Annotated in this window: 26 protein-coding genes; 11 read left to right on the top strand and 15 right to left on the bottom strand. The window is 64.6% G+C overall.

What is annotated here, in order from left to right; translation table 11 throughout:
• A partial coding sequence (locus tag GA615_RS27655) for an efflux RND transporter periplasmic adaptor subunit (RefSeq protein WP_201750333.1) occupies positions 1-233 on the top strand: 233 nt, incomplete at its 5' end.
• Between the two features lie 3 nt (positions 234-236).
• Positions 237-3,518, top strand: coding sequence for an efflux RND transporter permease subunit (locus GA615_RS26170; protein WP_152054303.1), 3,282 nt, complete (start codon positions 237-239; stop codon positions 3,516-3,518).
• Positions 3,519-3,537: 19 nt separating this feature from the next.
• Here the strand turns inward: GA615_RS26170 and GA615_RS26165 are convergent, their stop codons facing one another.
• From GA615_RS26165 to GA615_RS26130, 8 genes are all read right to left on the bottom strand, one after another.
• Complete coding sequence (locus GA615_RS26165) at positions 3,538-5,004, bottom strand: diadenylate cyclase (protein ID WP_152054302.1); 1,467 nt, start codon at positions 5,002-5,004, stop codon at positions 3,538-3,540.
• Between the two features lie 140 nt (positions 5,005-5,144).
• Positions 5,145-7,064, bottom strand: a complete 1,920-nt coding sequence (locus GA615_RS26160; protein WP_152054301.1) for a SulP family inorganic anion transporter — start codon at positions 7,062-7,064, stop codon at positions 5,145-5,147.
• A 9-nt stretch (positions 7,065-7,073) separates the two neighbouring features.
• Positions 7,074-8,603: a proton-conducting transporter transmembrane domain-containing protein gene (locus tag GA615_RS26155; RefSeq protein WP_152054300.1), complete on the bottom strand. Its 1,530-nt coding sequence runs from the start codon at positions 8,601-8,603 to the stop codon at positions 7,074-7,076.
• Positions 8,603-9,991, bottom strand: coding sequence for a proton-conducting transporter transmembrane domain-containing protein (locus GA615_RS26150; protein ID WP_152054299.1), 1,389 nt, complete (start codon positions 9,989-9,991; stop codon positions 8,603-8,605). The genes GA615_RS26155 and GA615_RS26150 overlap by 1 nt, the downstream gene beginning before the upstream one ends.
• Complete coding sequence (locus GA615_RS26145; RefSeq protein ID WP_235905685.1) at positions 9,988-13,038, bottom strand: DUF2309 domain-containing protein; 3,051 nt, start codon at positions 13,036-13,038, stop codon at positions 9,988-9,990. Before GA615_RS26145 ends, GA615_RS26150 begins: the two co-directional genes overlap by 4 nt.
• Positions 13,039-13,159: 121 nt before the next feature.
• Positions 13,160-13,846: a PTS sugar transporter subunit IIA gene (locus GA615_RS26140; RefSeq protein WP_152054297.1), complete on the bottom strand. Its 687-nt coding sequence runs from the start codon at positions 13,844-13,846 to the stop codon at positions 13,160-13,162.
• 79 nt (positions 13,847-13,925) lie between these two features.
• On the bottom strand, positions 13,926-14,099 hold the full coding sequence (locus GA615_RS26135) for a toxin-antitoxin system HicB family antitoxin (RefSeq protein ID WP_152054296.1): 174 nt from the start codon (positions 14,097-14,099) through the stop codon (positions 13,926-13,928).
• 162 nt (positions 14,100-14,261) lie between these two features.
• Entirely contained in the window at positions 14,262-15,689 is a 1,428-nt protein-coding gene (locus GA615_RS26130) for an MFS transporter (protein WP_201750332.1), read from the bottom strand.
• A gap of 327 nt (positions 15,690-16,016) precedes the next feature.
• Here GA615_RS26130 and GA615_RS26125 point away from each other — a divergent pair, with 327 nt between their 5' ends.
• The 4 genes from GA615_RS26125 (at position 16,017) to GA615_RS26110 (ending at position 24,051) form a co-directional block, all read left to right on the top strand.
• Positions 16,017-18,983, top strand: coding sequence for a PVC-type heme-binding CxxCH protein (locus GA615_RS26125; RefSeq protein WP_152054295.1), 2,967 nt, complete (start codon positions 16,017-16,019; stop codon positions 18,981-18,983).
• A 586-nt stretch (positions 18,984-19,569) separates the two neighbouring features.
• A complete protein-coding gene (locus GA615_RS26120) occupies positions 19,570-20,994 on the top strand; it encodes a replication initiator protein A (protein ID WP_152054294.1) in 1,425 nt (474 codons plus the stop codon).
• A 1,279-nt stretch (positions 20,995-22,273) separates the two neighbouring features.
• Positions 22,274-23,113: a ParA family protein gene (locus GA615_RS26115; protein ID WP_152054293.1), complete on the top strand. Its 840-nt coding sequence runs from the start codon at positions 22,274-22,276 to the stop codon at positions 23,111-23,113.
• The gene (locus GA615_RS26110) at positions 23,110-24,051 is read left to right on the top strand and encodes a ParB/RepB/Spo0J family partition protein (RefSeq protein ID WP_152054292.1); all 942 of its coding nucleotides are present in this window, start codon (positions 23,110-23,112) and stop codon (positions 24,049-24,051) included. The genes GA615_RS26115 and GA615_RS26110 overlap by 4 nt, the downstream gene beginning before the upstream one ends.
• Positions 24,052-24,103: 52 nt before the next feature.
• Here GA615_RS26110 and GA615_RS26105 read toward each other — a convergent pair whose 3' ends face one another.
• A complete protein-coding gene (locus tag GA615_RS26105; protein WP_152054291.1) occupies positions 24,104-26,623 on the bottom strand; it encodes a carboxylesterase family protein in 2,520 nt (839 codons plus the stop codon).
• Between the two features lie 327 nt (positions 26,624-26,950).
• On the opposite strand from GA615_RS26105, the gene GA615_RS26100 reads away from it, so the two are divergent.
• Complete coding sequence (locus tag GA615_RS26100) at positions 26,951-28,999, top strand: M13 family metallopeptidase (protein WP_235905684.1); 2,049 nt, start codon at positions 26,951-26,953, stop codon at positions 28,997-28,999.
• A 30-nt stretch (positions 29,000-29,029) separates the two neighbouring features.
• On the opposite strand, the gene GA615_RS26095 is transcribed toward GA615_RS26100, so the two are convergent.
• The 4 genes from GA615_RS26095 to fabG form a co-directional block, all read right to left on the bottom strand.
• Entirely contained in the window at positions 29,030-30,418 is a 1,389-nt protein-coding gene (locus GA615_RS26095) for a GntP family permease (protein ID WP_152054290.1), read from the bottom strand.
• Between the two features lie 70 nt (positions 30,419-30,488).
• Entirely contained in the window at positions 30,489-31,640 is a 1,152-nt protein-coding gene (locus tag GA615_RS26090) for a thiolase family protein (RefSeq protein ID WP_152054289.1), read from the bottom strand.
• Entirely contained in the window at positions 31,640-33,193 is a 1,554-nt protein-coding gene (locus GA615_RS26085) for an acyl CoA:acetate/3-ketoacid CoA transferase (RefSeq protein ID WP_201750331.1), read from the bottom strand. The genes GA615_RS26090 and GA615_RS26085 overlap by 1 nt, the downstream gene beginning before the upstream one ends.
• Entirely contained in the window at positions 33,190-33,942 is a 753-nt protein-coding gene (gene fabG / locus GA615_RS26080) for a 3-oxoacyl-ACP reductase FabG (RefSeq protein WP_152054288.1), read from the bottom strand. The genes GA615_RS26085 and fabG overlap by 4 nt, the downstream gene beginning before the upstream one ends.
• Positions 33,943-34,378: 436 nt before the next feature.
• On the opposite strand from fabG, the gene GA615_RS26075 reads away from it, so the two are divergent.
• Positions 34,379-38,707 (top strand): PVC-type heme-binding CxxCH protein, encoded by a 4,329-nt coding sequence (locus GA615_RS26075; protein WP_201750330.1) that lies wholly within the window; start codon positions 34,379-34,381, stop codon positions 38,705-38,707.
• 250 nt (positions 38,708-38,957) lie between these two features.
• Positions 38,958-40,004: a lactonase family protein gene (locus tag GA615_RS26070; RefSeq protein ID WP_201750329.1), complete on the top strand. Its 1,047-nt coding sequence runs from the start codon at positions 38,958-38,960 to the stop codon at positions 40,002-40,004.
• Positions 40,005-40,041: 37 nt separating this feature from the next.
• On the opposite strand, the gene GA615_RS26065 is transcribed toward GA615_RS26070, so the two are convergent.
• On the bottom strand, positions 40,042-40,239 hold the full coding sequence (locus GA615_RS26065; protein WP_152054286.1) for a hypothetical protein: 198 nt from the start codon (positions 40,237-40,239) through the stop codon (positions 40,042-40,044).
• Positions 40,240-40,439: 200 nt separating this feature from the next.
• A complete protein-coding gene (locus GA615_RS27650) occupies positions 40,440-40,601 on the bottom strand; it encodes a hypothetical protein (protein WP_161602578.1) in 162 nt (53 codons plus the stop codon).
• Between the two features lie 530 nt (positions 40,602-41,131).
• Here GA615_RS27650 and GA615_RS26060 point away from each other — a divergent pair.
• Complete coding sequence (locus tag GA615_RS26060; RefSeq protein WP_152054285.1) at positions 41,132-41,689, top strand: hypothetical protein; 558 nt, start codon at positions 41,132-41,134, stop codon at positions 41,687-41,689.
• Positions 41,686-43,558: efflux RND transporter periplasmic adaptor subunit (locus GA615_RS26055; RefSeq protein WP_152054284.1), on the top strand; the 1,873-nt coding region annotated here is incomplete at its 3' end. The genes GA615_RS26060 and GA615_RS26055, both read left to right, overlap by 4 nt.

Genomic DNA, 43,558 nt, shown 5'->3' with positions numbered 1-43,558 from the left:
TTCGGCCCGGCCAGCCGGTCCGGGTCACCTTCCCCGGCGCCCCCGGGCTGAGCGTCCCGGGTTCGGTCGTCCGGGTCTCGCCGGTCTTCGAGGAGGGGGCCCGCGTAATGCCCGTCTGGATCGAGGTCGAGAACGCCGAAGGGCGGCTCTTCGAGGGGATGCAGGCCCGCGCCGTCATCGACGTGTTCCCGCCTGCACCGTCAATCGCGGGTCGCCCCGGGGGGGATTCCTGAGCGATGCTCGACGCCCTGATCCGCTTCTCGCTCGCGAACCGGGCGTTCGTCCTGGTCGCCGCCCTGGCCCTGGCCACCTACGGCGGCTTCCGGGCCACGCAGATCCCCATCGACGTGTTCCCGGACCTGAACCGCCCGACGGTCACCGTCATGACCGAGGCCCACGGCCTGGCGCCCGAGGAGGTGGAGACGCTCGTCACCTTCCCGATCGAGTCCTCGCTCAACGGCGCCAGCGGCGTGCTCCGGGTGCGCTCCGCCTCGGCCGTCGGTCTGTCGATCGTCTGGGTCGAGTTCGACTGGGGCTCGGACATCTATCGCGCCCGCCAGGTCGTGAGTGAGAAGCTCCAGCTCGTGCGGTCGCGGCTGCCCGACGACGTCAATCCGGTCCTCGCGCCGATCACCTCGATCATGGGCGAGATCCTGCTCATTGGGCTCCAGGCCGACGGGCCGACCGATGCGATGGAGTTGCGGACGCTGGCCGACTGGGTCATCCGCCCTCGCCTACTCGCCGTCTCGGGGGTCGCGCAAGTCACCGTCATGGGGGGCGAGGTGCGTCAGTACCAGGTGCTGACCTCTCCCGAACGCCTGGCGCGTCACGACGTAACGCTCGACGAGCTGAACCGGGCGGTCGAACGCGCGAACAAGGCGACCGGAGGCGGGTTCCTGCTGGGCAAGGACCGCGAGGCGGTCATTCGGATCGTGGGGCGTGCGGAGACGCTCGACGACATCGCCTCGACGGTGGTCCGGCCGGGCGAGCCGGTGCCGATCACTGTCCGCGAGGTCGCCGACGTCCGCTTCGGCCCGCCGGTCAAACGCGGCGAGGGGAGCATCGATGGTGCGGCGGCGGTCATCCTCTCGGTCCAGAAGCAGCCGGGGGCGGACACGCTCCGGCTCACGGCGGACATCGACGCGACGCTCGACGCGATCCGGGCGAGCCTGCCCGACGACGTGTCCCTCGACGCTGGGATCTTCCGGCAGCAGCGGTTCATCGACGCGGCGATCGCCAACGTGGTCGAGGCCATCCGTGACGGCACGATCTGGGTCGTGATCGTCCTGTTCCTCTTCCTCTGGAACCTCCGGGTGAGCGTGGTGACGCTCACGGCCATCCCGCTGTCGGTGGTGATCACGGCCCTGGTCTTCGACTACCTGGGCTTGACCATCAACACGATGACGCTCGGCGGCATCGCTGTGGCGATCGGCGAGCTGGTCGATGACTCGATCGTGGACGTCGAGAACGTCTTCCGCCGCCTCAAGGAGAACCGGGCGAAAGCGCGGCCCGATCCGGCCCTGCGGGTCGTCTTCCGCGCCTCATCGGAGATCCGCGGCAGCATCGTCTACGCGACGATGGTCGTCGTCCTCGTGGTCCTGCCGCTGTTTGCGCTGCCCGGCCTGGAAGGGCGGCTGTTCGCGCCGCTGGCCCTGTCCTACCTCGTGACGCTACTCGCCTCGCTGCTGGTCTCGCTGACGGTGACCCCGGCGCTGGCCTCATACGTCCTGCCGGGCGCCCGCTTCCTGGAGCGGCCCGGCGATCCGATCCTACTCCGTACGCTGAAGTGGCTCGACACGCGGGTCCTACGGTTCACGCTCCGCCACACGGGGGCGGTCTTGCTCGCGGTGCTCGTGCTCGTCGTGGGATCGCTCGCAACCCTGACCGGGATGGGCGGCGAGTTCCTGCCGGAATTCAACGAGGGCACGCTGACGATCGCCGCGACCTGCCCGCCGGGCACGAGCCTCGCCGAGTCGGACCGCATCGGCCGCCGCGTCGAGGAGACGCTGCTGGCCATCCCCGAGGTGACCGGGGTCTCGCGGCGGACGGGCCGCGCCGAACTGGACGAGCACGCCGAGAACGTCAACGTCTCCGAGATCGACGTCAACCTGATCGAGCCCAATCGGCCGAAGCCCGGTCTCGCGGCGAGCATCCTGCGGGCGGTCCCCGGCCTGCACCACCTCGGGGTGGAGCACGTCGGTCGTCCGAGGGATGAGGTCCGCGACGAGGTGCGCGAGGTCCTCTCCGAAGTGCCCGGCGTGGTCTTCAACATTGGCCAGCCGATCTCCCATCGGCTCGACCACATCATGTCGGGCATCCGGGCGCAGGTCGCGGTGAAGATTTTCGGCCCGAATCTCGACACATTGCGGGACTCGGCCGACGAGCTGGCCCTGGAGATGGCGGAGATCCCGGGCGTCGTCGACCTCCAGGTGGAGCCCCAGGTGCGCGTGCCCCAGGTGCGGGTCTGGATCGACCGCGAGTCGGCCGCCCGATACGGCCTGACTCCCGCGGAGGTGGCCGAGGCCCTGGAGACCGCCTTCCAGGGGAGGACGGTCTCCCAGGTCCTCGAAGGCCAGCGCACGTTCGACCTGGTCGTCTGGTTCGACCCGTCGGCCCGGAATGACGTGGAGGCGATCCGCTCGACGCGCGTCAGCACGCCGTCGGGGGCTCGGGTGGCCCTCGGCAACGTCGCGGAAGTGGTCGAGACCGACGGCCCGAACACAATCAACCGCGAGAACGTGCTGCGAAGGATCGTGGTCCAGGCCAACGTCGCGGATCGCGACCTCGAAGGCGTCGTGAGCGACATTCGCCGGACGATCGCCGAATCGGTGACCCCTGCCCTGCCCACCGGCGACTTCGTCGACCTGGGCGGGCAGTTCGAGGCCCAGCGTCGGGCCAACCGCCAGCTCTTCCTGCTCGGCCCGCTGGCGCTCTTCGGGGTCTTCCTCGTCCTCTGCAAGGGCCTGGATTCCTGGCGGGCCTCGCTCCAGGTCCTGGCCAACGTGCCACTGGCGGCGGTCGGTTCGATCATCGCCCTGCTCATCGTCGAGTGGCCGGGGATCGACGCGTTTCGCGGTCTGCCCTGGTGGGGATGGCCGGGCGTCTGGACGGGCGCGGTGACCCTCTCGGTCGCCCACTGGGTCGGCTTCATCACGCTGACGGGGATCGTCTCCCGCAACGGCATCCTGATGATCTCACACTACCAGCACCTGATGCGCGAGGAGGGGGAGCTATTCGGCCCCGAGATGATCATCCGGGGGAGCCTGGAGCGGCTGGCGCCAGTGCTGATGACGGCCCTCACAGCAGCCATCGGCCTGATCCCGCTGGCCCTCGGCGCCGGCCAGACGGGCAAGGAGTTGCTCCACCCGCTGGCGATCGTCGTTATCGGCGGCCTCGTCAGCTCGACGCTGCTCGACCAGGTCGTCACTCCCGCCCTGTTCCTGCGGTTCGGGAGGCCATCAACCCGGGGTGCTGCGCATGACGATGTCTTCTCCGACCTCGACGACCAGGACTCATGACAGTCAGGCGAGACCCTCATTACGGGATCGCTTCCGGGTTGCTGGAGGAATCAGCCGGCCGCAGACCGACGGTCACGCGAACCGTATCGGTCGAGCCGGCCGCGGGTCGGGCCGAATGGCGACCCAGTTCCAGCGGGATCTCGACCGCCGTTTCCGGAGTGTTGGCATCGAGCCCCAGCGTGCCGACGTCGATCGGTCGCGTCTCCACTGCCTCCAGTTCTTCGCCCACCCACTTCGGCACACGGAGCACCACCCTCGCCGGATCGGCCCGCGACACGGTGAACTTAAAGCCCGGCGGCGGCCGTCCTTCCAGTCGCACGCGAACCGGCACCGTCACCTCGATCCGCTCGACCAGCCCCACGCGCAACGAGGGGTCGGATAGCGACCACTCGACGCCCGCAGGTAACGCGATGGTCATATCGCCGCGCTCAATCGTGTAGGTTCCCTCCTGCTCGGCCCCCGACAGATCAACCGATGCGCTGATTCCCTCGGAGGCCAGGTTATCGATCAACGCTCGTTTGCCCCACACCTGAAGATCGAGCGTCTCGGGCGGATCGACCAGCTCCAGCGAATCGGGCAAACCCTGAAATTGGGCCGTGGCTGTGACCGTCCTTCGGGCGACCTGCTGGAGGTCATAGAGGACCCACAACGCCGAGACCGCCAGTGTTGTCAGCAAAAAACCACCCACGCCCGAAGCCAGTCCCCTGATTCGTCCGCCGCTCGACTCGGCCCGACCCAATCCGCCCGAATCGGCCCCCAGTGCCCGCTCCAGATCCTCGGGAGCTGCGACCCGCTCGACCCGTCCGTCTCGGACCACCGAGACCTCGCCACGTTCTTCCGAGACCACCACCACCACCGCATCGCAGCGCTCGCTCAGGCCGACCGCGGCCCGGTGGCGAGTGCCGAACTGCGAGGGAAGGCCGGCGCGGGTTGACAAGGGGAGCAGCGTCCCGACCCGATCGATCCGGCCCTTCTGAATCAACGCGGCGCCGTCGTGAACGGGACTTTCTTTTCCAAAAAGGCTTTCGATGAGCGGAACGCTGAACCGGGCATCAATCCGCTCGCCCTCGTGGGCCAGCTGGTCCAGGCGGTCTCGCCCCTGAAACACCATCAAGGCACCGGTATGAGTCGCGGCCAGGCGGAAGGCGGCCTCGGCCACGACCGCCGGGGCGATCGTCCCGGCCAGTGATCGCTGTCCGGCCAGCAGCCGAAGGGGACCGGCGTGGATCAGCACGTCGCGGAGTTCGTTGCGGAAAACCACAATCAGGGCGATCGGTGCCAGCTTGAAGACGGCACCAAGAGCCCAGCCCGTCAACTCCAGGCCGAGTCGGCGAGCGAGCTCCCAGAGAACCCAGAGGGCGGCCAGACTCAGCAATGCTTGCGGAGTCCGAGTCCCTCGCGACAGGAGCAGCACGCGGTGGGCGAGGTAGCTGAGGGCCAGGACATCGACCACCTCTCTCCAGCTCGGGTCGGGCATCGCGGGCATGGTCGGGACCCCAATCGGGCCGTACGGTCACTTTCAGCCGAGGCCAACTGACAGGCAACCGGTTCCAAGGGAGCCAGGCCTCGGGGGCCCAGGAACTGCCAACTCCACCCTCGACGCGGGCCTCCTCTCCTTCAGACCTATCAGAAATGATCAGGACGCACCACACTCACGGTTTCGAAGCTGACCGTCATCGGGGGTTCCGATCGCAACCGTCTTCGGATCAAGGCCTCGATCTCACCCACTTTCTCCGGGGCAATCAGCACTTCGATTCGAACCATGCTGGCTCGCGTGCCGGAGCCATCGTGAAGGCTGGTTCGTCCGGCTCCGCGGCAGTCGGTGATCGTATAACCGGAAGCTCCATGCTGCACCAGCTCCGCGAGAATCTCGTCCGAGCGATCCGAGGGGCAGACGAGCGTCAGGCGACGGACCTGGGTCAGCCCCCTCCGCCGCGCCGAGAAGTCGTGTTCCGACAGTTTGCGATGGGATTCAAGGCCGACGAGTTCGAGCGAAAGGCCTTCGCGACCGAACTCCTCCTGAAGCTCGTGGAGCTTCTCCATCACGCTATGATCGATCAGCTTCGTCTCCGACAGATCAACAATCAGGTTGTTCCGCTGGTTCAGTCCGATCTGCTCAATCTGATGTTTAAACGGAATCCAGTTGCTGAACACAGCCGAGTCCTTGGCGAAGATCACCGACGGACCATCCCCCCGCTGCTCAATATGCAGGTAGGGCTTGAAGAGCGATCGAAACGGCACACCGTTCAGCACATGGATTGTCAGCTTCACAACAATGCCGATCACGACACCGATGAGAAGGTCCGTTGCAAGCACCCCGATCATCGTCGCCAGAAAGATAACAAGCTGCTCTTTGCCGATCCGAAAGACGTTCTGAAATTCTCGGGGCGATGCCAGCCGAGCGCCGGTGTACACAAGCATTGCGCTGAGCGCTGCCAGCGGAATCTGGTGGATCAGGCCCGGCAGCAAGGCCACAAACCCCAGCAAGAACAGCCCATGGTACATGTTGGCGAACCGTGTCTGCGCTCCGCTGTCCGCGTTCGCCTTGCTCCGAACGATCTCCGAGATCATCGGCAGCCCACCGATCGCGGCCGAGGCGACGTTGCCGACCCCGATCGCCAGCAGATCGCGGTTCAGGTTCGTCTTCCGCCGGTCGGGATCAATCATCTCGACCGCCTTGGCGCTCAACAACGATTCGACCGAACCAATCAACGCAAACAGAATCACCCACTTCCAACCGGCCCATTCCGCCAGCGCATTGAACCTTGGCGTCGTGATCGCCGCGAACAAGTTGCCGGGAATTGCAACGAGGTACTCCTCTCCAAGATGGTACTGATGACCTGCAAGCGTGTAGTCGTGCTCGTGCGTCAGATCGAAATACATGCCAATCGGCACCGTGACCAGTAGTACGAGCATCGGCCCGGGAATCCTCCCGATCCAGGGATTGCGGATGAGCGGAATGCCGAAAAGAATCACGAGGCTCAAGAGACCAATCAAGGCAATCTCGGGGTTCAACCGCGTGAGCGACCGAGGAATTTCCGCGAGCAGCTCCAGCGGCTCGCCACCAACATCGTTCACCCCAAGCGTGATATGAATTTGCTTCGACACAATGATCACGCCGATCGCCGCGAGCATCCCGTGAACCACCGACGAGGGAAAGAACTCGCCGAGAATCCCCGATCGTGTCAGACCGAATACGATTTGAAGCACCCCGGCCGCGACCCCGATCCCCAACACCATGCGGTAGCTCTGATCCGGGCCGTACATCTCGGCACACTCTGTGATTGCCCCGAGTGCGATCACAATGAGACCGGCCGCCGGCCCTTTGATCGTGAGTTCCGAGTTGCTGATCCAGGGCGTAATCAGCCCCCCGACAATGGCCGTGAACACCCCGGCAATCGCCGGGTATCCGCTGGCCAGCGCAATCCCGAGGCAGAGCGGCAGCGCGATCAGAAAGACCAGGAAGCCGGAGAGCAGATCACGTCGCCAGCAGGCCACGAGTCCGGCAAGGTCACCGCGAGGCGGACGGCGTTCGGTGGTGGTCATGAACCTTCCTCAAGGCTGGGGAGGAACCGTCAATCGAGCAGAGGCAGGGTCTAGCAATTGCGCTGGCCGAGCGTTTCGAGCATGAGCCGTCAGCGCAACGGCCGGCTCGATGTTCGATCCGGTCTCCTGGGTCTTGCTCAGGTGGGATCTCCCCAGGTCGGCGTGCGGCTGAGCCAGCCTCACGGCGGCTCGATAGCGCGTGTCGACCCCCCGCTGGGGAAACACCCCCCCGATCAAGATCAACGCGGTCAAGATCAGGACCGCGATCCGCTCTGAGGGTCGAATCCGCAGATCAATCGTGCTGGAATGGGGACGACCTGTGAAAATCAGAAAATACGCAGACATCACGGCAAGCCCATTCAGGGCCGCGACAATCACCACAAAGGCTCCGGCGATTGGGAAGGCCTGGATGACCCCCTCGACCAGAAGTTCCAGGCCCACGAACCCGGCCGTTCCGGGAAAGCCGATACTTGCCAACCCCGTCAGCAGGAACAAGGCGGCCAACCCTGGCACTTGCGAGGAGAGGCCGTGAAAGTTCAGGAGCGAGATCCGCCCCGTCCTCGCCTCAACGCACCGCATCACCAGACCGAACCCGGTCAGGGAGACCGAGACCGATAGCCACAGACTCAACGAACCGGTCAGGCCGATCGGTGTGGCCGTCTCCAATCCCACCAGCACCAGTGACGAATGGCTAAGAAAGAGATAGCTAAAAAACCGACGCGCCTCACGTTGCACAAGGGCCATGCCCGCCGCGTAAATCGCCGTCACCAGCGAGACCAGGGCCACCGCCGACAAGACCCAGGTCGGCGCGACCGGCAACACGAGTCGGACCAGACCATAGGCCCCGACCATGGGCGAAACGTACAGCAGGGCAGTGCCAAAGCTCGCATGCTCGAACAGGTCGGTCATCCAGCAATGGACCGGCGCAATCCCGCTTCGGAGCAAGACCGCCGCCGTCAGTAGCACCACAGCCACCCCCGAAAACCCGCTGTTGTCGGGAGCAATGGCCAAAATCGCCTGCCCGAGGACGAGCAAGGCAACAAATCCCCCCATGAAAATGACATAGACCCGCGTCGGTTTCCGAGCCTTGCGCAACTCCAGATAGGGAGGGATCACCCCGGCCGCCAGCAAGATCCCGACCAACCAGGGAAGCTTGCTGGAGAAGGTCGCCAGCAAGATGGCCTCCGAAACGAGTGATCGCGCGAACGAAAATTCACGAACCTTGGTCCGCAGAGTCGCCAGGTGGGTGAGCAGAAACAGCAGCGCCGCCAGCGGTAAGAGCGGCGCGCTCAACTCATCCACCACGAGCAAGCGCCCTCCGATCGACCAAATCATCATATCTTCAGGATCGTGCGCCTCTCGAACCCGGAGGAACTCGAAGTCCTGCCAGGCGGCGACGGCGCAGACCAGCGTCAGGCTGCACACGAAGAGGCTCCGCCGACGGGCGGACTCCGGGCGGCTCGTGAACCGCACCACCAAAGCCCCCAGCACGGGGATCAAAACGCAGAGTTCCAGCCAAGGCTGGTGCAGGCCGGACATCACAGTTCCTCGACCATCGGAGAGGAGGCCGGGACCCGATCCGATTCTCGGGAGCCCGTCCCTGCAAGAAAATCCGTCCATCGCCGCTCCATTCCGTCACACCATCGGAAGACCCGTGTGAACGGAGCGACGACGAAACGATCGAGCACGGCATCGAACTGGCCACGATCCAACCCAAGCCGATACAGGCGTAGCTTCAACGGCCCCGATAGCAGCCCCTCAAACCATCCCTCGTGGTTTTCGAGCCGCCGACCGACCGCGTTCTCTATCTGGTGATAGTCCCTCAGCAGCGAGGGGGCCCGAAGCAACTGCAAGGTCCTCAGGCAGGCGTGGCCGATGATATGAATCAAGGGAATGTACCGCAAACCCAACCCGATCTCTGCGACGATGATTCCGACCTGGGTCAGCGAGGCGAAGGCGAGCGCCCCTTTCACGTCCGACTGCACCCGGGCGATGATCGCCGCGAACACGGCCGTCGCCAGTCCGAGGACCACCACAACCCCACAAAGCACGGCCGATCGTTCCAGAATCGGACTGACCCGGAGCAGCAAGAACGCCCCCAGGTGCACTGAAAGGGCCCCGTAAAAGATTGCGCTTGAAGGGGTTGGGCCCTCCATCGCCCTCGGTAGCCATCCCGAGAACGGAATCAGCCCAGACTTCCCCGCAGCGGCCAGCAGCAAGAGCAGCCCCACCCCGAGCGCCTGCGTCGAGGTCAACGTCGCCTTCGCATCCGGCCAGAGGCCGGTACCAGTCATTGACTCGAAATCGCCCGCTCCCGAGACGTGATGCAGCGCCACCGCGGCGAGCAGAAACGCGGCATCGGAGATTCGGTACACCGACCAGACCCGCTGCGCATTGAGCACCGGCGCGGCCCGTTCGTGGAAGTATGCCACCAGCAACGCCGACGACAGCCCCACCAGTTCCCATCCCAGAAACAAGGTTTCAATCGTTCCCGCGAGCGACGCAACCACCATTCCCAGCAAGAACACGGCATAAAACAGGAAGAACCGACCGTAGCCCGGCTCGCGGTGCAGATACCGATTGGCGAATGCCCCCACCGTGCCGATCAGAACCAGCGACAGGATAACGAATGGCACCGAGAGCCGATCGAACACAAATTTCAGGCGGAAGTGGAAGTGCTCGCTCGGAATGGCAATCAGCGATCCCAACTCCAGGGAAAGCTCCCGATCGCCGGTGACCAGCATCATTCCAAGCACCCCGACGGCGGCGACCAGCGCCGTCACCACACTCGCCTCGGTCCATCGAGCGATGGCCGATTCGCTCCAGGGCCGGTCCACCAGCAAGGCAATCCCCAAAATCGCCAGCAGCAACGCCGGCAAGGCCAGAACGGCCGTCCCCAACACCTGGAACAGCAGGGAATCGCTCATCGGTCGCCTCGTCCCGCCCGGGAGCCGATCGAGGCAAACCCCACCGCGTCTCGTCGGCCTCGATACCAGTCGAGCGACGACGAAACCTCAGGGAACCCACTCGATTCCGGGGTGTAGGGGAAAAATCCGCCATCGCGGTAAAGGTGAAGAGTCAGCCCGTCCGGACAGATCGTCGCCATCTGGACCCACGCGTTGCGCACCAGACGACCGATCGGCTCGACCCGATCCATGATCGACTCCAGCGCTTCCGGCGTCGTCTCGACCACGAAGAGCAGACGCAGCGGCTCATGAATCTCGATCATTTGTTGCGAAAGACCGGGGCGAAGGTCACTCAAGGCCCCTTCCATCACCCCCAGCATCGAGGTGATGTTGTGCGGCAGCTTCGACCCGCAACCGAACCCGGCAGGATCAACCCTCGAGAAGTAGTATTCCAGGCTGATCCCCGCGCAAACGGGAATCACCGCCTGCAAAATGCGGCAGAGAATCGAATGCTCCGAGTCATCAAGCCTCGGATTGTACGAGGCAAGAAACGCTCGACGATCGAGAAACAACCCTCGGCTCCAGGAGCGACGCCCCACAAAGCAGAGGGCGTTGGTCGCGTGGTTGTATTCCGGGCGGACCTGCGAAAGGTCCTCGGCTCGGGTCTCCACGTGTTCGAGCGCCTCGGGCAACGAGAGTCCGAGATCGGCCGATTCGAACCGTCGGCAGCGTTCGTGCGCGTTCCGTTCTCGGGTCAGGTCGATCTGTTTCCGGAACTGCTCAAACGCCCGACGATGCGAGAACGGAATCCGATCAAGGTCGTAAAAGATCACGTCCTCGGTACAGGTGTTGTGAAAGGCCCCGACAAACACCGTTCCTTCAGGAATGACCAGCCCTCGATCCTTCAGGATGGACCGGACCCGGGAATCGTTCGCCATCAAGGCGAAGGAACGGGCATTCGGTCCGCCGAGCCCTCCGCTGCACGCGCCACAGTGATAGGCCGACTCGTGCGGATTGTTCAGGCTGCTCGACCCATGCCCGACCACCACCACCAGCTTTGCGAACCCTTGGGTCAGCCCGATGTCCTGAAGCAGCCGAGTCACAATGTCGGCCATCTCCTCATCGGAGAACCCGAGGTGATCGTCATCCGGTCCAGGCGGATCAACCACTCGCTGAATCGAGAGTTCGGTCACCGGGGGAGCCTGCACAAACCCGATGGCCTGTCGATTGATCCGGGAGGTGAGCCTGGGAACGAGGATACGCGTCACCAACGGAACCGACGCGAGCGAGCCGAGCATGGCCGTGGCGATTCCTCCGAGCAGGCCCCGGCTGCTCTGGTGCCAGTGCCTCAGAGCGGTCCCCAGCAGTCTCCTCGTTTCTGCCCGCTGTCGGCTGCTGCTCGTCAGCGAGTAAGCTGCCTGCTCCCGGACGTAATGGCGAGGTCTGACCACCACCGGACAGAGCGGGCGAAAGTGGGCATCGGCCACCCCCCGGTAATACATCGCCACGCCAAAGAACCCGGCCGCGCCGAAGGTCTCGACCTGGGGATTCACTTCTTCGAGGTGTCTTCGGAACGACTCCTCGCGGTCGTCGATGCAGGTGACCACCTGGACCTCAGGCCGCCGCGTGTCGTCGCTTCCCGATCCCGTTCGGGCAGCCTGCGTCACCACGGCGTCGAGTGCTTGATGCCGATATCGACGCTCGAATGCGCGATGATACACCCGACGGCGGGCCAGACTCCCGAACGCCTCGATCTCCTCGACAAGTTGCGACCACTCAGCTTTCGAAAGGCGGTTCAGATCCGGAGGACTCCAGCCCCGAACCTGGGCGAGCTGAAACACCAGATAAGTCCGCTGGTCCACGCTCACCCGGGGAGGGTGTGGAACTCGATGGTGCAGCTCGTGCCGCAACTCGCTCAGCGACGGAGCCGCGGCCAGCTCCTCCCGAGCCACATGGCTCAGGGCCAGCCGCTCAAGGATCAGGCGGACGGCCAGAAAGTCTCGGAGCGTTCCAGGAGGCGCGGGCCGGACCGCCCACTCGGCATTCGTTTCCATCTGCCACAGCATCCCGGCCCATCCGGGAAGCGCCAGGAGCGTTGCGGAGAGGAACGGGCCGCGCTCCGACTCGGCAACCCCCAGGTCCCGAAGTGACTCCTCCAGCGACGCCGTCGCCGATCGTCCCGTTCGATCGATCTCCCGAAGCGCTTCCGGCAGTCCCCGTAACCAGGGCTCGACCGGCCGAGCATCACGGTAAAGTTCCACGAAGGCCCCGAAAAACCCAAGCGACCGGCCGGGCATCCTCCAGGCGGCAAGCCCCTGATCAAGAAACGCCGAGCAAAGTTTGATGAGCAGATCATGAACCAGGCGATCAGTGTCTCGGCCGGTTGCCAGGAGCAACCAGTCTCGGTGCCGGATCGGCGACGGCGGGGGATCGCCGTGCCGCTTCACGCCATGCACTCCGGCGTGACAGACTCTCCAGAGAAGGCGCAACGTAAACGCCTCCCAGGCCCGATCGTCCCACCGATCAATGCGAGCCCCCTGAGACTGGTCCAGCAAACGCTTCAAGATGTCGCCATCGTGACCAGCCGAATCATCAGCCCGCCTCGCCTGATGCTCCCGCAAGACCCACTGCCTCGTCTGATCAATCATCCGACGGCGGAGATCAACCGGAGCCTCCGATCGAAACCGCTCCAGCGCATCGGTTCCGGTAATGAACCAGCGAAGCTCGTCGTCGGTCCCCGTGCGCAACGGGTACTCAAGCATCGCCAGCCGTAGGTGATACCGCGTGCCCATGAATCCGATCAGGACATCGGCATCCTCGCCCAGGTCGTCGATGAGAACCTCCGCCAGATCCTCGCGAGCGATCCGCCCCCGATCGACCTCGCTTCGGTAGTGATCTTCGGGCAGGTAGGGATGGCAACCGTACAGCGCCGAAGCCGTAGCCAGGGCCTCGTCGAACGGCAACTCCTCAAACGCATGCAGCGGATTATGATGAACAAAGACCGTGATCGGTCCCTGCGTGGGTAACACGTGCGCCGCGTGCTCGATCTCTTGGTCCAGTCCGTCCAACGGTATTCCCTCGTCGCCGCCCCATCGATCAGGGGCCTGCGGCATTGATCCGTCTTGCATCACGGTCGTACCGAATCGGCGGTGGTATCTCGCAACGCAGAAAATTGCGACGAGCAAATTGTTACGGGCAGGCCCCCACTAATCGGTCCTCGGCCGCCCGGACCAGATCGAGAATACTCTGCCGCGGATCCTGCACCCGCAAGCTATTCCGAACATCAGGATCTCTTAGCACAAACGACAGCTTGGCCAGCAGGTGCAGGTGGGCCCGGGTCGTTGGGCTAATGATCGTAAAGAGCGTGTGCACCGGCTCCCCGTCGAGGGAACCGTACGCGATCGGCTGCTCCAAAAAGCAAAGCGCAATGGTCGGCCGATCAATGTGCAGGACCACGGGGTTCCGTACGTGAGGAATGGCAATGCCTTCGCCGATGGCCGTCGACGCCATCGCCTCCCGAGCCAGCAAAACCCGCAACAGGAACTCGCGATCCACTTCCCCGGGAAGCCTCAACAGCTGGACGACCTCTCGCAGCGCCGACGCTGGGTCATGACCCGAGACGCGATAATGCACACCCCCGGATTCCATCGCCTCGACCAGCGACGGCACGGGCAGACCGGCGGCCTCCGGCTCTGAGAAAATCTCGTCCGAAACCTTCAACCTCCGAGACGTGGCCCACTCAAGCACCTCGGCCCGATTGAATCGGTACTGATCCTGCACCCGATACGCCGGGATCGACTGCTGCTTGATCCAGCGATAGATCGTCTTCTCGGACACACTCAGGATGCGAGCCGCGTCCTTCACCGAAAGATTCACAGCACCATCCCCATCCGGCTCCGGTTGTTGAGCATCTGACCCGGGCTCGGGACTCCTCCCCAGAGCCCGGCCAGGACCATCATCCTGTGGCCCCAGAAGACGATCCATTGGAGGCGGCTCGATCCTCGGCAGCCTTCAGGATCGAAACGATCAGGGCATTCAGCGAACTCTTTTCCTCCCGGGCCCGACTTGAGAGCTGCTCATGCAGGTCTGGAGGCATCCGGATCTGAAAATGGACAACGGTTTCAGGCATCTCAATTCCTCAGAGCGAGCCCGGTCAACGTTCGGGAACGCCAAACGACGGACAGGGACATCGAATGACATCTGAGGACATTGTCCATCGCCTTCCACGATTGTCAACCAAGCAGCGGTGATGTCCTGGGGTTTTGCCGCCGAGCAATAAGGCCGGCCACGGTCAGGTCGCCAGCGGGTTGTCGGCCGATTCCAGCTCACGATCTTCCTCGCGTGCCTTCGCTCGCCCGGCCTCGACATCGACGAGGGCCAGCAACCCTCCTCCGACCAGAAAAAAGACGATGACCGAGAGGATGGCCGAGCGGCTCGACCCGGTCACCGCGATCACGGCCGCGAAACAGGCCGGCCCCAGGATCCCCGCGAACTTCTCCGCGATGGCGAAGAATCCGAAGAACTCACCCGATCGAGCCTTCGGAATCAGACTGGCAAAGAGCGATCGGCTCAGGGCCTGGCTCCCCCCCTGCACCATTCCGATGAGGATTGCCAGCAGGAAAAAGTGAGACTCGCTCGTCATCAGATACCCAAGCATGCTGATTCCTGTATACACTAACAGGCCCAGCAAGATCGCCCGCTTCGCCCCCAGGCCACCGGCCAGCATCCCGAACAAAAACGTGAACGGCACGCCCACGAACTGCACCACCAGAATCGCCGACAGCATCGCCCCCTGCCCGATCCCGATCTCCGCCCCAAAGATTGCCGCCATCTTGATGATCGTCCCGATCCCGTCGTTGTAGAGCAGGAACGCCAGGAGCATCACAAACGCCTCCCGATACCCCCGAAGCGCTCGCAAGGTCCTCCCCAACCGACGGAAGGCGACCCGCACCGGGTTGACCCGATCCGGCTCCTCCGGCCCCAGTACCGCCGCCGGTTCCTTCACGCGCACGAACAAGGGGATCGAGAACACCACCCACCAGAGCGCCACCGACAGAAACGCCAGGCGAACCGGCAAGGTGGCCTGCGCCTCCGAGATCCCCTCCCCCGACGGAATCCCGAGCAACCCCGGCCACTGAATCCAGGCCAGGTTCACCGCCAGCAACGTCCCTCCGCCAAAATAGCCCAGCGCATACGCCGCCGCCGACACGCGATCCATCTCCTCCGGCTTCGCCACGTGGGGCAAGAGCGCGTCGTAGAAGACAAAACTCAACCCCGCCCCCACCTCGGCCAAAATCAAAAGCACACAGGCCAGCAGCCAATCCCCATGCCCGATGAAGAACATCCCCGCCACCGCCGACACCCCAACGGACATCGACGCGCCCAGTAAGCGCTTCTTGATCCCGACTCGGTCGGCGATCACCCCCAAAATCGGCGCCGTCACCGCCACCAACGCCAGGCCGATCGTGCTGGCAATCGCGAACCGCTGCGTCGCCACCGCCGGCGGCAGGTCGGCCCCCGCCACCCTCAGGAAGTAGATCGGGAAGACCGACGCCACGACGACCGTCACCATCGCCGAGTTCGCCCAGTCGTACAGCGTCCAGGCCACCAGCTCCGGCCGATCCAGGCCGATCCGCCCCCGGAATCCTCGCTTCAAGACCACCTCGTACCGCCCTTCGGAAGGATTGCCCATGCCACCCACCCCAAGACCTCGATCCAAGACCCCCGTCCCTGGACTCGACACACGACGAGCCTACCACCGACCTCGGCGACGATGATACGATCCATCGACCAAACGGATGTCTCCCCTCACCGTTACCGTTTCTTATAAATTCCAACGCTTTTTACTTTTAACGATCTTTCATTGAATTGAATTTTATCAGTCTCGTGAACGAAATCGATTCCCCGAATAGCTTCCCCCTCGCTGGCTCCTTCACTGAGGTCGGATTAAGATCCAGACGGCTCGACCGACGACGATCAACGCTCGCGGATCGGCTTCAGCGCCGCCCTCCTTTTCTGAAGGCCGAACACCCAGGACCTCTGTTCGATGATGCAGCTTGCCTGGCGGACCGCCGTTCCCCTCGTTTCAATGCTCGTGCTCGTTCTCCCGGAATCGGCCCGAAGCCAGGGTCATCCCCCCGACGAGGCTGTTGCGCGGATGACCGTTGCCGAAGGCCTGACGCCTCGCCTCGTCGCGGCCGAACCCTTCGTCCGTCAGCCGGTCGCCCTCGACTTCGACGACCGGGGCCGCCTCTGGGTCCTCCAGTATCTTCAATACCCCAACCCCGCCAGCCTGGACCGCGTCGCGGTCGATCGCTACTCCCGAACCGTCTACGACCGCATCCCCGAGCCTCCTCCCCACGGCCCCAGGGGCAGCGATCGCCTCTCGATCCTCGAAGACACCGACGGCGACGGCCGGATCGACGCATCCCGCGACTTCGTCTCCGGCCTGAACCTCGCCAGCGGCTTCGCTTTCGGCGACGGTGGCGTCTACGTCCTCAACGCCCCGTACCTCCTCTTCTATCCCGACCGCAACCGCGACGACCAGCCCGATGCCGATCCCGAGGTCCTGCTCACCGGCTTCGGCATGGAAGACGCGCACTCGGTCGCCAACTCGCTCACCTGGGGCCCCGACGGCTGGCTCTACGGGCTGCAGGGAAGCACGGTCACCGCCCGGATTCGAGGCATCGAGTTCCAGCAGGGCGTCTGGCGCTACCACCGCCCCACCAACCGCTTCGAGCTGTTCGCCGAAGGCGGCGGCAATATGTGGGGCCTCGATTTCGACGCCCGAGGCGAACTGATCGCCAGCACCAACGTCGGCGGCAACGTCATGCTGCACATGGTCCCCGGCGGGTATTACTGGAAGTCATTCGGCAAACATGGACCGCTTCACAATCCGTATACGTTCGGATACTTCGATCATGTTCCCCACGAAGGAATCACCGGAGGACACGTCGCCGTCGGTGGCCTGTTTGCCATGACCGATGCCCTGCCCGATTCCCTCCTCGGCCAGTATCTCGCCGCCGATCTGCTCGACCACTCCGCACATCGTCACCAGCTCTCCCGCCTCGGATCCACCTACCAGGCCCGGCAAGTCGGCGATCTGATGCGAGCCAACGACACCTGGTTCGCTCCCTCCGACATGACCCTCGGTCCCGACGGCTCTCTCTACCTTGCCGACTGGCACGACCGCCGCACCGCCCACCCCGACCCCGACGCCGATTGGGACCGCTCCAACGGGCGCATCATCGCCCTCGACGGCCCTGGCCGACGATCAATCGACGTATCCTTTGACCTTCAATCACTCAACTCATCTCAATGGGTCGCCCTGCTCGACCACCCCGACGCCTGGTCTGTGCGCCGAGCCCTACGCCTGCTCCGCGAACATCCGGACGAGTCCCTCCTCCCCGACCTCCGCTCCCGAGCCCTCGACGGCCGAGGCTCTGCCGCCCTGATCGGCCTCTGGGCCTTGCACGGAGTCGGCGGGCTCGACGAGCAGACTGCCCTCCTTCTGCTCGATCATCCCGAGCCCGACGTCCGCTCCTGGGTCGCCCGCCTCCTCGGTGACCGGGACACCATCAGCCCCGCTCTGGCCGATCGCCTCGTCACGCTCGCGGAATCGGATTCCAGCGTCGACGTGCGATCATGCCTCCTCGGCGTGGCCGCTTGCCATCCCACAACCCTCGGCCTTCCGATCACCTCGGCCCTCCTCCAGCGCGACGAGGACGAAGCCGACCCCTTCATCCCGCTCCGCCTCTGGTGGGCCATCGAGCGCTGCGCGACCGAAGCACCGGCCGAAACACTCGACGAATTCGCAACCGCCACGTCCTGGAAATCCTCCCTCTTTCGCTCGGTGATTGCCGATCGTCTGCTCCGCCGCTTCGCCGGGGAGGGAACCCTCGAGGGGGATCTGGCCTGCCTCCGCCTGATCGATTCGAGCCCGACCGATGCGCTTCGCGTCCCCCTGATCGATGCCCTCGACACCGCCACCACCAGCCGCCCGGCTCCGATCGCCTCACCTCTGGCCGATCGTCTCACCAACCTGGCCGCTGCCCACCCCGACCGCGTTTCCTTGATCCGCCTTGCCGCCAGAGCCGGCCAACGCGACGCCCTCGATCGTGCCCTCAAGTGCGCTGGCGACCCCTCTCAACCCTTCGCCGACCGCCTCGCCTTCCTCGCCTTGATCGCCGAACGGCACGACCCTTCCCACGTGCAACCGTTGCTCCTCCTGGCGACCGGCGACCCCTCCCTCAGTCTCCGCCTGGCCGCGCTCGGTGCCCTCGGACGCTTCGACGACGAGACAATCCCTCCAGCGCTGCTTGCCTCCTCTTCCGACCAGTCGAGCGACTGGCAGCGCCGGGCGCTCGACCTCTTACTCTCCTGGAAATCGGGAACCATTGCCCTGCTCAACGCCGTCGATCAGGGGCAGATTGCTGCCGAGGACCTCTCCACCGATCAGGTCGCTCGCGTGGCGGCTCTGGGAGATCCCGCGCTCGATGCCAGGGTCCGGAAGCACTGGGGAGCCATCGCTTCCGCCACCCCCGAGGAGCGGCTGGCCGAGGTCCGCCGCCTGAACAACGACCTCCGCGCCGGTCCCGGCGACCCGAATCGTGGCCGGCTCCTGTTCCGGGAACACTGCGCCTCCTGTCACCTCCTTTTTGGCGAAGGGCAGGCGATCGGCCCCGACCTGACCCACGCCAACCGATCGGACCGTGATTTCCTGCTCCTCAGCCTGGTCGATCCCTCTCGGGTTATCCGCAAAGAGTACCTCCCCTCGGTCGTCGCCACCCAGGACGGTCGGATTCTCACCGGCCTGCTGGCCGAGCAATCGCCGACGAATCTTACCCTCATCACCTCCGACGGGACCCGAACCGTCCTCCCCCTGGCCGAGGTCGAGGAGATCGCCGACGCCACCGCCTCCCTCATGCCCGACGACCTGTACCGCTCCCTCGCCCCTCAGGAGCTGCGCGACCTGTTCTCTTACCTCCAGGGAACCGCCCCCGCCGCCGATTGAGGGCACCCTTTCCCCGTTTCGTTTCCGTTTTGAATCTCCCGACCAACGTCCCTCCCCCGCAAACCCTCACCGGGATTTGAGGGACATCAGCCGGTTCCCTTCTCTTTTCCTAACGGGATCTGAGGGACCGTCTTGTGGCAAGATGATCCGATCGAGGCAATCCGGGCAGCCCTCGCCTTGCCTCCCGCACACCTTCCGGCCGTACCGGGATTCGAGGGACATTTCCCCTGTAGATGACTCGTCCAACCCCTTCCTTTCACGCCATTCCCATCCCGGGAAACGAGGGACATTCGCACCGGGATTCGAGGGACATTTCCTACCGGGATTCGAGGGACACCTACCGGGATTCGAGGGACATTCCTACCGGGATTCGAGGGACATCGTACCGGGAACCGGGGGACACTTTACCGGGATTCGAGGGACACAATACCGGGATTCGAGGGACATTTTGTTCCGCAAGTTCAAGCGAAGAAAAGATTTGCGCGCCCTATAACTACATAACCTTAATAACTCTGTTAAACTAACACCAACTGGCGACGGTTGGTGGTGGTGTCTCGTTTTGCGGTCTTCGGATAAGGAAACGTGTATGGCTCGCCTGCCGCTCTTTCCCGACGACTCGCCACGCCTTCCTGACACTCAGGCCGGGCGAGACGAGATGAACTTCGCCGAGTTCCCGCTTGTCCTCCTGACCGACCGTGTGCCGATCGGCTTGAAAGGCAAGAAGTCGATCCGCTACGAGTATCCGCACGGAGCCCTCACCGTCTCCGGCAGCGATGCCTACGGCCTTCCCACAGCCGCCGATGCCGACGTCCTGGTCGGCCTGATTCAGCTCACCCGCAAGAAGAACGATTTTCAGGACCCCAAGGTCCACTTCACCCGGTACGAGCTGCTCAAGGTCCTGCGCTGGCCCGACGAGGGGAAGTACTATCGCCGCCTCGACGAGTCGCTCAACCGCTGGTCCGGCGTCACCCTCTACTACGACAACACCTGGTGGGACAACCGCGCCAAGAAGCACCTCACGGCCAAGCTCCACGTCATCGAAACCGTCATGATCGACGACAAGGCCACCAGCCGGAGCCAGCCGCAGCCCTTCTCCTACTTCGTCTGGAACAAGACCTTCATCGAGAGCTGCCAGGCCGACAACCTGAAGCGGCTCGACCTCGACACCTATTTCGGCTTCCGCAGCGCCATCTCGAAGCGCATGTACCGTTTCCTCGACAAGCGCTTCTACACCTCCCCCGAATGGTCGTTCGAGCTCCGCGAGTTCGCCATCGACTACATCGGCATGAGCCGCAACTACGCCTCCAACGCCGGCAAGATCAAGGAGAAGCTCCAGCCCGCCCTCACCGAGCTCGAGGAGACCGGCTTCATCGCCCCCCTGCCCCGCGAGGAGCGTTACACCAAGCAAGGCCGCGACTGGATCATCAAGATCGCCCGGCAGCAGCCGACCTTCTCCCCGATCGCCCCGGAGCCCCCCCTGCCCGACCCGGCCGAGGCTCCCGATGACCCGCTCGCCCTCCGGCTCGTCGATCGAGGGGTCACCCCCCGGGTCGCCGCCGACCTCGTCCGCGACCTGCCCGCCGACCGGATCGAATCCAAGCTCGACCTCCTGCAGTGGCTCCAGGAGCACAAGCCCGGCCACGTCAAGGAAGCCGGCGCCTGGCTCGTCCGCGCCATCCGAGACGACTACGCCCCCCCGAAGGACTACCTCCCGAAGGCCGCCCGCGATGCCCAGCAATCGGCCGCCCTCCAGGCCCACCAGACCCTCGACGACGCCCGCCGCCTTGCCGCCGACGAGAAGCGCCGCCGCAAGCTCGAAGCCGAGGCGATCGACGCCTACTGGTCCCGCCTCTCCCCCGACGCGCAGGTCGCCCTCGACGCCCAGGCGCTCGAGGCCATGCCCCCCGAGCCCGGCGTCCTCCGCTCCCCCTTGAAGCGCAGCTACCTCAAGACCGTCCGCGAGGCCCACATCCGCGCCCTGCTCTTCGGCGACTCGGGATCGGCCGACTGAGCCTCCACGATTGCCCCTCTCCGGCCGTCCCTCCCCTGCCCCTTCGGTCGATCGGTCGAGCGATCCGCACCCGCTCCCCCGATCGCCGACCGGCCCCATTTTGTGTGACTGACCCTGCCCGATCGAACGATGATTATGGAGACCCCCGACCGCGCCCCAACGGCCCGGCCCCTCCGTTTTCCTCCTCCCCGATCGAGCCCCGGCCGATGCGCACCCGAGGCCACTCCCGCCGCCCTCTCCCCTGGAGCGTTCCCCGCGTCCTCACCCCTTCCGTGTCGATCGCTGCGCACCGTCACGCGCGCACCGCAGCACCCTCTTCCTTGACGAAACAAACCCATTTCCGCCACGCGTCGGTTTTCCGAAACGAACCCGACCGCCTGGCCCCCTCCCTTCCTCGATTCCCCCGCGCACCCAGGCGCACCCAGGCGCACCGAACCGCGCACCGAGCCCCGAACCGCTCCCCCGCCCCCGGTGCCGGAAGGCCTCGCTCCGGTCGTTCGAGGCACGAAACGGAGCCATGAACTCGTTTTCCCGACATTTCCGAAACAAACCGGGTCCACAATCCGCAATCATTATCCAGATAAAGTTTTACGGCGATCGAATCTCGCTCGCCCAGGCGCACCCGGCGACGCACCAGGCCGCGCACCGTTCCCGAATTCCTGCCGCCTCGTCCTCGCCCGACCTGCCCAGGGTTCGGCCTTCTCCCGTACGAAACGAACCCATTTCCGAACGACCCCCGATTCCCGAAACGAACCCCGGAACCCGGCCTCGCTCCACTCCATCTCCCCTCGAATCCGTGATCTCCCCCGGCGCACCGGAGGGCGCACCGATCGGCGCACCGGAGGGAGTCCCGCCCCTGCCCGATCGCTCCGCCCTCGGCGTCTTACACCGTGTAAGACGCATCGAGACGCCGAGGATCGTCGCCCGTCTCGGCGATCCGCGACCGCCCGAGCGGGGGCCGATCGCGGTCGTCTCCCTCGTCGTCTTACACCGTGTAAGACGCCCTGCTCATCCAACCCCCAGCTTCGGGATCTTACACGGCGTCAACCGTGCCCCCCGGTGTCGCATTCCGCGGGCCGAGATGCGTGAGAACGCCGATCGCCTCGGATCCCCCGGCGTCGGCATCTTACACGGTGTAAACCGATCCGATCGGGACCCTGTTTCGCTGAACTCGCCACCCCAAAACGCCGATCGCTTGAAGCGGGGATCGGTCGAATTTCCGGGGCGTATGTCTCGGCGGAAATCAAGGGCGACCGAGCCAGGGACGAGGAGGCGGACCATGCCCGCGGCGACGATCTGTTTCTTGAACCAGAAAGGGGGGGTCGGCAAGACCTCCTCCGTCTACCACCTCGGCGGCACGCTCGCCAGGGACGGCGCCCGGGTGCTCTGCCTCGACATGGACCCCCAGGCCAGCCTGACCCAGGGGTTCTTCGGCCCCGACGCCATGCGGGCCCGACCGGCCCACGAGACGATCGCCGGCCTCTTCGGTGACGGCATCATCCCGGCCGCCGAGGATCTGATCGTGCCGACCGCCTTCGAGCGGCTGGCGATCGTCCCCGGCTCCGTCCACCTGACCCGCCACAACGTCCCCGAGCCCTGGGACGCCCCCGACGACCAGCAGCGCGCCCTGGCCGAGTTCGTGAGCGAGGCCGCCGACCGCTTCGACTGGATCCTCATCGACTGCCCCCCGAACCTCCATCTTTGCGCCTGGGCCTCCCTCGCCGCCTCCGATCACATCGTCGTCCCCCTCCAGGCCGAAGACTTCGGCTCGCAAGGCGTGGCCGCCATCCTCGACTGCATCGACGCGATGCGCACCGAGGTCAATCCGACGCTCAACCTCCTCGGCTTCCTCATCACCATGTTCAGCGCCCGAACGGCCATCCACCGCGCCTACGAATCGATGCTCCGCGAGCTGTACGGCTCCGACGTGCTGGAGACGACCATCCCCCACGCCATCGACTTCAAGGAAGCGATCGCCCAGCGCAAACCCGTTCCGTACAGCAAGCCCCGCGGCGCCTCGGCCAAGGCCCTCAAGGCGCTGGCCGAGGAGCTGAAGCTCCGCATGTCTTACACCGTGCAAAATGCCGATCCGGGCGAGGCCCGAGGAGAGGCGGCATGAGCAAGCGAGACGAACTGCTCAACCGGTTCGGGTCGAACCTCGCCGAGTCGATGGGGGCCGGCCGACGATCGGGGCAGGGGGCCGCTCCCGCGTCCGATCGTCCCGCCGGGCCGAGCCAGCATCAGGGGACCAACCGCCTCCGGACGGCCGTCGAAATCGAGGTCGATCGGATCGAACCCGACCCCGACCAGCCTCGCCACGAGTTCGACCCCGACGCCATCGCTCGCCTGGCCGCCAGCATCGAATCCCACGGCCAGCTCCAGCCGATCGCCGTTCGCTGGGCCCCCGACCGGGGGCGTTACATCGTCGTTGCCGGCGAGCGCCGCTGGCGAGCCATCAAGCACGCCGGCCGGGCCAAGGTGGCCGCCGTCATCATCGAAGGGGAACGCACCAAGGAGCAGATCCTCGAAATGCAGCTCATCGAGAATTGCATCCGAGAGGATCTCAAGCCCGTCGAGCAGGCCCGGGCGTTCAAGGCCCTGATGGACGCCAACGGCTGGACCGCCTCCCGACTGGCCGAGGCCCTGCACCTGACCGGCGCGTCGGTCTCCCGGGCCCTCGCCTTGCTCGACCTGCCGGACGGTGTGCAAGCCTCGGTCGATGACGGCCGGCTCGCCCCGTCGATCGCTTACGAGATCAGCAAGGTCGACGACCCGGCCGAGCAGGCCCACCTGGCTGCCGAGGTCGTCTCCGCCAAACTCAACCGCGCCGAGACGGCCGAGGTCGTCCGCCGTCGCAAGGCCGAAGGGCAGGGGCCTCGCCGCTCCGGCAAGGCCAAACCCCGCAAGGTCACGACTCGGACCTATCGGACCTCGACCGGCTACAAGGTCACGGTCGAGCACCGCAAGGGGACCGACCCCGATTCCATCCTCGATGCCCTCAAGGAGATCATCACCCAGATCGAAGCATCCATGAACTCGAATTCTGAGGCTGCCTGACCCTCCCGCCAATCCCTCCGATCCAGCTGAGTCCGGATCGGAGGGTGTCGGATCAAGGCGTCTCATCCCGCCAGACGATCTCCCCCGAATCGACCCCCCAGTCGGGACCGAAGAACCCGGCGGCTTCCACGGCCTCCAGCCCTTCGGCCAGAACCTCGGGACCGAGCACCGTCAGGTCGGGATAGGCCACCCCCGAGACAAACACCGGCAAGCGATCACTCAACCGAAGCCCCGCCAAACCCGTCCCGGAGACCACCCCCACGCTCGCCTGATTGCTCCCTGGTCGGGGCCTGATGAACAGGCAGGCCAGGTCGTCCTGCTCCCGATCGACCGATCCCACCCGCAGGCGGCCCCGCTTGACGATGACCGGGCCATCTCCGAGCAAGCTTGACCAGGCAGCATTCGACTCCGCGTGACCGTAGAGCACAACATTCCGATCCGCGTCGGCGGCAGGGTCGAAGGCCACGTCCGGAATCACGTCGATCGATCCGTTCCCACGATAGCCGAACGTCTCCGCATCGTACCGAGCCCGAGCCAGTGCCCAGGCGTTCTCCTCCTCCGAGCCGACCGTCCCATAAACCAACACCACCCGATGACGAAACGCATCCTTGAACGAGCCATACCGATGGGGACCCTTCGCGGTCGCATCCGGTTCCGGAACGACGGCCCAGCCCTCCGAATCGTCCGATCGGGCCAGCCGGATCGTCGTCCCGTCGTCCGGCCAGGGGGTCTCGACCGCGTCGCCATCCAACTCGAAGGCGATCGGTGCCCCCGGCTCCAGGTGCGTCAGGTCGATCGCCAGCCGAGCAACGTTCTGGGTCGTCCCCCGGAACGACCGGGCCTCGGGATCGTGGTCGATCGTCACCCGGCTCAGTGCGAAGGGCTGGTTCTGTAACTCGACCGCCACCCAGTCGCACCGGCTCGAAACTCCCGGGCTGGCCGTGGAGAAGTCGACCCGGAGCACGTCGCCCGCCTTGGGGTTGCTCCGCTCCTGGAAGAAGTCGAACAGGGGGGGCCAGTCGACGCACTGGTTGCCCCACCAGTGACCGGCCCCGGGCTGCTCGAAATAGGCGAAGTCGGGGTGGAACCGGCCCAGCTCGGCCCGCATCGTTCGGGCCTGGGAGACCGGGACATTGTCGTCCCGATCGCCGTGCAAGACGTAGACGCCGTTCCGTCCGAGATTCTCGACCAGGCCGATCGTATCACTCGGCGAGGCGGCTCGGGTCAGCACTTCGGCCGGGCCGTCGAGGGTGTCTCGCCGCAACGCGCCGGCATACGACCACATGCTCACCCAACCGGCACTCGGGGCGATCGCCGCCCAGCGATCGGGGAAGGTGACGCCCAGGTGCCACGTCCCGTGGCCTCCCATCGAGTGTCCCGTCAGGTAGGTTCGGATCGGATCGGTCCCGAGCGATGTTTGAGCATGGGCCAGAACCTCCAGGGCGTCGAGCCGTCCCCAGTCCTCCCAGTCAAAGCCGTACGGACGGCGGTTTGTGGGGGCCACGACGTGCCCCCACGATTTCGGAGCGTATGCGTTGGCCTGGCCGATCGCCTCGACCGAGGCCCCATGCAAGGAGAGAAACAGGGCAGGGGGGCGATCGGCTTCACCCTCGCCGGGCGTCATCGGCTGGAGTCCGTAGTACTGAACACTGCCGTCGATTCCACTGATGAACGTTTGCTTGCGGCTCTGTTCGGGAGTCCGGACCCCGAGATCGAGCCGAAGCTCATCAAGGACCCGGCGATTCTCGCCCGTCCCTTCGATCAGGCGAACGACCAACGGCACGGACTCGGCCCCGTGATCGATGGCATCGGCCGATCGGATGGCAAACCCGACCTTGCGGACACTCAGCGGGAGCAGGGGGGGGACCGCGGTGATCTCCCCTGGCGTTTCCCCAACGGCGCCGAGGCTCGCCTCGATCATCAGATCGGCGGCCGAGGTCTGCGAGGCGTTCCGTACCAAAACCGCCGCCACGGTTTCGACCGGCTCTCCTGCGACCAGATCCGGAAGGGTCGGATCACTCGGCTCAAGCTCCAACGGCTGTTCCGGCTCGACAAGACGAGCCCGAAGTCGACCGCGGCCGACCGAAAAGAGCAGGGGGGTTCGTCCGGCCTTCAACGCGATTGGCAGGCGAAGCCAGCCGAGGCCGTACGGGTCTCCCGTTCGAGGGACGCCATCGACGGTGACCATCGAGTGACCGGCGGCTTCCAGGATCATCACCCGATCACTCTCCGACTCCACCTCAACCGCGACGTAGCTCCCTCGAAGCTCCCGGCCCTGGAACCAACCGTCCTCATTGGCCGAAACGGCCTGCCAGGTCCGCGACTGACCGTCGGGCAGGGTGACCTCGTCACCGGGGTGGGGCATCGACCAGTCCCCGGCGACAATCTGGGCCTCGATCGGATCGACATGGACCGGCGACCGTCCCCCTCGACTGACACCGGGCAAGGCCAGCGCGTCTCGGATTTCGATCGCTCCCGAATCCTCTGCCCCAGCCGTCGATGCGGTCAGCACGGTCAGCAGGGCCGCGAGAATCGCCGGGCGATTTGGTCTGTTAGGTCGGGTTCGATTCACAGAAAGGCTCCTCTTGATCCGTCATCACCGGGCGTCTTCCACCGCGAAACCCCTGGTCGATCGGGGCCAATTATGTCTGACGAGCCCCGTCAGGGGAACCGTTCCCCCGGCTCGCCGAGGCCGTTCCCGTCGGGGAACGCCGAGCGGTTCCAGTCTCCTCCTCGCGCGAATGGCCTGGAATCGGATCGAGTGATCGGCTGCAATGGTCCTGACGGTCCCAAACGGTGTGGCCGGCATGACTCCCCTCCCGTCGAGATGAAGCACCCGGGCCAGGGGTTCCGCCAGCATGCCCGCCACACGCAGGATTCACCAAAGGAGCCTCATCCGATGAATTCTCCGGCCCGCGGCGCGATGATCGCGTCGCTGTTGCTGATCGCGATCCCAGGGGTTCGCGCCTCCGACCCGACGGACACCTCGAAGCCGACCCTTCGATCGGGCATTGATCTCTCGAACGCCGATGCGGCCATCCGCCCGCAGGACGACCTGTTCCGCCACGTCAACGGCAAGTGGCTCGTCGAGGCGGAGATTCCCGCCGATCGCTCGGCCGATGGTGCGTTCTACGCGCTCCGTGACGAGGCCGAGGAGGATTTGAAGGTCCTCATTGAGCGAGCGGCCGAAACCGGTGGACCGCCGGGCTCCGAGACCCAGAAGGTTGGCGACCTGTTCGCCAGCTTCATGGATGAAGCCCGCGTCGAACAGCTCGGCCTGGAGCCGATCCGGGACGAACTGGCAAAGGTTGATGCGATCGAGTCCAAGGATGAGTTGATTCGCTCGCTCGCCGAACTGGAGCGGGTGGGCGTGGACGGCCTTTTCGGCGGCTATGTCGATACCGACGCCAAGCAGTCCGACGCCTACATCCTCAACCTCTATCAAGGGGGGATCGGCCTGCCGGACGAGTCGTACTATCGCGACGAAAAGTTCGCGCCGATCCGAGAGGCTTACGTCGCTCACATCGCCCGCATGTTCACCTTGGCAGGGATTGCCGAAGCCGAGGAGAAGGCCCAGCAGGTCATGGACCTGGAAACCCGGCTTGCGTCGCACCACTGGGACCGCGTCCAGAGCCGAGACGCCACCCTCACCTACAACAAGAAAGACCTGGAAGCCCTGGCGGAACTGACTCCCGGATTCGCCTGGCCGCGCTACTTCGACGCCTACGGCGCTGACGGCATTGAGCAGGTGATCCTCGCTCAGCCGAGCTACTTCGAGGCGATGGCCGAGGTGCTGGCCGACGTTCCGCTCGACCAGTGGAAGACCTGGCTGACCTGGAACGTCCTACACGCCTATGCCCCGTATCTGAACGAGGCAATCGTTGCCGAGACCTTCGACTTCTTCGGTAAGACGTTGACCGGCGCCGAGGAGAACCGTCCCCGGTGGAAGCGAGGGGTCCAGGTTGTTGAAGGGTCACTCGGTGAAGCGGTGGGCAAGCTTTTCGTCGAGGAGCATTTCCCACCCCGAGCCAAGGAGCGCATGGAGGAACTGGTTGCCAACCTCATCGAAGCCTACCGCCAGGGAATCACTGGTCTTGACTGGATGGGAGAGGAAACCAAGGCGAAGGCCCTCGAAAAGCTTGAGACCTTCAACCCGAAGATCGGGTATCCAGACACCTGGCGCGACTACTCGGCGCTGGAGATCGTGCCCGGCGACCTTGTCGGCAACATCCAGCGCGCGACCGCCTTCGAGGTCGATCGGAACCTGAAGAAACTCGGCCAGGAGGTCGACCGGGGCGAGTGGTTCATGACCCCGCAGACGGTCAACGCCTATTACAATCCGGGGATGAACGAGATCGTCTTCCCGGCCGCGATCCTCAGGCCCCCGTTCTTCGATCTGGAGGCTGACGACGCCGCCAATTACGGAGCAATCGGCGCCGTGATCGGCCACGAAATCGGCCACGGATTCGATGACCAGGGGTCGAAATATGATGGAATGGGCAATTTAAACGACTGGTGGACCGACTCGGACCGCGAGGAGTTCGACGAACGCGCCGGGATGCTCATCGAGCAGTACAGCACGTTCGAACCTGCCCAGCTCCCCGGCCAGACGGTCAACGGCGCGTTGACGATCGGCGAGAATATCGGCGACCTCGGCGGCCTGACCATCGCGCACCGGGCCTACCGGATTTCGCTGGATGGCGAGGAACCGCCGGTCATCGACGGTCTGACCGGAGATCAACGATTCTTCATGGGATGGGCGCAGGTCTGGCGGACCAAGTACCGCGACGCCGAACTGACCCGCCGCCTCGCCACCGATCCCCACTCCCCCGCCGAGTTCCGCTGCAATGGGGTGATTCGCAACATGCCCGAGTTCTACGAGGCATTCGGGGTGAAGGAAGGAGACGCACTTTACCTGCCACCTGAGCAGCGTGTCAAGATCTGGTAATGTGGCGATGAGAAGCGGGGTGGCTCATCGTCACCCCGCCAGGGCCGAGGCCGCCGCGGCCAGGATGAAGACCGTGGCGGTCTTGATCACGGTGATCACGAAGATATCCGGGTACGATTGCCGATGGGTGAGACCCGTGATGGCAAGCAGCGTGATCACCGCCCCGTTGTGGGGCAAGGTATCCATTCCTCCGGAGGCCATCGAGGCGATTCGGTGGAGCAACTCCGGGCTGATTCCCTGAGCCTGGGCCGCGTCGAGCGCCTGCCTGCCCATCACCTCCAGGGCAATCGACAGGCCGCCGGAAGCCGATCCGGTGATCGCCGCCAGCACATTGACGGCGACTGCCTGAGAGATGAGTACATGCCGACTTACGTCAAGGACCAGCGACCGAACGATCTCGAAGCCCGGGAGGGTCTTGATGACCGTGCCGAAGCCGACCTCCGAGGCCGTGTTGAAAATCGCCGGTAACGACCCCGCCGCCGCGGCGGAGAGAGAGGCTGAGACCGACTCCCTCATCCGACCGACATTCAAGGCCAGCGTGGTCAGGATGCCCGCCGAGAGGGCGACAATGACGGCCCAGGTCGAGGCCGCATCCTGTGGGCGAGTCTCGGGGAAGTCGCGGAGGAGGGTTGCCTCGGAGTACCACGTCTCCACCGACCAGGCGGTCCGGCTCAGCACGAAGTTGACCGCAAGCACCACCAGCAACGGAACGATCGCCGCCCAGAGCGAAGGGAGACGATCGGCCGATCGGGCCGCGGGTTCGTTTCGGTGGCCGGTGCCATACCCTTCTCCGGCCATCGCCGCGCGGGCCCGTCTTCGCTCCAGCCAACCGAGGCCGCCGATGAGAACCATCGAGCCGCCGATGGTTCCGGTGATGGGGGCAGCGTACGCATCGGTTCCAAAGAAGCGCGTGGGGATGATGTTCTGAACCTGTGGCGTTCCGGGCAGGGCATCCATGGTAAACGTGAACGCTCCCAAAGCGATGGCCGCCGGGAGCAATCGTTTGGGAATATCCGCGACGCGAAACAAGACCGCGCCCAGCGGATAGACGGCGAACGCCACTACGAACAGGGAAACGCCGCCGTAGGTCAGGACGGCTCCGGCAAGCACGACCGCCGGAATCGCGTGGCGAGGCCCCATCGCCCGGATCATCGCGGCGGCAATCGCGGCGGCGGAACCGCTGGCATCCATCAACTTGCCAAACATCGCTCCCAGGAGAAACAAGGGGAAGAACGCCCGGACGAATCCGGCCACGCCGGTCATGAACAGCTCGGTATAGGCGGGTAAGAGCGGCATGCCCGAGAGCGCCGCGGCCAGCAACGCACAGAGCGGTGCAAAGACAATGACGGGCAGGCCGCGATAGGCCACGGTCATCAGGAGGCCAAGGGCCAGAACAATCGCTCCCACCTCGATCAGCATTGGTGCAGGTCCCTGGATCGTTGATGAAACAGATCGAGATGCAGTGCCATGATTCCGCGCTTTCAGACGGTCAATCCGCCGCTCGCAAGAGGGCGGCCACACCCATGCCACCCCCGACACAAAGGCTGATCGCGGCCTGATTGACGGTGCCTCGGCCGATCTGATGCGCCGCATGAACCGCCAGACGAGCCCCACTGGCACCGATTGGATGACCAAGGGCGATCGCGCCGCCGCAGCGATTGACCGATTCCTCGGCGACGGGGAGCGCTCTGATACAGGCAAGGACCTGTGAGGCAAACGCCTCGTTGATCTCGACCGCATCGCAGTGGGTCAAGGAAAGGTGCTGGCGATCGCAGATTCGACGTAAGGCGTAGACCGGGCCGAGGCCCATCTGCGACGGCTCGCAGCCGACGGCGACCGAATCGACCCAGTCACAAAGGATCGGCCATGACTCCCGATCGGCCAGCTCGTGATTGGCCAGCAGCAGCATGGCGGCGCCGTCGTTGATGCCGCTGGAATTGCCAGCCGTGACGGTTCCGTCGGGGTCAAACGCACCCTTCAAGCGAGAGAGGTCGTCGAGGGTCGTGCCTGGCCGGGGATGCTCGTCTGAATCGAGTCCTTCGAGGGAAACCCGTTCATCGTTGAAGATGCCGGATGCCTCGGCGTCGGCGTAACGCTGCTGGCTCCGTACGGCCCAGGCGTCCTGACTGCGTCGATCGATGTCGAAGGATTCGGCCATCGTCTCGGCCAGGAGACCCATATGGCGGCCGTCGAAGGCATCGAGCAGGCCGTCGCGGAGGATTGAATCGACCAGCGAGGCGTCTCCCAGCTTCAGGCCTTGCCGGGCCCGAGGGAGCAGGTAGGGTGCCCCCGACATCGACTCGGTGCCGCCGCAGAGGACGGCCCGAGCCTCTCCGCATCGGATGGCCTGAGCTGCCAGACGGACGGCCTGCAACCCCGAGCCACACATCATGTTGACGGTGTATGCCGGAACTTCCGGCGGCAGGCCGAGGTGAATGCCCACCTGCCGGGCGATGTTCATTCCTTGACCGGCTCCGAGAACATTTCCGATGATGACATGATCGATCATCGACCCATCGATCCGGTCCAGGATCGGTCGGGCGGCCGCGCAGGCAAGATCGATCGGAGAGAGCCGCTTGAGCCCCCCGAGGAATCGGCCCTGGGGTGTTCGTTTGGCTGCGACGATGCAGAGACGATCCATCAGGTTCCCTCGGTAGTTTGGTCGAATGCGGAGATGGGCATCGTTGTTGGTGTTCGGATGATGGGTCGGAATCCCATCTGGTCGATCACGTCACGCTGAAGGTCGATGCCCGGCGCGACCTCGATCAGTTCCAGACCCTCTGTCGTCAGGCGGAAGACGGCACGCTCGGTCACATAAAGCGCTTCCTGGCCTTTCTGGCAGGCGATGTCGGCGGCATACGACAGTTGTTCCACGCTGGGGACGAACTTGCGGACGGTCCCCTCTCGGACAATGCGCAAGCGGCCGTTGAAGACTTCGACTTTCAGCCCGCCAGAGGTCATCGTGCCACAGAAAACCACTCGGTGAGCGTTTTGAGAGATGTTCACAAACCCTCCCACTCCTGCGAGTCGGGTGCCGAACCGAGAGACATTCACATTGCCTCGGGAGTCGATCTCGGCGGCGCCGAGGGCGGCGAAATCGAGGCCGCCGCCGTCGTAGAAGTCGAATTGAGCGGGTTGATCGACGATCGCCTCGGGATGGCTCGAAGCGCCAAAGCTCAGACCGCCGGCAGGAACGCCACCGATTGGTCCACTTTCGACGGTCAGGGTCACGGCTCCGAGTAATCCGCGCTCGGCAGCGATCAGGGCAATTCCTTCGGGCATGCCGATGCCGAGGTTGGCGATCGCTCCGGCTTCCAGCTCGTCGCAGGCTCGTGAGGCGATAATCCGGCGCACTCCCGCCGGCAATTGGGGGCGATCGTCGAGCAGATCCACGTCTCCGGCGCGGCAGTAGGTCGGGTTGAACGCCTCGGCAAAGGTCTGGTCGTGCTGCTCCTCCGAGGCAAGCACGACGCGATCAATGAGGATCCCGGGCACTCGAACCGTCATCGGGGGGGCAGCGTGGGGAAGGAGCCGGCGGACCTGGGCAATGACCGTCCCTCCGGAATTGCGAACGGCCTGGGCAATTGCCAGGACCTCGCCGATGATCGCCTCGTCCTCCATGATGAGGTTGCCGTGGATGTCGGCGGCCGTGCCTCGGATCAGGCCAACGTGGACCGGAAAGGCGCGATAAAACAGCCAGGGGCGGCCGTCGAGTTCGATCCGCTGGACCAGATCGGGGGATGATCGCGTGTTGAGACGGCCTCCGCCGTGGATCGGGTCGATGAAGGTTCCCAGGCCGACGCCGGTAATGCATCCGGGGCGACCGGCTGCGATGTCGCGGAGCAGGTGGCAGATGACTCCTTGCGGGAAGTTGTACGCCTCGATGGCGTTCTCCAGGGCCAGCCGACCGATCCGAGGAGCAAGGCCCCAGTGTCCGCCGATCACCCGGCCCAGCAAGCCGTGATGACCCAGGTGATTGAGCCCTCGATCGGCGCCGTCTCCCTGTCCCGCCGCGTAGAGCAGGGTTAAGTCTCGGGGACGGCCGGTGTTCAAGAATCGGGCCTCGATGGCCGCGGTGAGGGCTTCGGGATGGGCCGCGCCGACGAAGCCACCGCTGACCAGGGTTTGACCATCGTCGAGGACTTCGACGGCCTCGGCGGCCGAGCATAACAGGTTTTCAATGCGAGGGATCACGCCCACCATCCCCCGTTGACGTGGATCGTCTGTCCCGTGATGTAGCTTGCCAGATCGCTGGCAAGGAAGAGGATCGCATGAGCGATTTCCTCCGGCTCACCAAACCGGTTCAGGGGGATCTCGGCGAGCATTCGGGCGCGGACCTCCTCGGGAATCGTCTTGCCCATCTCGGTGAGCACGACGCCGGGGGCAACCGCGTTGACCGTAATGCGACGGGGGGCGAGCTCCTTGCTGAGGACCTTGGTCAGCGCGATCACTCCGGCCTTGGCCGCCGCATAGTTTGCCTGGCCGAAGAAGCCGACGGCCCCGGAGATTGACGCGAGATTGATGATTCGTCCGCCATCGGCCATACGGGCGATCGCGGCTCGACAGACGCGGAAGACGCCGCTCAGATCGGTCTCGATGACCGACTGCCACTCCTCGTCGCTCATTTTGCGGAGCGTGCGATCCCGGATGATCGCGGCGTTGTTGACGACGATGTCGAGTCGGCCGAACCGATCCTGAATGGCGGTCATGAGCGAGTCGATCTGCTGAGAATCGCAGACGTCGGCCGGCAGTGCCACGGCGCGTTCACCGAGGGTCTCGGCGACGGCTCGGGCTCGATCGGCGTTTTGCCCCGTGGCGTCGGGAGGGTAATTAATGACCACGGCCGCCCCAGCCGCGTGCAAGGCCGAGGCCGAGGCCCGTCCCAAGCCCTGGCCCGATCCGGTCACGAGGGCCACCTTGCCGCCGAGGTCGATTCCGATCACCGTAGTGGTCTCCAGAGAGGCCCCTGGCCGCCGTTGCGGGCGGCCTTTGCACGAGGCGTTGTTCCATGAGGCGGGAGAAGGGACCTTCGGCCGACCCTTGGACGAAAGGAGTCGCACGCTTCACCCGGGCTCGAAGGTAACCGGGAGTTCCGCATCGAACAAGCAAGGCCCCTCGGATGATGGATACGCCTTTGATTGAGTTGAGGTTTCCCGAGCCGTTCTGAAACCGGCGAGCGGGGTTGCATCGCAAGGGCTTCAGGTTCTTGACCCTGACGGTTCGGCGTGACCAGGATCTTGATGGATGGGAATCGTGTCCATTTCGAAGGGTTCCCGAACCGGGACGAGTGTGTCGGAGTGTTAACCGTTCTGCTCCGAGACGCGTTTCAAGCGAGATCGAGCACGTCACCGGCCCGCCCGAACTTCGGAGGGAGAACTCGTGATCCGCTGCGTTCTGCTCACAACTGCCCTGTGCATGGTGCCCTGGTCTCTCGTTGCCGAGGAACCGCGCGAGGTTCCCCTGGAAGTCCTTTTTCTCGGCGATCAGGGCCATCATCGTCCCTCAGAGCGGGCGGCACAGCTCATTCCAGTGATGGCCGGACGCGGGATCGACGTGACCTATACCGAGGACATCGCCAGGGCACTCGATCCGGAAACGTTGAAGGGCTACGACGCCCTGATCATCTATGCGAACATTGAGACGATTGCCCCCGAGCAAGAGCGGGCCTTGCTCGACTATGTGGCCGGGGGTGGCGGATTCGTGCCGATCCATTGCGCCTCGTACTGCTTCCTGAACGCTCCGGCGTATGTTGACCTGGTCGGCGCGCAGTTCCTCCGCCACGGGGCGGGTGAGTTCGAAACGGAAATCGTGGACCCGAGCCACGCCATCATGAACGGGTTCGAACCGTTCCGGACCTGGGATGAAACGTACGTCCATACCAGGCACAACCCCGAGAAGAACGTCTTGCAGGTCCGGGCCGAAGGAGAAGGACAGGAGCCCTGGACCTGGGTTCGGAGCCACGGAAACGGCCGAGTCTTTTACACGGCATACGGGCACGATCACCGAACCTGGACCGAACCAGGTTTTCAAGATCTCATTGAACGAGGCATTCGATGGGCCGCTAATCGGGGAGATGTGTTTGACAGCCGCCCCCGACCATCGAATCGAGACGAAATCTTCTCGTATATCGAAACGGAAACGCCAATCCCGAACTATCTGGCCGGTGAGCGATGGGGTACTCAGGGAGCGCCGATTCAGCGGATGCAGAACGCCCTCAGCCCGACTGACTCCAGGGACCGTCTCGTGGTCCCCCGAGGATTCCATGTCGAGATGTTCGCCAGCGAACCGGACATCCGAAAGCCTCTCTGCATGGCCTGGGACCATCGCGGCCGGCTCTGGATTGCCGAGAGTGTGGATTATCCGAACACCAAGATCGAACAAGGGGAAGGCCGCGATCGCATCACAATCTGTGAGGACACCGACGGCGACGGCCGGGCCGACTCGTTCAAGGTCTTCGCCGAGGGGCTGAACATCCCCACCAGTCTGACCTTTGCTCGGGGAGGCGTGATTGTTCACCACGCCCCCGACACCCTGTTCTTAAAGGATACCGACGGTGACGATCGGGCCGATGGTCGCGAGGTTCTGTTCACTGGATGGGGAACCGACGACACGCACGCCGGGCCGAGTAACCTGCGGTATGGCCTGGACAATTGGCTCTACGGGATCGTCGGTTACTCTGCCTTTCGAGGCGAGGTCGGCGATCGGTCGCACCGATTCGGCCAGGGATTCTATCGGCTCCGGCCCGATGGGTCGGACCTGGAATTCCTCCGGTCCACGTCGAACAACTCTTGGGGGGTCGGCATCAGCGAGGAGGGGCTGATTTTCGGCTCGACGGCCAACGGATGTCCGAGTGTCTTCCTGTCGATCCCGAACCGCTATTACGAGGCCGTTCGGGGATGGGCGCCGACCGTGCTCCAGAATATTGCGGATTCGAACCGGTTCTTTCCGATCACCGAGAATGTTCGCCAGGTCGATTGGCACGGTGGTTTTACGGCTGCCGCCGGCCATGCTTTGTACACGGCCCGAACCTACCCGGACCATTACTGGAACCGTTCGGCCTTCGTCGCCGAGCCGACCGGTCACCTGGTCGCCACGATGACCCTGGAGCGTCGGGGGACCGACTTCGCGGCACATTATGGTTGGAACCAACTCTCGAGCGATGACGAGTGGACCGCGCCGATCGCCGCTGAGGTCGGACCGGATGGCCATGTCTGGGTCATCGATTGGTATAACTACATCGTTCAGCACAACCCGACGCCTCAGGGATTCGAAACGGGCAAGGGGAACGCTTACGAAACCCCTTTACGCGATCGGACCCACGGTCGGATCTACAGGGTCGTTTACGATGGCGCTCCGCCGGTCGAGCCAATGGCGCTCGATCCGAACGATCCTGACGGTCTGATTTCGGCCTTGACTCATGGCAACATGTTCTGGCGGCTTCATGCTCAGCGATTACTGGTCGAGCGGGGCAAGACGGATGTTGTGCCGGCGCTCGTCGACTTGACGAAGGATCAACGGGTCGATCCGATCGGCCTGAATCCGGGGGTGATTCATGCCCTCTGGACGCTTGACGGACTGGAGGCAATCGACGGCGAAGCGAAGGTCGCCACTCTCGCGGCACTGAGACATCCCTCGGCCGGTGTTCGGCAAAATGCGGTTCGGGTTCTGCCGATCGACGATGACCAGACGGTGTCGGCAATCGATCAGGCACGTCTGCTGCTCGATGACGACCCTCAGGTGAGGCTCTCAACGCTGCTCGCACTGTCGGAGCGTCCCGAGTCGGAGGCCGCCGCGGGATTGATCGTCGAGGCGATTGCCAGAGGGGCCTTCGACGGCGATCGATGGCTCGGCGATGCGGCCATCGCGGCCGCGGCCGCGCACGCTCGACCGTTTTTGGAACGGTTCGCCACCCAGGAGTTCGATGGAACACCGGGCGAAATGGTTCTGGTCGTCGCGGATCGCGTGGCCGAGCACGAGGCCCGGGGCGCTCCGACCGGGACGATCGGAAGCACAATCGCGAGGCTGGCGGATGCGGATCCCAAGGTTGCGCAGGCCGTGATTGCCGGCCTCAGCCGAGGGTGGCCCGAGGGGCAAACGGCAAGGGTTGGCAAGGATGAGCAGGCATCGATGGTCACGCTGCTCACGAAACTTCCCGCTGAATCGCAGGGGCAGCTTGTTGACCTGGCCAACCGTTGGGGGGCCGAGGGCTTCGAGGCGTACACGGAGGAGATCGCCGCCCGCCTGCTTGCCGAGGTGTCCCATGAGGCCAAAACCGAGGAGGAGCGTCTGGAAACGGCCCGTCAGTTCATCACCTTCCGTCGCACCGATGACGGGGCCGCGAGCGATCTGATCAACCTGATCACGCCGCAGGCGTCGCCGACCTTCGCCGCGGGGCTCATCTCGGCCATCGGACGCAGCGCTGCCTCGGGATCGGGCGCGGTGCTGGTCGAGGCGTATCCGACACTCACCCCGGCGGTTCGTTCAGAAGTCCTTCGCGTTCTGCTGAGCCGGGCCGATTGGAGCGCCTCGCTCATCGACGGGATCGAACAGGGGACGATCCCGGTCGGTCAGCTCGCCCTGGATCAGAAACAGGTTCTCACCAGCCACCCCGATGCGGCGATCGCCGAACGAGCAGCACACCTGCTTGCTCGGGGAGGCGGCTTGCCCAGCCCGGATCGACAGCGGGTGATCGATGAACTCGCCCCGGTTGTTTTGGCCGGAGGGAATCCGACCGCAGGGCGGGCCGTGTTTGAAACCCTCTGCGCCAAATGCCATCAGCATTCGGGCGAGGGGGGGAACGTGGGGCCTGATCTGACTGGAATGGCCGCCCATCCGGCCGAGGAACTGCTCGTCCACATCCTCGACCCCAGCCGAGAGGTTGAGGGGAATTTCGTGCAATACACGGTCGCCACGATCGACGGTCGAATCCTCAATGGATTGCTCGCCGCGGAGACGAGAACCTCGATTGAACTCATCGACACCGAAGGAAAATCTCACACGATTCTTCGGGATGACCTCGACGAGTTCATCGCCTCGGAGAAGTCGGTGATGCCCGAGGGCTTCGAGCAGCAGGCAACGCCCGAACAACTTGCCGACCTGATGGCGTTCTTGACAAGGCCCGGCAAGTATTTGCCCCTCGATCTGAGGAAGGCCGCCACAATTGTCAGTACCCGCGGCATGTTCTTCGACGAGGAATCACGAACCGAACGGTTGGTCTTTGACGACTGGTCGACCAAGACCGTCGAAGGGGTCCCGTTCCAGCTTGTTGATCCCCAGGGTGATCGCGTGCCCAACGCGATTCTTCTTTACGGACCTCAGGGCAGGACCCCTCCCCGAATGCCTCGAGTGGTCGAGCTTCCGGTGAATGCGCCGGCCGAGGTCATTCATCTCCTGGGTGGCGTCGGCGGCTGGTCGTACCCGCTCGGTGAAGAGGGATCGGTTTCGATGATCATCCGCTTGCACTATGCTGACGGCACGACCGAGGACCACCCCTTGCGCAATGGCGTTCATCTGGCCGATTACATTCGTCGTGTCGACGTGCCTGGATCGAGCCTCGCCTTTGAACTGGGTGGCAGGCAAATACGTTACCTCGCAGTTCGTCCCGAGCGGCCCTCGGAGCCGATCGAACGGATCGAACTTCGAAAAGGCCAGGATGCGTCGGCTCCGATCGTCATGGCCGTGACTGTTGAGGTTGGTACGACCCCCTGATCCATTGGCGTGGCACTGACAGCCAGCCGAGGATTGTACGTCGGGCGGCCAACCTGGCTGAACGACGACCGGAGGTGATCCACGAGGCCCGGTCAAGATTGAGGGTGCATTGATGAAAACTCGCAACAGAGGGCTGAGGATGATTGGGTTTGGAATCGGGAGGAGAGCCGTACACATCATTCTGTGCGCGGTCTGTGTGTTGATGACGTGGAGTCATTCTGGCCTGGCCGCGGAAGGACCTCAAGTCCTGGTGTCTTCCTTCGCAGGTGGAACGGGTGGGGCAATCAGCACTTATACACTGAACCCTGAAACTGGAGAACTGACGCGACTTCACCAGAGCGATCCCATTCCCCATCCGTTTTTCTTCGATCTGATACCAGATCACTCGCTCCTGTACACGATTCATGCGGAAACCTTCGGGGGCCAGCAGGATGAGCAGATTGCGGCCTATCGCCGGGAGAAGACCACCGGATCGCTTCAGTTGCTGAACCGACAGCCGACCAGAGGATCCGCCTCGTGCTTCGTGGAAATCGATTCCAGCGCCCAGACGGTTCTGGTTGCCAACTATGCCACCGGCAGCGTGGTTTCCTATCGAATCAACGAAGACGGATCACTCACTCCCCCCGTCTCGTTCGTTCAGCACGTTGGGCGCAGCGTGAACGACGCTCGACAACAGGGACCTCATGCCCACTGTTTCGTCATCAGCCCGAACAATCAATTCGCCTATGCCGCGGATCTCGGCCTCGATCAAATCCTCTGCTACGCGCTTGACGCTTCGAGCGGAGCCTTCAGGCCAAACGCGCAACCCTTCGTGCGAACACCTCCAGGATCGGGTCCTCGTCACCTGACGTTCCATCCAGACGGCTTGAGAATGTACGTGATCAACGAATTGCTCAACTCGGTTACGCATTTCGAGTTTGTGCAAGAGACGGGAATGCTGATTGAACGGGAGACGATCTCAACGCTTCCTGACAATTTCACTGGTGAAAGTTATTGCGCGGACGTGAAGATCACACCAGACGGGGCATTCCTGTACGGGACGAACCGTGGTCATGACAGCATCGCCATGTACCGCGTTGCCAACGACGGATCACTTCGCCTGATCGGTTTCGAACCTAGCCTTGGGAAGGGGCCTCAGAATCTCGCCATCACGGCCGATGGCCGCCTGCTGCTTTGCGCGAACATGCCGGGAAACACGCTGGCGGTCTTCCGGATCGACCAGCAGACCGGCACGCTTACCCCCCTCGGAACACCGTTGACGATCACTTCCCCTTCGTGTCTCCGCATTCTTGAGTAAACACCCCACCAAATTCCCGACCGCAATGCTCGATTCCTTACGGCCAGGGCACACATCCGGCGTTGGGATCATTCGGGGCCGCGTGGTTTTCCATTAGGTCATCACAGATGAGACCATAAGATTGATTATCGGACCCAGCGGCCTCGGCCTGGGAGCGGAGGCCGTCGAGGACCGGCTTGAGGACGGTGAGGGTATCGCGATCACGTTGACTCATGGCAATCCGATCGGGGTTCATGGCGACCTCCAGGCTTGGCCTGAAGATCGTATCGACCGGACATTTCTCTTGGGGTCCGACACATTGCCTCGCTCGGAATTGTAAGGGTGAGCTTGGCATGGTACGATTGGATTGAAGTTCGCGGACTTTCGCTCGGAGCCGCATTGGAACTTATCGTGATCCGATTGTGTCATCACGCTCTGCATGTTCTGTTTGCCGGATTAGTTGTCCTCGGCGGCCTGCCCCGGTACGAGCTGCGCCATGTGCATGCGGATGGCGGCGATCCTCACCGGCATGGTTGGGCTGAGCTTCGCGGCGATGCAGAGGCGCATCGCCATCACGACGGGCATCATCACGAGCACCAGCCATCCGGCCATCATCATGATGACGCAGTCGGGTCCGACAAGGGTCGGTTCGCCCCGTCGTTAAAGGATGCCGACTGGCACACGCATCTGACGTGGTTCGGAGGGCTTGCGGGCGAGCACTCTCGTCCGTCCTGCGACGGTGGCGAGGACGCGGAGGTCGATCGCTTTCCGACCCCTCTGTTCGTCCTTCCCAAGGGACCGTCGGACGCCTCCAGTTGGTCAAAGACCCTGTCCCTCCTCCAATCCCTCCACGGCCCCCCTGCGTGGTCCGCGGCGGAATCCCTTGCGCTCACCTCGCGCCTACTTTGCGCGCAGCCCGATCGCGGCTCGTCCCCTCCCCTGTGCGATCGGGCGCGCCAGGAACGCTCCGGCGTGCAATTGACCTGAGCCGTCGGACACTGGAACCGAGTCGCTCCGGTTGAACCGGCGTGGCGCCTATGCGCGCCACCCTCGCGGAGCCTGTTCCTCGGGCGTCCCCCCACGCCCCCAGCCAATGCGTTCGTTCATTGTCCGACCTCACCCTCGTGTCCCCCACGGAGAATGCGCTCATGCGCGACCTGATGCCCCGTCGTTTCGCTGTGATGCCAACCGTCCGCTTGGCATTCGTGTTCGCATCCCTGTCCGGCCTGGTCGGTTGCGGAGGATCGACTCCCGAGGCGACCGCCCCGCCTACCGGGTCGACGCCCGGGTCCGCCGCCGAGACGGCGACGGACCCGGATGACGTGCCGATCACCGAGGCGGACGTCGCGCGTCCCGAAGATTACCCGGAAGCGCTCACGCGGATCGAGGGCTACCGTGACACGATCCGCGACGAGATCGCAGCCGGTCGGCCGACCAAGGCCCATCGCGCCCTCGATGAACTCGACATCGTCCTGAACTGGCTGCCAGAGATCGCACGGGACAGCGGCGTCCCGAAGGAGCACTGGGAGGCGGTGAACACCACCGCACAGGAAATCCGAGAGTTGTTCAACCAGGTCCACTCGCGGATCGACGCCGGACAGGATCCGGACTACGGCGCTGTCTCCGGGTCCATTGATCAGGCCATCGGATCGCTCCAGGACATTCCCGTCGCACTGAGTCCCGACCAGCCGGAGGCAACCTCGTGAACCGATCACGGAACTTCCGGAGCGGGCAGGTTGCCCGCCTCGCGTGCTGGATGGCCGTCATCGGCAGCCTGACCGCCGCGAGGCCGGGACTCTCCCACGATGGACACGCCCCGCTCCCGTCGAAGGGGGCGACGGTCCAGGGAAATCAACTGCTGCTCTCCGAGCCCGCTCGCCAGGCGATCGGCGTGGCGACGGCCAAGGTCACCCTCGGCGACCTTGCCAGGGTGGTCCGCGCCCAGGCCCAGGTGCAGCTCCCCTGGCGTCAGCAGGCGCTAATCACGACGCTGATCCCCGGCCGGATCGATCGGGTGCTCGCGCGGCCCGGCGATCACGTCGAGCCCGGCCAGACCTTGGCGCTGATCGAGGGGCTGGAACTGGAGACCCTCCAGCGGGAATGGTTGAGGGCGATCGCCGAGCAGAGGCTCGCCGACCGGTTGCTCGCCCAGCGGGAGGAACTCGGGCAGAGCAATGCGATCACCCTGGCCGAGATCCTGGAAGCACGTCGGGACGCCCAGGAGGCCGCCGCCGGGGTCGAGGTCGCCATCCGGAAGCTGTTGGCCCTGGAAATTTCGGAGGAAGACCTCGAAGAGGTCCGGGAGACCGGACAACCGATCCGCTTCCTACCGATCCGGAGTCCGATCCGAGGCGAGATCGTGCACGCCGATGTCCACGCGGGCCGGGTGGTCGCCACGGATGAGCACTTGTTCCATGTGGTCGATCTGTCCGAGGTCGATGTCGCGGGAGAGGTGCTGGAGGCTGACCTGGCGGATGTCCGGGTTGACCAGCCGGCCACGGCCACGTTCACGGCGATGCCAGGCGCGACCTTCTCCGGGCGCATCGAGCATACGCACCTGACGGTCGAGTCTGCCACCCGGGCGTTGACGGTCATCGCCCATGTCGAGAACCCGGAGCATCGGCTCAAGCCCGGCATGTCCGGCCTCCTGGAGATCCGGGTGGGCCTCGCGGAGCAGGCGATCGTCTGCCCCGTCGCGGCGATCGCGGGGTCCGGCGACTCCTCGCACGTCTTCCTCGAACGTGCGGCGGGCCGCTTCGAGCGCCGTGCCGTCACCCTCGGGGCCCGGTCCGGCGATCGGGTCGAGGTGCTCGACGGCCTCTTCCCGGGCGATCGGGTCGTGGTCACGGGGACCGGCCTGCTGACCTCACTCCTCCCCGCGACTTCGGCTGGAAGCGATCGGGCGAATCCGGGGGGCGTCCGCCCGGTGTCGTTGCGTCCGGGCAACCGAGCCAAGGCCGACGATGCGGCATCCGGGTCGAGGGTCGTGGCCCTGGGAGACGTCGAGTTGCCCGTGGGGCGGAGGCACTCTGCCGCCACGCAGGTGGAGGGACGCATCACGCGGATCCTCGTCCACCCGGGCGATCGAGTGGAAAAGGGCCAGGTGCTCGCTGAGGTCGAGAGCCTGCCGCTGCACAACCTGCAACTCGATCTGCTGCGGACCAGGGCCCGGCACCAATGGGCCAGCGAAGCGGCCGAGCGGACCCGGCGCCTCTCCGAGCGTCAGGCCGCCTCGCGTGTTGATCGGTGGCGCGTCGAAACGGACCTGGAGGTAATGGACCAGACGATCGGCGAGATCCGGGCCAAGCTCCTGTCGCTCGGGCTCGGCAAGGAGGTCCTCGCCGAGCTGGAAGCGAGCGGACTCGACCGGCAAGGCCGGGCGGCGTCGCTCGCAATGACGATCCCGATCCGTGCCCCGGCCGACGGCCAGCTCGAACACTTCGACGTCGTCCCCGGCCAGGTTGTCCGCCCCTCCGAACCCGGCCAGTCGCTCCGCCCGGGGCCGCTGTTCGAGATCCAGGATCGGTCAACGCTCTGGGTCTGCGCCCATGTCCGCGAGCGGGACGCCCTGAGGG

Source organism: Tautonia marina, assembly GCF_009177065.1.
GTDB classification, from domain to species: Bacteria; Planctomycetota; Planctomycetia; order Isosphaerales; family Isosphaeraceae; genus Tautonia; species Tautonia marina.
This window is presented reverse-complemented; position numbering and strand designations above follow the sequence as displayed.

Excerpts from the sequence above, each read along its gene's own strand:
- GA615_RS26095 (WP_152054290.1), bottom strand. The coding sequence starts at position 30,418 with ATGCTGATCGAGGTGGGAGCGATTGTTCTGGCCCTTGGCCTCCTGATG.
- GA615_RS26115 (WP_152054293.1), top strand. The coding sequence starts at position 22,274 with ATGCCCGCGGCGACGATCTGTTTCTTGAACCAGAAAGGGGGGGTCGGC.
- GA615_RS26160 (WP_152054301.1), bottom strand. The coding sequence starts at position 7,064 with ATGACCACCACCGAACGCCGTCCGCCTCGCGGTGACCTTGCCGGACTC.
- GA615_RS27650 (WP_161602578.1), bottom strand. The coding sequence starts at position 40,601 with ATGATGATGGCCGGATGGCTGGTGCTCGTGATGATGCCCGTCGTGATG.
- GA615_RS26090 (WP_152054289.1), bottom strand. The coding sequence starts at position 31,640 with ATGGATCGTCTCTGCATCGTCGCAGCCAAACGAACACCCCAGGGCCGA.
- GA615_RS26100 (WP_235905684.1), top strand. The coding sequence starts at position 26,951 with ATGAATTCTCCGGCCCGCGGCGCGATGATCGCGTCGCTGTTGCTGATC.
- GA615_RS26065 (WP_152054286.1), bottom strand. The coding sequence starts at position 40,239 with ATGAACCCCGATCGGATTGCCATGAGTCAACGTGATCGCGATACCCTC.
- GA615_RS26120 (WP_152054294.1), top strand. The coding sequence starts at position 19,570 with ATGGCTCGCCTGCCGCTCTTTCCCGACGACTCGCCACGCCTTCCTGAC.
- GA615_RS26110 (WP_152054292.1), top strand. The coding sequence starts at position 23,110 with ATGAGCAAGCGAGACGAACTGCTCAACCGGTTCGGGTCGAACCTCGCC.
- GA615_RS26170 (WP_152054303.1), top strand. The coding sequence starts at position 237 with ATGCTCGACGCCCTGATCCGCTTCTCGCTCGCGAACCGGGCGTTCGTC.
- GA615_RS26155 (WP_152054300.1), bottom strand. The coding sequence starts at position 8,603 with ATGTCCGGCCTGCACCAGCCTTGGCTGGAACTCTGCGTTTTGATCCCC.
- GA615_RS26150 (WP_152054299.1), bottom strand. The coding sequence starts at position 9,991 with ATGAGCGATTCCCTGCTGTTCCAGGTGTTGGGGACGGCCGTTCTGGCC.
- GA615_RS26060 (WP_152054285.1), top strand. The coding sequence starts at position 41,132 with ATGCGCGACCTGATGCCCCGTCGTTTCGCTGTGATGCCAACCGTCCGC.
- GA615_RS26165 (WP_152054302.1), bottom strand. The coding sequence starts at position 5,004 with ATGCCCGCGATGCCCGACCCGAGCTGGAGAGAGGTGGTCGATGTCCTG.
- GA615_RS26125 (WP_152054295.1), top strand. The coding sequence starts at position 16,017 with ATGATGCAGCTTGCCTGGCGGACCGCCGTTCCCCTCGTTTCAATGCTC.
- GA615_RS26135 (WP_152054296.1), bottom strand. The coding sequence starts at position 14,099 with ATGCCTGAAACCGTTGTCCATTTTCAGATCCGGATGCCTCCAGACCTG.